This window comes from Kitasatospora sp. NPDC043950, from assembly GCF_056435345.1.
Map to the genome: position 1 here is coordinate 25,160 of NZ_JBWKER010000039.1, position 49,589 is coordinate 74,748.

The window sequence follows — 49,589 nt, forward strand, 5'->3', positions numbered from 1 at the left end:
GCGCTCCCCCCTCTGGGCGGGCTACTTCAGTTCTGCCCCAACCCCCAGTTCGGCCCCTGGTCCCGGACCAACGGGGAGTCGTTGCGGGTCGGGCCCAGGGGCACGGGCAGGGCTCAGGCCTGAGGTCAGGGGTTCTCCCGGTGCCGCCACCGCACCGGGTCGGCGGCGCTCGGCACCGACGCGTCGGCTCCCGGCGCTCCGGCCCCGGTCCGCGCCAGCGGCCGGTAGTCGGCGCACGACAGCACGAGCAACTCGTTGTCACCGGGCTGGAATTCGTAGTCCACCCGCTCCACGCGGCTCGTGATCCCGAGGACGTCCAGGTGTTGGCGCAACCCGTCCAGCTCCCCGTAGCGGACACCGGTGTCGTACACCATGACGGGGAAGAGCCGGACTTCGCGGCGGGCGATCCGGGCGAGTTCCAGGAGGGCCGCCAGGTGGAAGTCCCCGTCCAGCCGGTTGCCGTACGAGAAGAGCAGGTGCGAGCTGAGGACCAGGTCGAAGGAGTCGTCGGCGAACGGGAGTTCGGGCAGTGAGCCGGCGACGTAGCGGTCCGGGCGGGCGGCGATGTCGGCCTGGAAGTCGCGGGCGTTGGCGATCCACTGCCGGGTGAGGCGGTCGGGGTCGCCGTACCACGTCCAGACGAAGTCCGATGCCTCTCGGACCAGTTGGTCGCGCTTGTGCCGGGTCTCCCGTTCGACGAGGACGCCGAGGTCCTCCCGGTGGCGGGCGTACTCGCGGTCGACGGCCACCGCGTCGATGCCGCGCCGGCCGGCCTCGGCCGTGAAGCTGGCCGCGCCGCCCGGGCAGTCCAGGATGCGCCGGCCGGGGGCGAGGTCGCCGTCGGTGAGCGCGAACATCGCGCGGTACTCGTCGAAGCAGCGTGCGCTGACCAGCACGGTTCAGCCCCTCCCGATGTACGGCATGGTGGTGGGCAGGACGGTCAGGGACTGGACGTTGGTGTCCGGCGGCATCGAGGCCATCAGCAGGACGGCCTCGGTGAAGCGTTCCACCGGGATGGTCGCCTCGACCGCCATCGTGCCGTCCGCCTGCATGGCGGCGGGCTGCGGGCCGCCGTCGACCGGGGTGACGTTGCCGACGTCGATCTGGCCGACCGCGATGCCGTGCGCGCGGCCGTCCAGGGAGAGCACCTTGGTGAGGCCGAGGACGGCGTGCTTGGCGGCCGTGTAGGCGATGGAGTTGGGCCGCGGGACGTGGGCGGAGGGCGCGCCGTTGTTGATGATGCGCCCGCCCTGCGGGGACTGGGTGCTCATCACCCGGAAGGCCTCACGAGCGCAGAGGAAGCCCCCGGTGACGATGGTGTCCAGGACGCGGTTCCAGTCCTCGAACGGGGTCTCGGTGATGGGTCGGCGCGGGGCGGCGGCGCCGGCGTTGTTGAACAGCAGGTCGACCCGGCCGAAGCGGTCGCGGACGGCGTCGAACAGGGCCGCGACCTCCTCCGGTTGGCGGATGTCGGTCGGGACGGCCAGCACCCGGGCGGGGTCGACCTCCGCGAGGGCGATGGTCTCCTGGAGGGCGTCCTTGCGTCGCCCGGCCAGCGCGACGGACCAGCCTGCGCCCAGCAGGGCCAGGGACACGGCCCGGCCGAGCCCGCTGCCGCCGCCCGTGACGACGGCCGTCCGCCCGTGCGGCGCCTGTACGCTCCCGGTCACATGTCCTCCGTGTTCATCCAGATCCGCAGCATCCGCCGGGAGTTCGGCGCAGGCTCGTCCACGTAGGCCGAACGCCCGTGCAGGACCCGGCTGTTGCGGATGATCAGCAGGTCTCCGGCGGCCATCGGGAGGCCGAAGGCGATCTCGGGCCGGTAGAGCACCTCGTCGAGCACACCGAGCGCGTCCCACTGGCGGTCCGTCAGCGGCGGGCCGCCGCGGTCGGGGGACGAGCGGACGGTGCGGGTCTGGTAGTAGCAGGCGATGGTCCCGTCCTTCTGGGTGTAGAGGATCGGGGAGACCACGACCTGGGGCCCGGCCCGACCGGTCCGGTCGAAGGTCCAGTCCTCGGTGAGGGTGGCGAGGGCGTCCGGCCGCTCCCGCTTGATCAGGTCGTAGACGTGCCGCGCACTCGCCAGCTTGGTCAACCCTCCACCGTTGTAGGCGGGTTGGATGCAGAGCAGGACGAGCAGGTCGCAGGTGTCGCAGTGGAATCCGAGCTCGGTGTTGCCGTCGCCGTCCTGGTCGTGCAGCACCTGGGTGAGGTCGCCGCGCCCGTTCTGCGGGACGATCTCGCCGAAGTCCCGCAGCAGGAACGACAGGGCCGCCGCGACCTCCTCCTCCGGGGCGGTCGGATCCATCAGCCCGGTGACGTGGGCGACGCCGACGGAACGGGCACCGCCCTGGACGAGCGCGCGCAGCTTCGCCCGGACCGGCTCGGCCGCGCCCCACCGTCCGGCCCGCGCGTCCGCCCAGAGCAGTTGTCGCTCACCCTCGTCGAGCGGGAGCGACCACTGCTCCCGCCGCGCCTCCAACTCCTCGCTGCTCCAGCCGATTTCGGACACCGTGTCGTCGTACATGTGCGGAACCACTCCTCTCTACCGCTGGGCGGCGGCCGCCGCCACCGCCTTGGACCAGAGCGCCAGCGCCTCGTCGACCTGCCCGGCCGTGACGGTCAGGGCCGGGATCATCCTGACCACGTTCAGGTGGATACCGCAGATCAGCAGCAGCAGGCCGAGGTCAGCCGCCGCCTGCTGGGCGCGCTTGGCGGTGTCCGGGTCCGGAGAGCCGTCCGGGTGGCAGAACTCGTTGCCGATCATCAGCCCGAGGCCCCGGACGTCGGCGACGCCCGGCGCTCCGGCGGCGACCGCCCGCAGGCCGTCCAGCAGCCGCGATCCCTGTTCGGCGGCGTTGTCGACCAGCTGCTCGTCCCGGATGACGTCCAGCGTGGCCAGCGCGGCGGCGCAGGCCACCGGGTTGCCGCCGTAGGTGCCGCCCTGCGAGCCGGGCCGGGCCCGCCGCATCAGGTCGGTCGGCGCGGCGATCGCGGACAGCGGGAAGCCACTGGCCAGGCCCTTGGCCGTGATCAGGACGTCGGGCACCACGCCCTCGTGGTGCAGGTGGGCCCAGAACCGGCCGGTGCGGCCGAAGCCCGTCTGGATCTCGTCGACGACCAGCAGGATGCCGTGCCGGTCCGCGCGCTCGCGCAGCCCGGCGAGGAACCCGGCGGGCGCGGGCACGTAGCCTCCCTCGCCGAGCACCGGTTCGACGAACATCGCGGCGGTCTCGGAGGGGGCGCTGACGGTCGCGAGCACCTGGTCGAGTCCGCGCAGGGCGTGCTCCACGGCCTGCGCCTCGCTCAGCCCGAGGCTCAGACCGAGCCGGAAGGCGTCGGGGAACGGCGCCACCGCGACACCGGGCATCACCGGGCCGATGCCCGCGCGGAAGCGGCTGCCGGCCGTGGTGAGCGCGGCCGCGCCCATGGTGCGGCCGTGGAAGGAGCCCTCGAAGACGATCACGTTCTGCCGGCCGGTGGCGTGCCGGGCGAGCCGCAGCGCCGCCTCCACCGCCTCGGTGCCGGCGGTGGCGTAGAACAGCGAGTCCAGGCCTGGCGGCAGCACCTCGCCGAGCCGCTCGGTGAGGGTGAGCAGGGGGTCGTGCAGCACGGTGGTGTACTGGCCGTGGATCAGCCGGCCGGCCTGCTCGCGCACCGCCTCCACCACGCGCGGGTGGCAGTGGCCGGTGCTGGTCACCCCCACGCCGGAGGTGAAGTCGAGGTAGCGGCGGCCGTCGGCGTCGAAGAGGTGGAGTCCTTCGCCGCGGGTGGCGACGACGGGGGTGGCCTGCTTGAGCACCGGGGAGAGCTGGGACACGAGGTCCGCCTTCCATGGGTCTGGGGGTACGGGTCGGTGGGGGCGCGGCTCACGGGGCGCCGGCGCGGCGGACGGGGGTCGGTCCTACGCACGGGAGTCAGTGCGGCGGACGGGAGTCAGTGCGGCGGTGCGACGGGCGGCAGGTAGCCGGCCTCGGCGGCCCGGGTGAGCGCGGCCGACCACCACTGCGAGGTGGGCTCGGCGAACCGGACGCCCAGCCGGTCCAGCACGGAGGTGGTGTACGCGCGGTCCACGAGGACGTTGCGCTCCTCCTGGAGGGACCACGCGGCGGCCAGCCCCGCCGCCGTCGGGTGGTCGCGTTCGGCCCGGGCGATCGCCGCCGCGAAGGCCTCGTCGTCGGTGAGCCGGACGGGGTGGCCGTGGCCGGCGAGCCAGCGGACGAGCTCGTCGTGCGGCGTCTCGTGCGGGCTCTCGACGTGGTAGGCGCCGGGCGCGGCGTACGGGTCCAGCGCGATCGCGGCGATCCCGGCGGCCACGGTGTCGACGTAGGAGAACGCGTAGGTGGTGCGCGGCCGGCGCGGGGCGGCGCCGGCCAGCAGGTAGCCGCGGATCAGCTGGTAGATCCGGTTGTCGCCGATGTTGGCCTGGAAGGCGCCGGTCCGGCTGTGCGCCGCGATGTGGCCGCTGCGGTACAGGTAGGCGGCCCGCCCGGTGGCCGCCCAGGCGCGGACGGTCTGCTCGGCGGCGAACTTGGTCCGCTCGTACGGGGTGCGGAAGTGCTGGCCGATCCGCAGGTCGGCCTCGCTGAAGCGGCGGGGCGGGCCGTCCACGCCGCCCGCGACGGCGAGCGTGGAGACGTGGTGGACGCGGGCCGCCGGGGCGTGCTCGTCGATCCAGCCGAGCAGCCGCCGCACCGCGGTGTGGTTGGTCCGCTCCAGGTCGTCGGGCGAGGCCACCAGCCGGACGTCCGCGGCGGCGTGCACGACGAGCTGCGCGCCCCGGGCCCACGCCAGTCCGGCCGGGGACAGGCCCAGCCCCTCCCGGTCGATGTCCCCGGCGACGACCTGGATCCGGCCGTCGTCGGCGCCCGCGCCCAACCGCCGGACGGCGCCGGCGTCGTGCTCGGCCCGGACCAAGCAGGTGACGTGGGCGCCCCGCTGGACGAAGGCGTCGAGCAGGTGCCGCCCCAGGTAGCCGGTGGCGCCGGTGAGCAGTACCCGGGCGGGTTCGCGCACCGTGGTGCGGGCCGCCGGTACGGCGGGTGCCCGGGTGCCGGGGTGGAGCAGCTGGCCGGAGGTCGACAGCGGCGCCCGGACGGGACGGGTGGCGGTACCGGCACCGACACCGGCCTCGGCGGCCACCGTCCCGGCGAACGCGGCGACGATCCGCTCGGCGGCTGGGTGCGGCAGACCGGGCCACCCGTACACCAGGTCGGCGACCAGCCGGTTCTCCACGATGCGGGCGGTGAGCCGCAGGTCGTACAGCGGGTCTCCGCCGGTGCAACGGGCCACTCCGGCCTGCTCGTCCGCGACGGTCCAGTCCAGTGCGGGCTCGTCGGGCAGCCGGAAGGTGCCGAGGAAGTTGAACCCGACGGCGGAGCGGGTGCCGGGTGCGTCCATCGCCTGGACGGGGGCCTCGCGCAGGCGCTGCGCGGCCCCCTCGGGGCCGGCCGACGCCTCGACCACCAGCCGCTTGACGGCGGTGAACCAGCCGACGGTGTCCAGGAATTCGCCCGGATCGCCGGCGGTGTCCCGGCCGTGGGTCTCCACCTCGACGGGCAGCCGCGGGTGGCCGCTCCAGCCGGTCACGGCGTCGGCGAAGGCCGCCAGCAGGAAGGCCTCCAGGCCGGTCCCGCCGCCGTGGCGGCCGACCAGCCGAGCGGTGCCGTCCTCGTCGAGCGTCCAGCCGACGGCCGCCGGCTGCGCGCGGACCACGGACTCCGGCGCGGACTCCGGAGAAGGCGACACCGGCGCCGGGGGCGGCGGCGCGGCAGCGGCCCACTGGTAGAAGTCGGGGGTCGGCGGCAGGTCGGCCGGCTTCTGGTCGAGCACCGCCCGGTAGGCGTGGGCGAGGTCGTCCAGCAGGATGCGCCACGACAGCCCGTCGACCACCAGGTGGTGCGCGATCAGGGCGAGCCGGTCGTCGGTGCCGGGCGGGCCGGTGAACAGGTGGGCGCGCAGCAGCCGGCCGGCCAACGGGTCCAGGCTGCGGTGGAGTTCGGTGCAGACCCCGGCGACGGTCTCGGCGATCGGGGCCGTCCCGCGCGGGATCCGGGAGAACGACAGCGGGTCGAGGTCGGCCACCGGCCGGGGTGCGTCGTAGCCCTCCGGCGAGACGGGCCGCCGCAGCGCCGGGTGGCGTTCCAGGACGGCCGCGAGCGCGGCCGAGAGCGCGGCCGGGTCGACGGCCGTCCGGCAGCGCAGCAGGACGGACTGGTTCCAGTGCCGCAGGTCGTCGACGGACCGCTGGAGGTACAGCCACCGCTGCGCGGGGGCGAGTTGACTCCCCCGGTCGCCGCTTCCGGTCCGCCCGGCCGGAGCGGAGGCCGGAACCGGTACGGCTGCGGCGGCTGCGGCCAGGCCGTGCGCGGTCGGGTGCCGGTAGAAGTCGTCGTAGTGGACGCGCAGGCCCGACCGGCGCAGGAAGGCGACGGTGCGCATGGCGAGGATGGAGTCCCCGCCGAGGTCCAGCACGTCGGTGTGCGGCCCGACCCCGGGCAGGCCCAGTGCGGCCGCCCAGAACCCGGCGATCGATCGGGCCAGCGCGTCCCCGTCCGAGGACGGCCCCGACTCCGCCCGGGCCTCGACCAGCTCGGCGACCAGCTCGGCCAGCCGATCCCGGTCGAGCTTGCCGTTCGGCCCGACCGGGAACTCCGGCAGGGTCAGGATCGGCTGCGGCACGGAGTAGCCGGGCAGTCGGTCGCGCAGGTAGGAGCCGATCCCGGCCAGCCCGGCGCCGTCGGCCGACAACCGTACGGCGGCCAGGAGTTGGTTCCCCACGGCGGTCTCCCGGACCAGCACCGCGGACCGGGCGACGCCCGGGAAGTCGTCCATCGCCCGCTCGATCTCGGCGAGGTCGACCCGGTAGCCCCGGATCTTGACCTGGCGGTCCACCCGGCCGAGGAAGACCAGGCTCCCGTCCGCCCGGCGTCGACACAAGTCGCCCGTGCGGTACATGCGTTCACCGTCGTGGCGGACGAACCCGCGCGCCGTCTCGGCGGGCCGGCCGAAGTAACCGGCACTGACGCCCCGGCCGCCGATCAGCAGCTCCCCCACCGCGCCGTCGGGCACCGGCCGCCCGTCGCCGTCCAGCAGGGCGAGCCGCACCTCGCCGATCCCGGTGCCGATCGGGACGGTCGGCTCCTCGGCCGGCAGCTGGCGGGCGGTCGCGGCGAGGAAGCAGGTGGCGCCGACGGTCGTCTCGGTCGGGCCGTAGTGGTTGACCAGCCGGGCGGTGACGCCGGTGTCGAGCAGGGCGGCCGCGAACGGGCGCGGCAGCGCCTCCCCGCCGAGCAGCACGGTGTGCAGGGGCGGGGCGTCGCCGGGCCGGCCCTCCAGCAGGACGGTCAGGTGCGAGGGGGTGGTCTTCAGCACGGACACCCCGGCGCGCCGCAGCGACGCCCAGAACGCCTCCGGGTCGCGCACCTCGCCGTCCGGCACCACGTGCACCGAACCGCCGACCGCGAGGGCCAGCAGCCAGGCGGTGTGGCCGAGGTCGGCGGCCAGCGTGGTGACGTGCGCGACGCACGGGGCGTCGGCCTCGGTGAAGCCCAGCCGGTCGGCCAGCGCCCGCGCGTAGTGCACCGCGTTGGCGTGGGTGACGGCCACCGCCTTGGGCTCGCCGCTCGACCCCGAGGTGAAGGACAGGTACGCGGGGTCCTCGGCCGCACCGAACATCAGCTCCTCGGCCCCGCAGAGCATGAGGTCCTCGGCCCCGCCGGGCATGAGGTCACCGGTCGTACCGGGCACGCTGCCCGGCGCGTCGGGCAGGCCCTCGGGCCCGGCCAGCCGGTCGACGTCCACCACCTCGGCCGGATGGCCCTCCGGCCCGGGGAAGGCCGCCTCGGTGCTGAGCACCCGGCCGATCCGGACGGCCGCCAGCCTCCGGGCGAGGTCGGCCGCCGACCAGTCCGGGTCGGCCATCACCGCCGCCGCGCCCGAGCGCAGCACGCCGTGCAGCAGCACCAGCATGCGGGCGTCCCGGGGCCCGAGCAGGGCGACCCGGTCGCCCGGGCCGGTGCCGGACGCGGCCAGCCGGGCCGCGATCCGGCCGGCCGCGGCGTCGAGGGTGCGGTAGTCGAGGGTGCGGTCGCCGTCGGTCAGGGCGGTCCGGTCCGGGTGCTCCCGGGCGAGCCGTAACAGGAACCCGGACAGCGACCGGGCGGACGACGCGGCCCGGTTGGACGGCGTGGACGGTGCGGACGGCGTGGACCGGACGTGCTGCGTCGCGAAGGTCACTCCGGCTCGCCTCCCGTCCGGGCCGCCCGCCCGGCGCGGACCGGCCCCGTCGCGTGCGGGTCCACGACCAGGGGGTCGCCCGCGAGGAACGCGTCCAGGCGCGGCCGGTCGGGCAGGCGTCCGGCCAGCTCCCAGGCCAGCATGCGGTGCAGGCCGTCGATGTGGATCAGTCCCTCCCGGACCAGCAGGTCCGTGTAGTCGGGGTGGTCGACCGCGCCGGTGCTCAGGTAGACCGGGGTGAACGGGGCCCACCGCAGCAGCCGGAGCTTGGCGGCGCAGACCGGGTTCGCGGCCGACCAGGCGGCCTCGTCGGAGCGGATGCGCTCGGCCGCCTCGGCCACCGTCAGGCCGGAGCGGGGCACGAGTTCGCGCGCGCCGCCCTCGCTCAGGTGCCAGGGCAGGACGACGCCGAGGACGTCCGAGCGCGAGAGCCGGATGCGCCACCAGCCGCCGGGGATCCGGCCGGCGCGTTCGACGTTCTCCTCGCCGTCCCGGTTGCTGTTCGCCTCGTGGGCGCGCTCCACCGGGTGGTCCCGCAGGTAGGCGTGGTGGACCTCGGCGTAGGCGACGGCGGTGACGATCTCCACGCGGTGCTCCTCAGACAGTTCCGATCATGCTGTTCCGGCCAGGGCGTTCCGGTCAGGCGGTTCCGATCGAACAGTTCCGGTCAGGCGGTTCCGACGTACTCGGTGAAGTGCCGTTCCGCGAACAGCTCCGGCCACCGGCCCTCCGCCAGGCCGAGTTCACGGGCCCGGGCGAGCATCAGCCGCCAGTGCGGCTTCACCGGGCGCCAGCGCGCCCCCACCTGGCAGTAGGACGCGTCGATGAAGTACCGGGGCCTGCCCGGGCCGTCCGGCGCCGGTCTGCGGGTGTGGAACAGCGCCGAGTTGAGAAGCACCGTGGAGCCGGGCGGCAGCCGGTCGATGACCACCTCGCCGGGCAGTTCGGCGGTGCCGTGGTGGGCGTACGCCGTCTTCCCGACGGTACGCCGGTGCGAGCCGGGCAGGACGGCCAGGCTGCCGACCTTCTCGTCGAGGCCGCCGAGGTAGTGCAGCGCGTGGACCATCAGCAGCGACGGGTCGGCGCGGTCGTTGGGCTCGCAGTCGTGGTGCCAGGCCTTGCCGGGGATCCCCGGGGCCTGGCGGTCGCTGTGCAGGTGGTGGAAGACGAAGGACGGCCCCATCAGACCGGACAGCGTCCGTAAGAGCGGTGGGTGGGTGAGGAGTTCGCCGTGGGCCGGCAGTTCCAGTTCCAGCACCGGGGGCGGGCCGTGCCGGGCGGGGTCGGTGCAGGCGGCGATCGAGCGGGCCCGTAGGCCCTCGTCCACCCAGCGGTCGACCTCGGGGGCCAGCCTGGCCCCGAGCGGCTCCGGCACCAGGCCGGGCAGGACCAGGTATCCGGATTCCAGGAACTGACGGTGTTGCTCGGTGTCTAGGGCTTCACGCCCTCCGGAAGTCTGCGTCACCGAACCGGCCCCCTCCTTCCGGATGACGGGTCGCACAGTCGGGCACGGCGGATGGGACCTGAACGGGTTCTATGAAACGCACGGGATCATCCAGACCTCGGGTGGCGCCGGGTTCGTCCGTCGTCGCCACAGCTGACACACGTTCACCACGAAAGGGCACGAGTTGATCACGCAAGGTAGTCCGCTGAGGAGTATGAACCGTTGTTCGTGTCCACCACAAGACCATCGCCGACTCCTGGACATCTTCCCGCCACCGTGACGTTCAGCTCCAGCCACCGATCTACTCGTTCCCCACCCGAAACTCCGGACCCATTGAGCCCCGGTGATTCGCCGCTGGCACAGCGGATGCGGCACAGTGACGTCATGAGCGGCGACACCAGGAGTCACGAGAGCGCCGGGCGGGGCCCCGTGACCAGGCGCCGTCCGGTCCAGCAGCGCAGCCAGGAGCGGTACGGCCGGATCCTCGACGCCTGCGCCGGGCTGCTCGACGAGGTCGGCGCCACCGCGCTCACCACGAAGCAGGTCGCCCAGCGCGCCCAGGTGCCGATCGGCACCCTGTACCAGTTCTTCGCCGGCAAGGAGGACCTGCTGGCCGCCCTCGCCGGCCGCAACCTCGACCGCTACCTCCAGCGGCTCGACCACCGGCTGGCGACCGCCGCGCCCCTCGGCCCGGCCGGGTTCACCGACCTCGCGGTGGAGGAGTTCGTCGCGATGAAGCGCGCGGTGCCCGGATTCGGCCAGCTCGACTTCGGCCTCGCCAACGCGACCGCCCCCGCCGGGCTGCGGGACGACCGGCACCTGCTCGACCCGGGCGTGGACAACAACACCGCCGTCGCGCTGCGCCTCCAGGCGCTCGGCGGCGAGGTGTTCGCCACCGGCGACCCGGCGGCGCTCACCCTCGCCCTGCGGGTCGCCCTGGAGGCCGCCGACGCGGTGCTCAAGCTGGCCTTCCGCGGCGATCCGCAGGGCGATCCGGCGCTGATCGCCGAGTGCAAGCGGCTGGTCCGCGCCTACCTCGCGGAGCAGCCGCCCGTTGGCTGAGACCGGTCCCCGCCCGCCCCTCGGGTCCCGCCTCGCCCCCGTGTCCCGCCCGCCCGCGCCGTTGCGAGCCCGTCGCCGCAGCAGCACAGTGGAAAGCGGAACGGCCGCGGAGGCGGCCGCCACGACCCGAGGAGCAGACCATGCACGCAGCGGTAGGTGACCAGCTCCACATCCACAGCAGGTCGGTGGGCATGACGGACCAGAAGGGAGAGATCGTCGAGGTGCGCGGCGTCGACGGCGAACCGCCGTACATGGTCCGCTTCGAGGACGGCCACGAAGGTCTGATCTACCCCGGCCCCGACTGCGCCATCGAGCACCGCCCGGCGGACCGCTGACCGACTCCCCCGCCGCCCCGCACCCCACCCGGGCGGGGTGGTGAGCAGCGGCGCGAGCCCGGCGAGCGTTCCGGGCAGCGGGGCCGTGGGGGCAGCCGGCCCATCCGGGTGGCCGCGCGGCTCAGCGCAGCGGGAACACCTCGAACGGCGCCGCGAACCGCACCCCGAGCCGGCCGCCCGCTCCCCGCCCGGCACCCTCCAGGAACTCGCGTGCGTCCGCCATCTCACCGCCCAGCCCGCCCAGCCCGGCCAGGTACGCCTTGTGCTCCTCCAGCGAGGCCACGCCCAGGTCGAAGTGCTCGGTGGTGTCCACCGCGTGACCCGACTCCGGCGAGGCCGCCGCCCACACCTGCCGGACGCCGTTCCACGGCTCGTGACCCTCGGCCAGCAGCTCCCGGAACACCCACCGGTTACCGGCGTCCCGAGCCGCGTCCAGGGCGGCCCGCCCGACCGCGATGTGGTCGGCCTGGTTGGGGGCGGTCCCGCCGTACGTCTCCCGGAAGTTGCTGGTGATCACGATGTCCGGCCGGTGCCGGCGCACCGCCCGGGCGATGTCGCGGCGCAGCGGCAGCCCGTACTCCACCATCCCGTCCGGGTACCCGAGGAACTCGACCACGTCGACGCCGACCACCCGCGCCGAGGCGATCTGTTCCGCCTCCCGCAGCGGCCCGCACTCCTCGGGGTCCATCGAGTCGATCCCGGCCTCGCCGCTGGTGACCATCACGTAGACGACCTTCTTGCCCTGCGACGTCCACCGTGCGACGGCCGCGGCGGCGCCGTACTCCATGTCGTCCGGGTGCGCGACGACGGCCAGCGCGGTCCGCCAGTCCTCGTCGACGGGCTGGTAGGGCTCGACGGCCTGCTCACTCATGGTGCTCGTCCCTCTCGGCTCGGCTCACAGTCGCCTGGTCCTACGGTCGTTCCGCAGGCGACTCTAGAAGACCCCCACACCCACACCCCGTCGGACACCCTCCCGGGCCGGCGGGGTTGCCCCTGACGCACGGGTCAGGGGTTAGCGTCCGGGCACCCGCGGTGGATCGGCCGCCGCGTCGGTTCTGGAGGAGTGCTGCGATGACGCTGCCCACGACGGCCCGGGTCGTCCGGTTGGTCACCGAGCCGGGCGGGTTGCCCGGGCCCGGGGACTTCGCGGTGGTGGAGGAGCCGTTGCCGGCGCCGGGGACGGGCGAGGTGGTCGTCCGCAATCGGGCCTTCCTGGTCTTCCCGGGCCTGCGCACGCTGATCGGGGGCGAGCTCACGGGGGCGCCGTTGCCGGCGATCGGGCCCGGGGACGCGCTGTACGGGCCGGCCCTCGGGGAGGTGCTGGCCGCTCCGGCGGGCGGGCCCCTTCGGCCGGGCGACCTGGTCACCCACCTGCGGGGGTGGCGGGACCTCGTGGTCGCGGACGCCGCAGGGTTCACTCCGGTCGACCCGGGGTTCCCGGACCCGGTGGCGCTGCTCTCCCCCGGCACGGCCGGCTACGGCGGGCTGACCCGCTGCGCCGGGGTGCGCCCGGGGGACGTGGTGCTGGTGACCGGCGCGGCGGGCGCGGTCGGCACGCTGGCCGGGCAGGTCGCCCGGCTGCTGGGCGCCTCCCGGGTGATCGGCACCACCGGCTCCCCCGCCAAGGCGAAGCGGCTCACCGCCGAACTCGGCTACGACGCGGTACTGGTGCGCGGCGAGCGGCCGTTCGCCGCGCAGCTGGCCGAGGCCGCGCCGGAGGGCGTCGACGTGCTGCTGGACCTGGTCGGCGGGGAGCAGCTGACGGCCGCCGTCGACGCGGCCCGGCCGGGGGCCCGGTTCGCCCTGGTCGGCGCGCTGTCCGGGCAGTTGGCGCCGGAGCGGCGGGGCGGCAGTTCGCCGGCTCTCGTGGACAGCTTCCGGGTGATCATGCTGGGCCTGACCCTGCGCGGCTTCACCGGCGTGGACCAACCGGACCTGGAGGCCGAGTGGCGGCAGCGGTTCGGCGGCTGGCTGCGCACCGGCGAGATCGTCTTCCCGTCGACGCGGGTGGCGGGCATCGACCAGGCGCCGCAGGCGTTGCGGAGGTTGTTCGACGGGGACACCTTCGGGGCGACGATCGTCGACCTCGCATAGCACCGAGGAGGAACGGCCATGCGGATCGGGGACGCGGCGGCAGCGGCGGGCACCACGCCCAGGGCACTGCGCTTCTACGAGCAGCGGGGGCTGCTGCCGCCGCCGGCCCGGTCCGCCTCGGGCCAGCGCGAGTACGGGCCGATCGAGGTCGCCCGGGTGCGGGCGATCCGCCGGCTGCTGGCCGTCGGGCTGACCGTCGACGACCTGGCCAGCCGCCCGCACCGCCTGGACCTGCTCACCGAGGAGCCGCCGCGCCGCTGCTCGGACTCCCCCGGCCTGGAGACCTTCGCCCCCGTGGTCACCGCCCGGCTCGCCGCCCTGGACGCCGAGATCGCCCGGCTGACCGCCCTGCGCGAGCGCCTCGCCCGGCACGTCGCCGCCGGGGGCGCGGACCTGCCGGGCTGACCCGGTCCACCGTCCGGAACGCGGCTCGCCCGGAACGCCGCGACGGGGCAGGCGCGGCGTTCCGGGCGAGGTCTGCGGGGGGAGCTAGCTGGCGTCCGGGGCGAGTCGGCCGTCGAGGGGCTCGGGGTGGGGCTCGGGGCGGGGCTCCGGGGCGGGCCAGCCGATCCGGGTGGCGCAGAGCGAGACGACCGCGGCGGAGACGGCGACGGCGGCCATGCCCCACACCAGGCTGGTGGCGTCGGCGATGAAGCCGATCACGGCGGGCCCGGCGAGCAGCCCGGTGGTGCCCATCGCGGCGACCAGGGAGAGCGCGTCCGAGCCCTGGCGGGCCGCGGCGACGTAGACGCACGGGGTGACCGCCGCGACGCCGAGGCCGACGCAGGCGAAGCCGATCAGGGTCGGCACGACGCCGCCGACGAGCAGCGCGAGGGCCAGTCCGGCGCCGGCCAGCAGGCTGCCGGTCCGCACGATCCGGCCGTCGCCGAAGCGGGTGCGCCAGCCGTCCGCGAAGATCCGGGCGAGCACCATCATCACCGAGACGACGGCGATGCCCAGCGGGGCGAGCCCGGCACCGGCGTTCACGACGTCCTTGAGGTAGAGCGCGGACCAGTCGTTCATGGCGCCCTCGGTGACGGTGCCGAACACCATCGCCAGGCCCATCCAGAGGGTCGCCGCGGCCGGGAGGACGAAGCGGCGGCGGTCCTTCTTCGCGGCCGGTGCCTGCTCCTGGTCCGACCCGTCCTGCGCCGCGGCCGGCGCGTCGTCCGTGAGCAGTCCGGGCCGGGCGGCCACGACCAGCACCGCGAGCAGCGCGGCGGCGACCCCGAAGTGCACGGCGAGCGTGCCGGTGAAGGCGGTGACGCCGGAGGCGAGCAGCGCGGCGAGCAGCGAGCCGGCGCTGAAGGTGGCGTGCAGGCGGGACATGGTGGTCCGCGCGTAGCGGGCCTCCAGCGCCGCGCCCTGGGCGTTCATCGCGACGTTCAGGCAGCCCACGGCGACGCCGTCGCAGAACAGCACCAGCAGGGTGAGCGGGTAGTCGGGCACCACGGACAGGGCGACCAGGACGACGCCGAGGGCGAGCGCGGAGAGCACGGACAGCAGGCGGGAGCCGAACCGCCGCATCAGCACCGCGACCAGCGGGAAGGACACCGCGGCGCCGACCCCGCAGGTCATCAGCAGCAGGCCGATCTGGGCCTCGCCGAGGTCGAGCCTGGTCTTCAGCGCGGGGATCCGGGAGACCCAGGTCGCGTACTGGAATCCGAGCAGGAAGAACAGTGCGGCGATGGCCAGTTGGGACCGGCGGAAGTCGTCGCGAACGGGGGACATGTGCATCAGCCCACTTCGGCTCTGGGTGGGAACCCGGGGGACGGGTCGGTGGAGGAGGTCAACGCCTGGACGGCGGCCGGGACGGCGGCCGGGGCCTGGACGGCGACAGAAGCAGCGGCCGGGCCCAGCGGCATCGCCATGTAGAGCGCCTCGGGGCCGTAGCTCCCGGGCAGTCCGATCTCGGGGCGGGCGCGGTAGCCCAGTGGGGCCCACACCACCTGCGAGCCGCGGACGGCGACCAGGGACATGGTGCGGTAGCCGCGGGCCCGGGCGGTCTCCTCCAGGCCGCGCAGCATCCGGTGGGCCAGGCCGCGGCCGCGCAGCTCCTCGGCGACGACCAGGTCGTGGAGGTGCATGTTGGTCGCGCGGACCCCGCCGGCCTCGGCCCGGCTGAGGTCCGGGCACCGGAACAGCGGATAGGGCAGGGCCAGCAGGTAGCCGCCGAGGCCGTCGGCGTGCTCCAGGACGAAGCAGGTGTCGGGCGAGGCGCGGTGGCGGGAGCGCAGCGCCTCGCGGCCTTCGGACAGGCCGCTGGCAGCGTAGGCGCGCTCCTCCAGCGCGACGACGCCGTCCCAGTCGTCCTCCTGGAGCAGCCGGATGCGGAGGTCGGTCATCTGCCGGTGTCTCCGTCCGGGCCGCCGGTCCCGCCGATGCAGGTGTAGGGCAGCGGCTCGAAGCCGTTGAACCCCTGGGTGGTGTAGGCGGTGGCGTAGGCGCCGCAGGAAAGGATCCAGACCGGTTCGCCGGAGGCGATCGCGCGCGGGACGCGGACCAGGCCGTCCTCCTGGGCGTACGCGTCGTCGCTGTCGCAGGTCGGGCCGGCGACGACGGCGTTGACGAACTGGCCGCCGGGGTGGGTGGGGAATTCGAGCCGGTACTGGAGCTCGTCCATCTCGTACAGGCCGTTGAACTTGCCGCAGCTCAGGAAGAGCCAGTCCTCGCGGGTGCCGTCGAGCTGGTGCCGGGAGGAGAGCCGGGCGACGTGGGCGCGGATGGCGCCGTGGTCGGCGACCAGGTGCCGGCCGGGCTCCAGCAGGAACTCCAGCGGCGCGGCGTTGACGGTGCGCAGCCGGTCCATGCCCTCGCGGATGACCGCGAACATCTTGTCCAGCGGCGGGTCGAGCGGGCGGCCGTGCCGGTCCAGGACGCCGAGGGCGGGCAGGCCGCCGCCGAGGTTGATCCGCTGCGGGGTGATGCCGCGCCAGTTGAGCGCCTCCAGGACGGCGGCGAGCGAGTCCACGGCGGCGCCCCAGGCTTCGGCGGTCATCTGCTGGGAGCCGACGTGCACGGAGAGTCCGGACGGGGTGAGGCCGGCCGAGCGGGCGGCGTCCAGGACGCGCAGGGCGTCCTCGGGCGAGCAGCCGAACTTGCGGCTCAGGCCCCACAGGGCGCCGTCGCCCGAGGTGGCGACCCGGCAGAACACCCGGGAGCCGGGGGCATGTTCGGCGATGGCGGCGACGTCCTCCAGGCTGTCGGTGGCGAAGTCGCGCACGCCCAGTCGGTAGGCCTCGGCGATGTTGCGGTCGGACTTGATGGTGTTGCCGTAGTGGATGCGGTCGGGGCTCACCCCGGTGCGCAGGGCCTGGGCGATCTCCTGGGGGCTGGCCGCGTCGAAGCCGGAGCCGAGGGCGGCGAGGCGCCCGAGCACCTCGTCCACCGGGCAGGCCTTCATGGCGAACCGGACGGCGACGTCGGGCAGTTCGCCGATCAGGTCGGTGTACTGGCGCTCGATGCCGTCGAGGTCGTAGATGATCCGGTCGTCGGTGGCAGCGGCGAGGGCGGCGCGGATCGCCGTCCGGTCGTGCGCGGCCGGGTCGGGCGCGACGCCGGTGTGGGCGGTGGTGTGGTGCGCCGGGGCGCGGTGGGCGATGGTCTGACGTATCACGAATGGCTCCCGGTGCGGCTACCGCGGCAGCCGGTCGGCGGGCGTGGCCTTGCTCGCCCGCATGAGCGGGCCCCACGCGTCGATCAGCAGCGCGAAGTCCTCGATGTCCGCCTGCGCTTCGTCGAGCAGACGCGCCCGCTGGGGCGCCAGGTGGTCGGCGAACTCGGCGTACTTCCCGCCGAGTCGCCGGTAGCAGTGGTCCAGCGCGTCGAGCCGTCGGTGGTTCTCCGCGCGGTCCGTCGCGGCGCTGCGGCGGGCGGAGTCGGCGATGACGTCGGCGCGGATGTGGTTCGCCTCGTCGAGGAGGGCCCCGCCGGCCGCCTCCATCTCGGAGTAGACCGGGTACAGGTAGAGCATGGAGAGCAGGAACTTGGCGTAGCGCAGCTGGTAGGCGGTGAAGCCCGCGCCGGTACGCCGTTCCGGGGTGTAGTAGTTGACGATGTGCCGGTTGTGGACGACGCCGGGCAGGGTGGCGTCGCGGACGAGGTGCAGCAGGAAGTAGTCGCTGCCGATGGTGGCGGTGGCGGGCGGCAACGGGACGCGGTCGTAGACCTCGTGGTCGAGGGCGACGTTGCACATGTCGATCCGCCAGATGTCGGGCAGGTCGAGCACGGCGCGGTCGTGGCGGAACGGGTCGGTGCCGCCGCCGGTGAAGGAGTCGGCGACGAGTTCGCGGCGTTCCTGCTCGCTCGCGCCGGTGGGCGCCCAGAGCGCGACGACCTGGTGGTAGGCGTCCGGGTCGAGTTCGCGGATCTCGCCGATGTCGACGGAGAGTTCACCGACGAAGGAGCCGCCGACCAGGGCGACGGGCTTGTCGGTGTGCACCGGGTCGAGGGTGACCTCGGTGACGGCGGCGGCCGCGTCGGCCGCCTTGAGGCCGAGCGTGGCGAGCTCGTGCTCGATCGGGAACACCGGTTCGCCGTCGAGCAGTTGGTACGCGCTGTCGGAGTCGCGGCGGTGCACGGAGGCGCAGCCGAGCGCGCCGGCGAGCAGGAACGCCCGGTTGGTGCAGGCGCCGTAGGAGACGGCGTCGGGGATCATCAGGTCGAGCAGCTGGTCGCCGAGCGGCCCGTCCGGGCCGGCGGCGCCGGAGCGCTCGATCACGTCGCGCAGGAAGCCGCGTTGGGCGGCCTCGTCGAGGTGGTGGACGACCACCTCCCCGGCCCCGAACGCGGTGCCGGAAGCGGCACCGGACCCGACGGCGGGCAGCGCGGCGACGGCCTCGGCGTGCCGCCGGTAGGTGGCCGGGTCGGCGGAGTCCAGGATCAGCAGGTGCACCCGGACGCCGAACCGCCGTGCGGCGTAGGCGGCTTCGGCGCCGATCGCGGCGATGGTGGCCGCGCACTCGCGGTTGGTGGGCAGGGTCAGGCAGACGGCGCGCATGCCGGCTCCCCCGCGGACTCGGCGGGCTGCTGCGGGGCGGGCCGGTCGCCCGTGGAATCCGGGTCGTGCCAGGAGCGCAGTCCGAGCAGCCGCTCACCGAGTTCGGTGAGTTCGGCGGGCCCGTAGCGCAGCGACTCATGGCGGGTCGCGTCGCCGACCAGGGTGCGGTTCCAGTCCGGGGTGGCGAGGGTGCGCCAGGATTCCACCCGGGAGCGGCGCATCTGCGCGGCCTCCTCCAGCGCGGGCATCATCGACAGGTACTGCACGGCGCGGACGCCGTTCTCGGAGGTGTTGCGGGCGACGCCGTGGGCGAGCAGGCCGTTCCAGATCAGCAGGTCACCGGCCTTCAACTCGGGCCGCACCACCGGGAACTCGGTGCGGTCGACGTCCGGGCGGATCGGGTCGCGGTCGGCGGCCTGGGCGGCCTGCCACTCGTTGAAGCGGCGGAACAGCTCCGGGTCGCACTGGAAGCCGCCGTGGTCGGGCCGGGTGTCGTCGAGCGCGATGATGCCCTGGACGCGCTGGGGCAGCATGCCCTGGGTGGTGTCGACGTCCCAGTGCAGTTCGATGTCGAAGCCCCGGTCGGTGGGCTCGATCAGCGCGCGGTCGCGGTTGCGGATGTTCGGTGGGTTGAGGTTGAGCCGGTCGAGGGTGACCCAGAGCTCCTCGCAGTCCCAGACGTCGACGAAGGCGTCGTAGACCCGCCGGGCCTGTCTGCTGTCCCAGATCAGCTGGTGGTGGTAGGCCTCGACGAAGCCGTAGATGTGCAGTTCCCGGTCGAGTTCGTCGCGGTAGTCGCGTTCGCGGTACCAGTCCTCGGGGCGGTCGGGCGAGAGGCCCTGGAAGTCCCAGGCGAAGTCGAGCAGGCGCCGTGCGGCCTCGGCCGGGATGGCCTCCTTGACCACGATGTAGCCGTAGGTCTGCCAGAACGCGAAGTCCTCCTCGGAGAGCACCCGCAGTGGGCGCTCCTTGCGGACCTCGCGCAGCGCCGTGCGCGCGAGGTAGCTCTCCCCGTCCTCGCTGAAGTAGGGGCGCGCCGAGGCGGCTCGGTGCAGATATCCGTCAGGGCTCGGCATGGGCAGTCACTCCATGGTTCGTAGTCGACGCAGCGCTTCCTGGACGCACAGTGCGGGCACGGCGAGCCGACGGCCCGTCACCGGCCGTGCGTGGAATTCAGCCCGTGGACCGCATGCCGTCCGCATACGCTCCGCCTCGCCCGGGCCCCGACCGTGCAAGGTTCCGCCACGTCAGGGGGCCAACTCGTCCGTCCGGCACGGCCTCTCACCCTGCCTCAGCCCCGGCCGAACCGCGCCCCTCATACGTTGGACTAGACCAACTAATGGTGTCAACCCTCGACGGCTGGTTACCAATAGGGAAATCCGCGCAGTTCAGATGACCCCTCGGGGTTCGCTTTATGTTTCGGAGAGTGACATAAGCCGGAGTATGTTTCGGGAATTGACATACCCGGACGTGAACCGAAACGAGTTCCCCAGCGTTGCGCCCCGTCCTTCGCGCCGTACGTTGGGCCTATGGCACACCGCCCCGCCGCCACCCGGCTCACCCCGCCCGGCTGGCTGACCGCGAGCCTGCGCCCCAAGGCCGCGCCGGTCCCCTGGGCCGCCGCCGCCCGGGCCTCGGTGGCGCTGGCCGCGCCGCTCGCGGTCGGCACGGCCACCGACCGGCCCGGGTACGGCGCGCTGGTGTCGATGGGTGCGCTGTCCGGGGTCATCGGGGACACCGCGGACGCCTACCGGATGCGGGTGTTCAACATCGCCGTGCCGCAGCTCTTCGGCGCCCTCGGGATCCTGCTCGGCACCCTGGTGTACGGTGCGGGCTGGACGGCCGTCGCCGTACTGACCACCGTCGCCCTGGTCTCCGGCATGATCTCCTCGATCGGCGCGGTCGCCTCGGTGTCCGGACTGCTCCTGCTGCTCAACGCGGTGGTCGGCGCCGGACTGCCGCTGCCCTCCCCCTGGTGGCTGCCGCCCGGACTGCTGCTGCTCGGCGGCCTGTTGGTGCTCGGCCTCACCCTGCTCGCCTGGCCGCTGCGCGGCGGCGCGCCGGAGCGCTTCGCCGTGGCCGGCACCTACCGGTCGGTCGCCGACTTCCTGGAGGCCGCCGGCACCCCCGGAGCCGACGACGCGCGGCAGGCGCTCACCCAGTCGCTGAACCAGTCCTACGATCTGCTGCTCGCCCGGCGGGCCCGCCGGCACGGCCGCTCCCCCACCCTGGTCCGGCTGCTCGCCCAGCTCAACGCTGCCATCCCGGTGGTGGAGGCCGCCTCGGCGGCACAGCTGCGCCCGCGCGAGTACGGTCCGCTGCCGCCCGCCTACCCGGCGGCGGTGCGCGAGCTGGCCGCGGCCGTCGAGCGGGGCCGCGTCGGGTCGACCCCGCCGCCCGGACTGCCCGATCCGGCCGGACCGTCCACCCGCGCCCTGGTCGCCGCGATCGGCCACGCCCGGGCCGTCGCGCACGAGCCCGCACCCGACCCGTACGCCGGCGACGACCCGCTCGGCCGGCCCGCCGCACTGCAGGTCCGCGCCCGCCGGGCCGCCCACGCGCTGCTGCTGTCCCGGGCGTCCTGGCGGTACGGGCTGCGGCTGGCGCTGTGCATCGGCCTCGCCCAGATCCTGGTGTCGGTGATCGCGGTGCCCCGCTCGTACTGGGTGTCGCTGACCGTCACCTTCGTGCTGAAGCCCGACTTCGGCTCGGTGTTCTCCCGGGCGGTGCTGCGCGCGCTCGGCACCGCCGCCGGGCTGCTGATCGCCATTCCGGTGCTGGCCGAGGTGCCGCACGGCTGGTGGGACGTGCCGGTGATGGCGGCGCTGGCAACCCTGATCCCGGTGCTGTCGGCGAAGGGGTACGCGTTCCAGACCGCGGCGATCACCCCGGTGATCCTGCTGCTCTCCGACCTGCTCAACCACCGGGGCTTCCACCTGGTGCTGCCCCGGCTGTACGACTCGCTGATCGGCTGCGGCATCGCGCTGCTGACCGGCTACCTGCTGTGGCCGGATTCCTGGCACACCCGGATCGGGGAGCGGCTGGCCGACGCCGTCGCGGACACCGCCGCGTACGTCTCGCTGGCCTTCACCACCGCGCCCGGGGCCGACCAGCCGGCCCGCGCCCGGTACCGGCGGCGGCTCTACCGGGACCTGTCCGCCGTGCGCAGCGAGTTCCAGCGGGCGCTCACCGAACCGCCACCGGTCGGGGCCCGGGCCGAGGCCTGGTGGCCGCTGGTGATCGCGGTCGAGCGGATCGTGGACACCACGACCGCCACCCGGGTCCGGGTCGAGCACGGCGCTCCGGCGCCGTCCCCGGCCGAGGTCGGCGCCGTCGTCCGGGAGCTGGGCGACCTGGCCGGGGCGCTGCGCGGCGGCGGGCCGCTGCCCGAGGCCGGGCCGGACGCCCTCCCGCCCGACTGCGCGCTGGGCCGGCTGCACCGCGAGGTGCAGGCGGCGCGGGCGGTGGTGCCCGTCTGAGGGCCGGGCCGGCCGGGGGCCGGGTCAGTCCTGGAGCGCCCGCCCTGGCGTCCGCCCCGCGAAGGCCCGGTCAGTCCTGGATCCGCCGCCAGGGCCGGTCCGCCTCCAGTTCGAAGGCCAGCTCCAGCAGCAGCCGCTCCTGCCCGTGCGCGGCCGAGATGTGCACACCGATCGGCAGGCCGCTCGGCGCGGCGCCGGTGGGCAGGGCGATGCCGGGGCCGCCGGTCACGTTGTTGACCGGGGTGAAGGCCACGTAGCGCTGGAGGCGCTCGATCAGCTCGTCGAAGGCCACGTTCGGGCTGAGGTGGCCGATCGGCGGGGCGGCGTGCGCGAGGACCGGCGAGAGGATCACGTCGTGGGTGCGGAAGAGGCCCGCGTACGCGGCTTCGGCGCCGCGCAGTCGGCGCAGCACGGCCGGGGTGTGCAGGAACTCCCGCTGGTAGAGCCTGCGCAGCCCGGTGGTCAGGCCGTCGAGCCGGTTGATCCGGAAGCTGCGGTCCAGCATCAGCCGGCCGCTGACCGCGATGGCGAAGGCGATGTAGCCCCAGTAGAGGACGAAGTCGCGGGAGAACTCCTCGCCGAACGGCAGGGTGGTCTCCTCGACGTGGTGGCCCAGTGCCTCCAGCCGGGCGGCGGTCTGCTCGACGGCGGTGCGGGTGGGTCCGTCGGTGGTGGCGAGCGGCGAGTCCACGACCAGTCCGATCCGCAGCCGGCGCTGCCCCGGGCCTTCGACCAGGCCGAGCAGGGGCAGCGCGGGGTTGCGGTGGTGGCGCTCGGCGGCGGCGTAGAAGGCGGCGGTGTCGCGGACGGAGCGGGTGAGCACGCCGTCGGTGACGAGGTCGATCGGCAGCTTGCCGCCCTGGGCGTTGGTGACCAGGCGGCCCCGGGTGGGCTTGAGTCCGACCAGTCCGCAGCAGGCGGCCGGTATCCGGATCGATCCGCCGCCGTCGTTGGCGTGCGCGATCGGCACCACTCCGGCGGCGACCAGCGCCGCCGAGCCGCCGGAGGAGGCGCCGGCCGAGTGCGAGGGCTTCCACGGGTTGCGCACCGGCTGGGCGGTGGCGAACTCGGTGGAGGCGTTGAGGCCGAACTCGGGCAGCCGGGTCTTGCCGAGGACGGCCAGGCCGGTGGCGAGGAACTGGTCGGTGAAGCGGGAGTTGCGCCGGGCCGGGCGGGCCTGGAAGGCCTCGCTGCCCATGCCGGTCGGCAGGCCGCGCAGGTCGACGTTGTCCTTGAGGAAGGTGGGGACGCCGTACAGCGGGCCGTCGGTGCCGTCCGGGCCGAGCCGGGGCCGGTCGTAGGACGGGTGGGCGACGGGGGTGAGCGTCCGGTCGACCCGGGCGGCGCGGGCGGCGGCGGCCGCGGCCAGTTCGGCGGGGGCCACCTCGCCGGCGCGGACGAGGGCGGCCAGGGCCACGGCGTCGTGCGCGCCGAGGGCGTCGTCGGTGAACCCGTGGGCCCGCTCGTCGGTCATCCGAACTCCCCAATCCCTACTGACCGGTAGTCGCGCAAGAGTTCGCAGTGTAGGCGCGGGGCCGCGCCGAGGGATACCCCACCCCCGGCTCCCGCCGCCGAACCCTGACGGCGCACGGGCGTTCGGCATGCGCCCCCGTGTTCACCCCACCCGCCGGTCGGAGATCGTTTCGCCGACGGCCCCGGGGAAAGGCCGGATCACGAACCGATCCGGTCCACCCCCCACCCCAAGGTGACGCCCGTGCCCACCCAGTACACCTCGGCCACCGCCCCCGGCGCCCTCCCCCTGCTCGGCCACGCCCCCGCCTTCGTCCGCCGGCCACTGGAGTTCGTCGCCGGCCTGCCCGCCCACGGCGACCTCGTCCGGCTGCGGCTCGGCCCGCTGGACGCGTACGTCGCCTGCCACCCCGAGCTGGTCCGCCAACTGCTCACCGAGGACCGCACCTACGACAAGGGCGGGCTCGTCCTCGACAAGGCCCGCGAGGTCTTCGGCGACGGCCTGGCCACCTGCCCGGCCGCGGCGCACCGGCGCCAACGCCGCATGCTGCAACCCGCGTTCCACCGCGACCGACTGCCCGGCTACGCCGCGATGATGGCCGAGGAGATCGCCGGCACCACCGCCTCCTGGAGCGACGGCGACGTGGTCGACGTCCCCGCCGCGATGTACCGCCTCACCACTGCGGTGACCGCCCGCTGCCTGTTCGCCGCCCACGAGCGGGCCGGCGCGCTGCCCGTCCACGACAGCATGGACGTCATCACCCGCGGCGTCGGCCGGCGCGTCATGATGCCGCTGCCCGGCGCCGACCGCATCCCCACCCCGGGCAACCGCCGCTTCCGCCGCGCCCGGCAGGACCTGAAGGAGGTCACCTGGCGGCTGATCGCCGACTACCGCGCCGCCGGCACCGACCACGACGACCTGCTGTCCATGCTGCTCAGCGCCCGCGACGAGGACGGGCGGGGGCTCACCGACGCCGAGATCCACGACCAGGTGGTCACCTTCCTGCTCGCCGGCATGGAGACCACCGCCGCCACCCTCTCCTGGGCCTGGACCCTGCTCGCCGCCCACCCGGCCATCCGCGACCGCCTGCACGCCGAGCTGGACACCGTGCTCGACGGCCGCCCCGCCCGCCACGAGGACCTGCCCGCCCTGCCGCTCACCGCCCGGGTGGTCACCGAGACGCTGCGGCTCTACCCGCCGGTGTGGATCCTCAGCCGCGTCGTCGCCGCCGACGCCGAACTCGGCGGCCACCGCGTCCCGGCCGGCGCGACCATCCTGTTCAGCCCGTACCTGCTGCACCGCCGCGCCGACGTCTTCGCCTGCCCCGCCCGCTTCGACCCCGACCGCTGGCTCACCAACACCCGCCCCTCCCCCGGCACCTACGCCCCCTTCGGCCTCGGCCCCCGCCGCTGCATCGGCGACGTGTTCGGCACCACCGAGGCCGCCCTCGCCATCGCCACCATCGCGGCCCGCTGGACCGTCACCCCCACCCCCGGCCGCCCGGTCCGCCCGACCCGCAGCTCCTCGCTGTCCCCCCGCCCCTTCACGGCCACCCTCGCCCGCCGGCCGTGGTGACCGGGGCTCCCGCCCCGCGCGGGCGGCGGACGGGAGCCTTTCCTGACGATGCGTCACATGGTGCGCGGCGGGCGGGGGACGCCCTGCCAGCGGTAGAGCATGGAGTCCCACGTGTAGGTGTAGGCGAAGGTGACGTCGAAGCTGGTGGTCCGCTCCAGGTGCGGCTGCCCGGGGGTCTCCGGGTCGAGCCAGGTGGTCGCGCCGTAGACGGACGCCCGCGGGTACACGCAGATCGTCCAGCGGAACCAGCCCGAGGAGAGCTGGACGTCCTGGGACGGCACGTTGCCGCCCGGCGTGCCGAAGCTCCAGGCGTACGTGCCGGCGTCCAGGAACAGCCGCCGCTCGACGCATTGCTGCGCCGGCGTCACCGGGGCCGGCAGCGGCACCAACTGCCCGTAGCCCTGGAGGAATTCACGTTCGGTCGCGGCGGATGCCGTACCGGCCGTCGGCCCGGCCACCAGGGCGAGCAGGACGGCCGTCAGGGCCGGGATCCAGGAGAGTCTGCGCAGCATGCGTTCCTCCGGCCGGACGGCGGTCCGGCGAGCGTGGACGGAAGTGGTCTACGCCAATTTTGCCGGGCCGGGTGCGGCCGTTCCCATCCCAGACCTCTGGGGTGGCCGCCGGGTCAGTCTTCGCTGCGCCGGTCGGCCGCCAGGGTGGTGAGCAGCCGCTCGATGGCCTCCAACCGTCGGTGCAGGTCCTCGACGTCGCCGCGGGTGGCGCTCTGCTCGGCGGGCTTGAGGCTGATCACCAGCTGGCCGTCGGGCTCCAGCCGCCCGACCGCGACGTCGCGGATGGTGTCGCCGTTCTGGACGCGGACGGCGTGCTCGATCTCGGACGCGCGCAGCGCCAGCCCGCGCAGCGCGCCCGGGACGAGCTTGCCGTCGCGCACCACGGTGGTCGGGGTGCCCTCCAACAGCCGGGCGGCACGCGGGTCGTGGGCCAGCCAGCGGGTGACGGCGGCGTTCACCGCGATCAGGGTGACCGCGCCGATGGCGCCGCCGAGCAGGCTGTTGTCATTGCCGATGATCGCGTTCTGCACCACGTTGGACAGCAGGAAGATGACCACCATGTCGAAGGTGTTCAGGCCCGCCAGCCCGCGCTTTCCCGCGATCCGGAACAGGATCAGGATCAGGGCGTAGACCGCGATCGTGCGGAGGATCTTCTCCACGATCGGAATCTGGACGATCACCAGGTCGTGCCACATGGCCCCGCTCCTTCAACCCCTCGGCCGGACGGGGCGGGCAGCGCCCGGGCCCGACGGTACGCGCCCCGCCGGGCCCCGGCCAGCACCCGGACGAACCCGGGCTTCCGACTAGGAGCGGCGCTTCGGCTTGCCGCGCTTGGCGGCGGCCGCACCCCGGCCGCCCGCCGCGGGCTTCGGCCGGCCCTTCTGCTGGCCGCCCTTGTGCTGACCCGCCTTCTGCTGGCCGGACTTCTGCGGCTGGGACTTGCGCGGCGCCGCGGCCTTCTGGGGCTCGGCCGCCGGCTGGGCGCCGCGCCCGCGCGAGCTGTTGACCGTGCGGCCCCGGACGATGCCGATGAACTCCTCGACCAGGTCCGTCGTGCGCTCCTCCAGCCAGGCGAGCGCCACCTGGGACTGCGGCGCCTCGGCGACCGGCCGGAAGGTGAGGTCCTTGCGGTGGTGCAGCCGGGCCAGCGACTGCGGCACCAGCAGCACGCCGACGTTGGCCGCGACCAGCTCGACGGCGTCGGCGGTGCTCGCCGGGCGCTCGATCGCCGGGCGGCCGGGCAGCCCGCCCGGCCAGCCGAGGGTGTCGTCGAGCGGGTGGAACACCACCTCCTCCGCGAGGTCGCCGAGCGCGACCTCCTCGGCGGCCGCGAGCCAGTGGTCCTTGGGGAAGACCACGACGGTGGTCTCGGCGTAGAGCGGGATCGCGCTGAGCACGTCCCGGTCGACGGGCAGCCGGACGAGCCCGGCGTCCGCGGTGCCCTCGCGCAGGGTCGCCTCGCCGTCCCCGGCCGGGACGGCGAGGAGGTCGAGCGGCACGTCCGGGAGCCGCTCGGACCACACCCGGACCCATTTGCCGGGGGTCACGCCCGGGACGTACGCGAGCCGGAAGGACGGGTTCACCTGCATGTCTGTCACAGGGCAAGGCTACCGACCGTGACCGGGAGCGCCCGCTCACTCCCTTACCCTTGTCACCATGACATCGCTCAAGCAGAAGACCAGCCAGACCATGAAGCCGGCCACCGCCGCCAAGAAGCTGGGGATCTACCTCGACGCGGCGCCGACCGGCTTCCAGGAGGGTGTGGTCTCCCGCGAGGAGCTCAACGCGCTTCAGGCCGACCCGCCGCAGTGGCTCCAGGAGCTGCGCCAGAACGGCCCGCACCCTCGCCCGGTGGTCGCCGCCAAGCTCGGCGTCTCCATCGCCGGCCTGGCCCGCGGCGGCGTGACCGAGGCGCTCACCACCGAGCAGATCGAGGCCGTCAAGGCCGAGAACCCGCTCTGGCTGCAGCACGAGCGCGCCAACCAGGTGGACGTCCGCAAGGAGGCCGCCCGGATCAAGGAGAAGCAGGAGAAGGACGCCGCGGCGCTTGCCGTCAAGGCCACCAAGGCCGCCAAGGCCGGCTGACCCGCGCGCTCCGGCCGCCGGCCGGGCCCGATTGTCAGACCCCTGCGCAAGGCTGGTGCCGACGTCCGTTCCACGGGCGTCGGCACAGTCGTCGGCGGACATGCGGACAGGGAGCTTGCGGATGGCACAGACAGCAGGGGCAACAGGGGCGGCGGGAGTGCTGGACGGTCGGATCGCCCTGGTCGCGGGGGCGACCCGAGGAGCCGGGCGGGGCATCGCGGTGGAGCTGGGCGCCGCCGGGGCGACGGTGTACGTGACCGGGCGCAGCACCCGCGAGAAGCGCTCGGAGTACGACCGGCCGGAGACCATCGAGGACACCGCGGACCTGGTCACCGCGGCCGGCGGCCGGGGCATCGCGGTGCCGACCGACCACCTGGTCCCGTCCCAGGTGGCCGCCCTGGTGCAGCGGATCGACGCCGAGCAGGGCCGGCTGGACGTCCTGGTGAACGACATCTGGGGCGGCGAGAACCTGTTCGGCTGGAACGTCCCGGTCTGGGAGCACGACCTGGACGACGGCCTGCGGCTGCTCCGCCTCGCGGTGGAGACGCACGCCGTCACCAGCCACCACGCCCTCCCGCTGCTGCTGCGCCGCCCGGGCGGCCTGGTCGTCGAGATGACCGACGGCACCGCCGAGTACAACCGCGACACCTACCGCAACTCGTTCTTCTACGACCTCGCCAAGGCCTCCGTGCTGCGGATGGCCTTCGCTCTCGGCCACGAGCTGGGTCCGCGCGGCGCCACCGCCCTGGCGCTCACGCCCGGCTGGATGCGCTCGGAGATCATGCTGGGCCACTTCGGCGTCACCGAGGAGAACTGGCGCGACGCCGTGGCCCGGGAGCCGCACTTCGGCATCTCCGAGAGCCCGTACTTCGTCGGCCGGGCGGTCGCCGCCCTCGCCGCCGACCCCGAGGTCTCCCGCTGGAACGGCGGGTCGGTGTCCAGCGGGCAGCTGGCCCTGGAGTACGGCTTCACCGACCGCGACGGCAGCCGGCCGGACTGCTGGCGCTACCTGGTCGAGGTGCAGGACGCGGGCAAGCCGGCCGCGCCGGAGGGCTACCGCTGACGGGGCGTCGGCGGCGGCGCCACCGGGCGCCGGGGAGAACCGCTTTCCCCGCGCCGCGTATTGACCGCGCCGCCGCCGACTCCGAATAATCGGCGCCACCGGGGCGCCCAGGCAACCCTCGTCACTCTGACCACACCGGACCGGGGAGCGCGCATGACCGACCAACCGCACCACGACCGACCCGCCGCGCTCACCGCCCCCACCGCACTCGCCGCCCTGGCCGAGGAGTACTTCGCCGCCGAGAACGCCCACGCCCCGTTCGACGCGACGCTGAGCGGGGTCGAGGGCTACGCCCACGAGGTGCCCGACCCGTCCCGCGCGTCCGCGCTGCGCCACCGGGACGCGCTGGCGGGCTTCGGGGCGCGACTGGCCGCGATCCCGGTGGACGCGCTGGCCGGCGAGGACCTGGTCACCCACCGCGTGCTCGGGCGGCTGATCGACAACGGCACCGGCCGGATCACCCACGGGCTGGGCGACTTCAGCATCTCGGCGACCATCACCGCACCGCAGAACGAGGCCTTCACCTCGCTCGCCATGACCTCCGTCGACCAGGAGGGCGCCGACGCGTACCTGGAGCGGCTGGCCGGCCTGCCGGGCTACTTCGACGCCGCCCTGCAGCTCCACCTGGACGCTGCGGCCGAGGGCCGCACGCCACTGCGCAGCGGCGTCGACGCCGCCCTCGACCAGCTCGACGCGTACCTGGTCACCGGCCCGGACGACGACCAGCTGCTGCGCGCGCTGCACGGCCGCCCGGAGTTCGACCGGGGCCAGGTGATCGTCCGCGACGGCGTGCGCCCGGCCGTGGCCCGCTACCGGGCCGGCCTGGCCCAGCGGCTGGCCGCGGACGCCCGGCCGGACGACCGGGCCGGGGTCTGTCACGTGCCCGGCGGCACCGAGGGCTACGCCGACGCCGTCACGCGCTACACCCGGCCCGGGCTCACCCCGGAGGAGGTCCACCGGATCGGCCTGGACACCCTGGCGCAGCTGCGCGCGGAGTTCGCCGAGCTGGGCGGCAAGGTGCTCGGCATCACCGGCCCCGACGCCGTGCTGGCCGCGCTGCGGGAGGACCGCGCGCTGCGCTTCGACAGCGCCGAGGAGATCATCACCCTGGTCGACGAGGCGCTGGAGCGCGCCCGCCGCGCCTCGGCCGACTACTTCCGGGCCTACCCGATCGCCGACTGCGTGACCCGGGAGATCGACCCGATCGAGGCGGAGACCGGGCCACTGGCCTACTACCAGCCGCCGGGCCCGGGCGGCCTGCCCGGCACCCACTGGATCAACACGCTGCGCCCGCAGACCAGGTTCAGGTACGAGTACGAGGCGATCGCCTTCCACGAGAGCGTGCCCGGGCACCACCTGCAGATCGCCGTCGCCCAGACGCTGCACCACCTGCCGGAGTTCCGGCGCCGGCCGAGCGGCCAGCTGACCGCCCACGTCGAGGGCTGGGGCCTGTACACCGAGCGGCTCGCGGACGAGATGGGGCTGTACAGCTCGGACCTCTCCCGCTTCGGCATGCTGTCGCTCGACGCGCTGCGGGCCGTGCGCCTGGTCGTGGACACCGGGCTGCACCACTACGGCTGGTCCCGGGAGCGGGCGATCGCCTTCATGCGGGACAACACGGCCACCACCGAGGCCAACGTCCGCAACGAGATCGACCGCTACCTCGCCTGGCCGGGCCAGGCGACCGCGTACCTGATCGGCCGCCGGGAGATCGTCCGGCACCGCGAGCGCGCGCAGGCGTCGCTGGGCGCCCGGTTCGACATCCGGGAGTTCCACCACCAGCTGATCGGGCACGGCAGCCTGCCGCTGGGAGTGCTGGACACGCTGGTCACGGACTGGATCGCGACGCAGTAGGGCCCGTCGACGCAGTGGGGCCCACCGCTGCGGGGCCGGGTTCAGCCCCGCAGCGGCACCGCGGTCAGAAGCCGACCACCCGGAGGGACGAGCCGTCGCCCTTGGGCCCGACCAGGTACACCTCGGCCACCTCGTAGCCGGTCAGGGTCACCGCACCGGCGAACTTCCGCTGGACGGCGTCGTAGCCGAGAACCCGGCCGTCTCGGCTGCCCAGGCGCACGGCCCAGGGACCGTACTGGTCAACGATTCCGCACGCCCTGAGCGGTCCTCCCGCGCCCGGACGTGCCGTCACCCCTTCGGCCCCTCCAGGCGGTAGTGTCCGCTGGCGCGGCAACCGGCAGGTCCGTCGGCCCGCCCCGCGCCCCACCGCCCCGATCTGGAGGAACCCGTGCCGGCTCCCGCCCGCGCCGCCCTGGCCATAGCCGTGGCCGCCCTGCTCGCCGCAGCCTCAGGCTGCTCGTCCGGCGGCGGCCACACTGCCCGGCCGGCCGGACACGGCCCGGCCTCTTCCGCCACCGACGCCCCGCCCGCAGCCGACGCCGCAGCCGCCGGAGCGCCGCCCGCCCCGGCGGCGATCGTCACCGGCGCCGGCCCGAAGAGCTCCTACGACGTCCAGCCGCAGCCCGCGCCGGGCAGCTGCACGTACCGCTACACCGCGGACAAGCAGCCGCTGCCCGACCCGAAGTGCACCCCGGGCGCGATCAGCCCGGCGGTCAACCAGGGCAACATCAACGACACCATCTGCAAGCCGGGCGGCTACACCTCGACGATCCGCCCGCCGGCGAACATCACCGGCAAGGAGAAGGCCGAGAACGCCAAGTCCTACGGCTACACCGGCCCGATGGGCGACGCCGAGTACGACCACCTGATCAGCCTGCAACTCGGCGGCGACCCCAACGACCCGCGCAACCTGTGGGTGCAGCCGCCCTCCCCCGGCCATGTCCCGGGCAAGGGCCCCAACAACCCCAAGGACTCGGTGGAGACGCACCTGCACACCGCGATCTGCAAGGGCCAGGCCACCCTCGCCGCCGCCCAGCAGGCCATCGCCACCGACTGGACCACAGCCGAGGCCAAGCTCGGCATCAAGTCCGGCGGCTCCCCCACCGCGGCCGCCGACACCGACGGGGACTGACCGCCCGCCCCTGGGGCCCGTCTCGGCGACGTCGGCGGGGGTGCCGGCACGGCCCACCAGGGTGTCCGCGACCTCCCCGGCGTGAACTCCTCACCCCAACCGGCGCCGACCCGTCCGTGCGTCAGTCCGTCTCGGCGACGTAGTAGGCGCGCATCAGCTCGGCCGACCAGGCGGGCTGACGGACCTCTCCGCGCGGGCCGAACTCGGCCAGGTAGGGCTTGATGTCGAGCACCGGCGTGCCGGCCACCGCGTCCAGCCCGGTCACGTGCAGGTCCAGGCCCTGCACCCGGACCAGTCGGCAGCGCGAGACGCCGAGCCGGTTGGGGCGGTTCTTGCCGCGCTGGGCGAAGATGCCGACCAGCGGCCAGTCCGGGTTGCCGCGCGGGCGCCGGGCACCGGTCTCCACCCTGTCGGCCGGCACCCGGTCGAAGTGGTACACGATCTCCAGGTGCGAGAAGTCCGCCAGCCCGTACAGCGCCTCCTCACCGAACTGCGCGCCGTCCACCCGGATCACCGCCCCGACGCTCCCCCAGCCGTCGTCCCGGACTTCCTCCCGACCGCCGACCACCCATGCCACCGGACGCGATGTCACCTCGTCCACGCCGTCCCCCTTCGATGTCGAAGCCTGTTCCCCGTACGTAACCACGCCCCCGCCCGGGTCGTCACCGGGGCTGCCGACGGTGGTGTCCCCACCCGGCCTGAAGACACGCCCTACGCCGGGGTGGCGGGCGGGCGGCGCTTGTGCTCGGTGCGGCGGTAGTGGCCGAGGACGGTGCGGAAGACCTCCTCGCTCACCGGCCGCTCCTCCAGGAAGTCGTCCAGGGCCTCGTAGGGGACGCCGAGGGCGTCCTCGTCTGGGCGGCCGGGGGCGAGGGTCTCCAGGTCGGCGGTGGGAGTCTTGTGGACGAGGTCCGCCGGAGCCCCCAAGGCCTCGGCCAGGGAGCGGACCTGACGCTTCGTCAGTCCATCCAGGGGCATCACGTCGGCGGCGCCGTCACCGTACTTGGTGAAGAAGCCGACGGCCGCCTCGGCGGCGTGGTCGGTGCCGACGACCAGGCCGCCGGTGGCGCCCGCGACGGCGTACTGGGCCACCATCCGCTGGCGGGCCTTGACGTTGCCGCGGACGAAGTCCTCGTGGGAGCGGTCGGCGAAGGTGAGGCCGGCGGACGCCAGCGCGTCGAGGGCGGCGTCGGTCGCGGGCCTGATGTCGACGGTCAGGGTCCGGTCCGGCTGGATGAAGTCGAGTGCGCGGCGGGCGTCCGCCTCGTCCGCCTGGGTGCCGTAGGGCAGCCGCATGGCGCAGAACTCGGCCTGGTGTCCGGCGGCGCGCAGCCGGTCGACGGCGAGCTGGCAGAGCCGCCCGGCGGTGGTGGAGTCGACGCCGCCGCTGATGCCGAGCACCAGCGTGCGGGCGCCGGCCGCCCGGAGCTGGTCGGCGAGGAAGTCGGCCCGGCGCTCGGCCTCCTGCTCGGGGCTCGGGACGGGGGCCACCCGTAGGGTGCGGGCGATCTCCCGCTGGAGGTCGGCGGACAGGGTTTCGGTCATATCGACTCCCGGGTGAAGGTGACACGGTGGGTGCCCGCCCTGGACGCTACCAGCGGGTTCGACGCGTTCGACGAGGTGGTGGCGGTGCTGCGGCGGGCCGGGGCGAGCGCCTACGCGGGGTGCCGCAGGATGTCGAGGACGACGGCGCCGTCGACGGTCTCCTGGGCGACCAGCAGGGCGGCCAGTTCGTCGAGGTGGTGGCGGTGTTCGCGGAGCAGGTCGACGGCGCGGCGTTCGGCGCGGCGCAGCAGGCGGGCCACCGCCTCGTCGACGGCGCGCTGGGTCTGCTCGGAGTACGGGCGGCGGAACAGGTCCTCGGGGCCGTCGCCGAGGTAGTTCGGGGAGCCGCTGGAGTAGCCGACCGGGCCGAGTTCCGGGGAGAGGCCGAATTCGCGGACCATCCGGGTGGCGACGCCGGTGGCGTGGGCGAGGTCGTTGGCGGCGCCGGTGGAGCCCTCGCCGAAGACCACCAGCTCGGCTGCCCGCCCGCCGAGCTGGACGGTGATCAGGTCGATCAGGTAGCCCTCGGTGTACAGGTGGCGTTCCGCTTCGGGGAGTTGTTCGGTCGCGCCGAGGGAGACGCCGGCCGGGAGGATGGTCACCTTGGCGACGGGGTCGGCGTGTTCGCACAGCGCGGCGGTCAGGGCGTGCCCGGACTCGTGGACGGCGACGGCGTGGCGCTCCTCGGGCAGCAGCGCGTTGGAGGAGTCCCGGCGGCCGAGCAGGACGCGGTCGCGGGCGGTGTCGAGGTCGTCGGCGGTGAGGGTGGCGCGGTCGGCGCGGACGGCGTTGATGGCGGCCTCGTTGACCAGGTTGGCGAGGTCGGCGCCGGAGAAGCCGGGTGTGCCGCGGGCGATGCGGTTCAGGTCGGCATCGGGGGCGAGGGTCTTGCCGCGGACGTGGACGGCGAGGATCGCGGCCCGTTCCGCCTGGTTGGGCAGCGGGACGGTGACCTGGCGGTCGAACCGGCCGGGGCGCAGCAGGGCCGGGTCGAGGGCGTCCGGGCGGTTGGTGGCGGCGATGACGACGATGCCGGTGGTCGGGTCGAAGCCGTCCATCTCGGAGAGCAGCTGGTTGAGGGTCTGTTCGCGCTCGTCGTTGCCGCCGAGCCGGGTGCCGCCCGCGCGGCGCCCGCCGACGGCGTCGATCTCGTCGATGAAGATGATGGACGGCGCGCGTTTGCGGGCCTCGTCGAAGAGGTCGCGGACGCGGGAGGCGCCGACGCCGACGAACATCTCGACGAAGCCGGAGCCGGTCACGGAGAGGAAGGGCACCTCGGCCTCTCCGGCGACGGCCCGGGCGAGCAGGGTCTTTCCGGTGCCGGGCGGGCCGACCATGATCACCCCGCGCGGTCCCTTGGCGCCGGCGGCGGCGTAGCGTTCGGGGCTGCGCAGGAAGTCGACCACCTCGCTGACCTCCTGCTTGACGCCCTCGTACCCGGCGACGTCGGCGAAGCGGGTGGCGGGCCGCTCGGCCTCGATGATCTTGGCGCGGGAGCGCCCGATGGCGCTCAGGCCGCCGCCGAGCGAGCGAGCGGCCATCCGGCCGGACCACAGGAACAGCCCGCCGAAGAGCAGCAGCGGCAGGAACAGCAGCAGCGTGGACCAGATCGAGCTGCCGCCGCTGCGGCTGGCGGTGACGTCGACGTGCTGACCGGCCAGCTCGCCGCTGAGCTGGGAGGTGTCCAGGGCGGTCGGGATCTGGCTGGTGAAGTGCGTGCCGTCCTTGAGGGTGCCGGTGACCCCGCCGGTGTCGGTGATGTCCACGGTCTTCACCTGCCCGGCGCCGACCCGGTTGAGGAAGTCGGTGTAGCCGTAGCTGGCGCCGGTCGAGCCGGAGCGCGAGAACAGGATGAGCAGCAGCAGGGTCACCAGGACGGCGACGGGCAGCAGCCAGCGGCGCATCGCGGGCGCGGGCGGCTTGGGCGGCGGAGGGCCGCCGGGGGTGCGGGGCCGCTCGGGGCCCCTGCCCGGGGGCGGCGGGGTCGCGGGGTGGCGGGCGGCGCGCAGCCGGATTCGGGTGATCATCCACGCTCACCGCCTCTCCGCCGCCGGGCCCTCCTCTCCATGGTGGGGGGAGAAGGGCCCGGACGGGAGGTTCAGGACGAACCGGTCGGCCCCGGCGCGGGGGCCGGCGGCGCCGTCAGGAGAAGTCGAGCGAGCCGGTCCGGGTCCGCTTGAGCTCGAAGAAGTTCGGGTAGCCGGCCAGCAGCCGCACCCCTTCGAAGACCCGGACGGCGTCCTCGCCGCGCGGGATGGCGCTCAGCACCGGGCCGAAGAAGGCGACGCCGTCGACGTGGATGGTCGGCGTGCCGACCTCCTCGCCGACCGGGTCCATGCCCTCGTGGTGGCTCTTGCGCAGCGCGAGGTCGTACGCCGTGCTGTCGGCCGCGGCGGCGAGTTCCTCCGGCAGTCCGGCCGCGACCAGGGCCTCCCGGATGACGGCGTCGTCGGCGGGCCGGTCCTGGTCGTGCAGGCGGGTGCCGAGTTCGGTGTACAGGTCGCGCAGCACGTGCTCGCCGTGCTGTTCGGCGGCGGCGATGCAGACCCGGACGGGGCCCCAGCCGGTGGTCATCAGGCGCTGGTAGCGCTCGGGCAGGTCGGTGCGGCCCTCGTTGAGGACGGACAGGCTCATCACCCGGAACGTGAGGTCGAGCTCGCGGTGGCGCTCGACCTCCAGGATCCACCGGGAGGTGATCCAGGCGAACGGGCAGATCGGATCGAAGTAGAAATCGACTTTGGTGGTCACGGTGAAAAGCCTAGGCGCCGAGTGGACCGCTTTCCAGGGCCAATCGATCACCATCGTGGTGGGCCACTTCTCAGCTGCAGGTCTTCCCGTCGGCCGGCACGGTGCCGTCCAGCAGGTAGGCGTCCACGGCCTGCTTCAGGCACGGGTCGCCGGTGTTGTAGCCGCCGTGGCCCTCGCCCTGGAGGGTGACGTTGACGCCGACGCCCGGGCCGAGCTGCTGCGCCATCGCGTGGGCGCCCTCGACCGGGGTGGCCGGGTCGCCGGTGGTGCCGACCACCAGGATCGGGGCCGCGCCGGCGGCGGAGACGTCCGGGTGGTCGGCCTTGCCCGGCACCGGCCAGCCGGTGCAGCTCGTCAGGCCCCAGGCGGAGTAGGGACCGAACACCGGGGAGGCGGTGCGGAACTGCGGCAGCTGCTGTTCGACGTCCTGGTCGGAGTAGCGCTGCCGGGCGTCCACGCAGTTGATCGCCCGGTTGGCAGCGCTCAGGTTGGTGTAGCGCCCCTGCGGGTCGCGCCCGAACATCGCGTCGGAGAGCTGGAGCAGTGTGTTGCCGGTGCCCTGCTGCATCGCCTCGGTGAGCCCGGCGGCCAGGACGGGCCAGGTCTCCTCGCTGTACAGGGCCGCGGCGATCCCGGTGACGGCCAGGGTCTCGGTGAGCTGCCGCCCGCTGGTGGTGGGCAGCGGGGACTGCTCCAGCTTCTGCAGCAGCGCCGTGACCGCCGCCGTGCCCTCGACGCCGCCGGCACCCGTCGGGCAGGCGGCGGCCTCCTCGGCGGCGCAGGCCTTCATGAAGTTGTCGAACGCGAGCTGGAAGCCCTGGGCCTGGCCGAGCGCGGCCTGCTGCGGGTCCTTCGTCGGGTCGACGACTGAGTCCAGGACGATCCGGCCGACCTCCTGCGGGAACAGGTGCGCGTAGACGCCGCCGAGCTGGGTGCCGTAGCTGATGCCGAAGTAGAAGAGCTTCTGGTCGCCGAGCACCTGCCGCATCAGGTCGAGGTCGCGGGCGGCGCTCTCGGTGTCCACGTAGGGCAGCACCGGACCGGAGTTGTGCTCGCAGGCGGCGGTGAACTGCGCGTTGCTGGCGTCCAGCGCCTTCACCGCGTCGGGGGTCCCGGGGGTGTTGTCGATTTCCAGGGTGGTGTCCATCGCCTTGTCGTCCAGGCAGCTCACCCCGGCGCTGGCACCGACCCCACGGGGGTCGAAGCTCACCAGGTCGTAACGGGCGTTGAGGGAGGCGTAGTCGGCGGCGAGGGCGGGCAACGTGGCGACGCCGGAGGCACCGGGGCCGCCGAAGTTGAACAGCAGCGAGCCGATCCGGTGCTTCTCGTCCTTCGCCCGGCTCCGGATCATGGCCAGGTCGATGGTCGGGCCGTCCGGCTTGCCGTGGTCGAGCGGCGCCTTGAGGGTGGCGCACTGCCAGTCACCGGCGGGCGCGGTGCCGCTGCCCTGCGCGGGGCTGGGGGCCGGGCAGGCCTGCCAGTCGAGCCGCTGGGCCGCGAGTCCGGTCGCGGACGCGGCGGGCGAACCGGCCGGGGAGGCCGGGGAGGTCGGCGCGGGCTCGACGGCGGAGCGGGCGTCGCCCTGGCAGCCGGCGGCGGAGGCGAGCAGCAGCGCGGCCAGGCCGAAAGCGCCGGCGCCGCGGACGACGGTGTGCATGGAGCGGTCCACCTCTCGGGTTACCGGGCGCGCCCCGGCGGACGGCGGGGCGGCGTGCGCCCCGGCGCTCGGCACGGTCAACGCACCACAGACCCTAGGGGCGGTGGGGCGGTCGCGCCCGTCGGAAGGCCCGGTGGAGGGGCGTGCGCCGGTCCGGCTGCCACCCGCCGTCCGGGTGAGGTGACCCCCGCTCCCGCGGCCCTCGGCGGCGAGCAGCGTCCGGATCGCCCACTACCTGGCGTCGCATGCTATCTTGCATCGCATGGTACCTGGCATCACACACCACGACGGCGACGCCGGTACGGCCGACGGACCGGTGGCGACGCAACTGCGCAAGGGCGTACTGGAGTACTGCGTCCTGGCGCTGCTGCGGGACGGCCCCCGGTACGGGGTGGAGCTGCTGCAGGAGCTCGGCCGGTTCCCGATGCTGGCGACCAGCCAGGGCACCATCTACCCCCTGCTGTCCCGGCTGCGCCGGGCCGGCCTCGCCGACACCTTCCTGCGCGACTCGGCCAGCGGCCCGTCCCGCCGGTACTACACCCTCACCGACACCGGCCGCAGCGCACTGGAGGAGTTCACCACGCTGTGGCCCGCCTTCCGCGAAACCGTCGACCACGTCCTGGCCCCGGGAGAGAACCCGTGAACAACCCCATCGAGCACCCCCTGGTCCGCGCCCACCTGGACGCGGTCGCCCGGTACACCGCCCCGCTGCCCGAGGAGCGCCGCCGCGAACTGCTCGCGGACCTGCGCGAGCACGTCGAGGTCTCGCTCGCCGAGTGCGACCCCGCCGACGAGGCCGCCGTCCGGCGGGTCCTGGAGCAGCTGGGCAGCCCCCGGCAGATCGCCGACGCCGCGCTCGACGAGGAGGGCGGCGCCCGACCGGAGCCGGAGAGCCGCGGCCGCACCGTCCGCACCCTGGTCTTCGCGGTGCTGCCGGTTCCGCTGTCGTTCGTCCCGGTCGTCGGGCCCCCGCTCGCGCTGGCCGCCGCCGTCATCGCCGCGAGCAGGGTCTGGCGGTCCACGCAGTGGAGCCGCCGGGAGAAGCGGCTGGCGGCCCTGCTGCTGCTCTCCCCCGTCCTGGTCACTCCGCTGGCCGGCATCGCCGCCGCCGTCGTGTCCCCGGTCGGCCTGACCGTGGCAGCCGTCCTCGCCGCCTGCGCGGTGGGCTTCTGCCCCGCCCTGCTCGCGGCGTTCTTCCTGGCCCGGTCCGCCGCCCGGCTGCGCAACGCCGCGCTCATGGCCTGAACCGGCTTCATCAATCAACACCGACGTTTCGCCAGCCCCCCCTGGTGATGTTGGAGACCGCCCCCCACATACAAGGGAGGCGGTCTCCACACGTCGGAGGCTCGCGCTTGCGCGCGTGCCTGCCCGGCGACTAACGTCTTACCTGTTTCTCACCATCAAATCCGTTTTTGGCCAAGGCCGTTCATACGGTTAACGGAAACCCGCATACAGTGTGCGGGCTCGGAGAATCCGAACCGCCGCCCCCTCCATCTGGGGGCTTTTCCATTACGCGGGAATCAAGGCAACTCACTTTACCGTCAGGCTCGTTGACCCAGTTCTCCGGCGGCTGCTTTGCTTCTCGGCGGCCGAGGCGGGCCTGTTTCCGCCCGGTGATCCGTTGTGCGGCGGGTCATCCAGGCATTTCCACCGCCTCCGGCCTCTCCCTGTCCTTCGCGACCACCCGTCACCCACCGGTGCCCGGGCGGTCGGCATGAGAGAGGCAACCCTCACATGGGCCGAACCCCCACGTTCCGTCACGCCGGACGGGCGGCGCTCACCGGCGTCGCCGCGCTCGCCCTCGCGGCGGCCGGCTTCACCGCGGCACCCGCCCAGGCGCAGCCAGACGACGCCGCGCACCCCACGGCGTCGGCGAACCACCCGTACCGGCACGGCGCCGTCCCGCTCCGCGGCCAGCAGGCCGCACCGAACGCCACCTCCGCCAACAACCTCAACTACGGTGGCGGGGCGGGCAGTCCGAGCATCGGCGTGACCACCGGACCGGAGCACGTCTACCTGGTGTTCTGGGGCTCCCAGTGGGGCAGCTCCGGCACCGACGCCAACGGCAACACCACGCTCAGCGGCGACGCCAAGGGCATGGCCCCGCGCCTCCAGCAGCTGTTCAAGGGCATCGGCGCAGGCAGCGAACTCTGGTCCGGCGTCATGACGCAGTACTGCGAGGGCGTCACCACCGGCTCCCAGACCTGCCCGGGCAGCTCCGCGCACGTCGCCTACCCCACCGGCGGCGCGCTCGCCGGCGTCTGGGTGGACACCTCCGCCGCGGCGCCCGCCGCCGCGACCGGCAACCAGATCGGCGCCGAGGCGGTCAAGGCGTCCGGCCACTTCGGCAACACCACCGCCGCGGCCAACCGGAACGACCAGTACGTCGTCGTCTCCCCCACCGGCACCACCCCCGACGGCTTCAACACCGCGTCCGGCAACTTCTGCGCCTGGCACGACTACACCGGCGACACCACGCTCACCGGCGGCGCCGTCTCCTCCCCGTACGGCGAACTGGCCTTCACCAACCTGCCGTACGTGACCGACGCGGGCTCCGGCTGCGGCCAGGGCTTCGTCAACGCGGGGACGGCCGGCACCCTGGACGGCGTCACCATTGTCGAGGGCCACGAGTACGCCGAGACCATCACCGACCAGAACCCGGCCGGCGGCTGGACCGACAGCAGCGGCGCCGAGAACGGCGACAAGTGCGCCTGGGTCAGCAGCGGCCAGGGCGCGTCGGCGAACGTCGGTTTCACCACCGGCAGCTTCGCCATGCAGTCGACCTGGGCGAACGACTTCAACAGCGGTGCGGGCGGCTGCGAGATGTCCCACCCGATCGTCGGCGGCACGACCGGCAACACCGTCACCGTCACCAACCCTGGCGCCCAGGCCGGCACCACCGGCAAGGCCGTCAGCCTCCAGATCGCGGCGACCGACAGCGCCTCCGGCCAGACCCTCACCTACACGGCGAGCGGCCTGCCGGCCGGCCTGTCCATCTCCGCCTCCGGCCTGATCAGCGGCACCCCGACCACCGCCGGCACGGCGAGCGTCACGGTCACCGCCAAGGACGCCACCGGCGCCTCCGGCTCCGCCGCCTTCGGCTGGACCGTCACCTCCGCGGGCGGCGGCGGCCTCACCAACGGCGGCTTCGAGACCGGCACCCTGAGCGGCTGGACCTCCACCGGCAGCGCCGCCGCCGCCAGCGCCGCCAAGCACACCGGCGGCTACGGCGCGATGCTCGGCTCCACCGGCCCCACCACCACGTCCACGGCCGGCCAGACCTTCACCGCCCCGGCCGGCAGCAGCAAGGTCGCCTTCTGGTACGACGTCACCTGCCCGGACACCGTCACCTACGACTGGGCGACCGCCACCCTCAAGGACAACACCACCAACACCACGACCACGGTGCTCGCCAAGACCTGCACCAGCGGCCTCGGCTGGAAGTCCGCCTCCGGCACCGTCACCCCGGGCCACAGCTACACGCTCACCCTCACCAACGTGGACGACAACTACCCGGGCGACCCGACCTACACCTACTACGACGACGTGACCGTCTCCTGACCACCGCCCGTCCACGCCCCTGACGCCGCCGGGGCGGGCCACCACGGCCCGCCCCGGTGACACTGCGCCCGGTGGCACTGCGCCCCGCGCCTCGCACCCCGCGAAGGAGGAGAGCCGTGACCGTGCGAACGCTCGCGGCGGCCGCCCTGCTCGCCCTGGCGGCCGGCTGCTCGTCGAACACCGGCCCCGCCACACCGGGCCCGCCCACCCTGGTGCTCGACGAGCACGCCGACGGCACGACCGTGCCGGTGGCACCCGGCACCGTCATCCGGGTGGAGCTGCACAGCACCTACTGGTCCCCGGCCGCCGGCGACAGCCCGCGGACGCTGCGTCCGACCGCCACCGCGACCACCCCCGCCCCCTCCTGCCGGCCGGGCGGCGGCTGCGGCCGGGTCACCGCCGGTTTCCTCGCCACCGCCCCCGGCACCGCCCGTCTCTCCGCCCACCGCACCACCTGCGGCGAGGCGCTGGCCTGCCCGCCCGGGCAGCGGGCCTTCACCGTGACGGTGACCGTCGGCTGACGGTCAGTGCTGGACGCCGGAGGACAGCGAGAAGTCCGCGAAGTAGGCGCGCTGGGTGCTCGCCGGGCCCCAGCTGGTGTCGTGGCCACCGTAGAAGGTGGAGAAGAACACGCCGCCGAAGGGGATCCTGCCGATGCCCGAGGCCACCCCGCGCGCCGCGTAGACCTGGCGGCCGTCGTACCAGACGGTGACGTCCCCGGTGCCGCGGTCGACCAGCTGCTCGACGCTGTGCCACGCGCCGTCGGCCTGGAACCGCCAGTCACCGAGCCCCTCGTCCACCCCGTAGCCGGTCGGGCCGGAGTTGGTCGGGGTGTAGAGGTAGACCTCGCCGTTGTCCGGCACGCCCTTGGCGCCGCGCCACATGTAGCGCGTCGACCAGCCCGCGCCGTGGTTGCCGCCCGACTCCTCGCCGATCTTGCCGCCGTACAGCCCGGGCAGTTTCCCCGCCTTGCCCCAGTCCCGGCCGGCCGGGAACTTGAGGGAGTACTTCAGGTCCAGCGTCTCGCCCTGGGCCAGGGCGGACAGGCCCAGGGTGGTCAGATCCGTGTAGAACTGGCCGCCGCCCGGGTTCGGGCAGTCGGTGCACTGGTTGGAGGAGGACCCGGCACCGTAGGTGACCTGGAGCGCCGAGCCGCCCCCGGGAGCGGCCGCGTCGTCGACCGCGCTCAGGTCCGAACCGCCCCACGTCCCCTGGTCGACCGCGCCCCAGGCGTGCTTCCACTGGTCCGTCCCGTAACCGCGGAACTGGCCGGTCCAGGCCGCCTTCCCGCTCGCCACCGCGGCCGGCGCGGCTCCCCTGGCTCCCTCGGACCCCGAGGCGGCCGGCGCGGCGATCGAGGCCGCAGCGGGCGACGTCGACGGGGCGCAGGCGGCCAGGGCGGCGGCGGCGAGCACCGCTCCGAACACACGACGAGTGCTTTTCATGACTGCCCTTCCCGACGGGACCGGCCGGGACGGCCCACCCGCTCCATGTGACGCTCCGCCACCGGGCCACAGTAGCGGCGCCCGAGGTGACGTGACCATCACACTCCCGGGTGACGGCGGGACGATTCCCGGCCCCCGGCCCTCCCGATGCGGGCCATGCGGAGATGTGCGAGGTGCGAGGTGGCGATCCGGCCGCGAAGATTCCTCCGAACGTCCGGCGGAGGACGTCAAGACCGCGGCGACGGCTCCGACCACCGGTCGAGGAGCCCAGCCGGGCCCGCGAACCACGAGGAACACGAGGAGCACGAGATGAAGTTCCTGATCAGCCTGCACATCAACCCGGCCGTGATGGACGCGCTGACCGACGAGGAGAAGGCGGCGATCGGCCACGGCCACGGCGAGTTCATCGAGGCGCTGAAGGCGTCCGGAGAGCTGATCACCACCCAGGCACTGGCCGATCCGGCCCAGGCCGCCGTGGTGACCGTGCGCAACGGCCAGCCGGTGGTGACCGACGGCCCGTTCCTGGAGGCCAAGGAGTACCTGGGCGGCTTCTACCTGATCGACTGCGAGGACAAGGAGCGGGCGATCGCGCTGGCGGCGCTGATCCCGGACACCGCGATCGAGGGCCTGGGGGTCGAGGTGCGGCAGGTGATGTTCGCCGACGGACACTTGGAGGCATGACAGCACCGGACTTCGAGGACCTGCTGCGTGCGCTCACGCCACAGGTCCTCGGCACCTTGGTTCGCCGGTACGGCCGGTTCGAAGGGTGCGAGGACGCCGTCCAGGAGGCCGTCCTCGCCGCCACCGTGCAGTGGCCGTCCGAGGGCATGCCCGACAATCCGCACGGCTGGCTGGTGACCGTCGCCGCCCGGCGGCTCATCGACCAGCTGCGCCGCGACCGCGCGCGCCGCGAACGGGAGTCGGCGACGGCCACCGAGGTGGTGCCGCCGGAGGTGCCGGACACCGACGACACGCTCGTCCTGCTGTTCCTGTGCTGCCATCCGACGCTCACCGCGGCCTCCCGGACCGCCCTGACGCTGCGGGCGGTCGGCGGTCTGACCACCGCCGAGATCGCCCGCGCGTTCCTGGTGCCGGAGGCCACCATGGCGGCCAGGATCAGCCGGGCCAAGCAGCGCATCAGGGCCGCCGGCAGCTCGTTCGCCCTGCCGGACGGCGCGGAGCGCGAGGAACGGCTGCGGGTCGTGCTGCACGTGCTCTACCTGATCTTCAACGAGGGCTACACCGCCACCTCCGGACCGGAGTTGCACCGCCCCGACCTCGCGCACGAGGCGATCCGGTTGACCAGGACGGTGCACGCGCAGCTGCCCGGGGACGACGAGGTCACCGGGCTGCTCGCACTGATGCTGCTGACCCACGCGCGCCGGGAGGCGCGCACCACCCCGGCCGGCGACCTGGTGCCGCTGGACGAGCAGGACCGCAAGGCCTGGGACCGGGCGCTGATCGACGAGGGCGTCGCACTGGTCGAGGCGGCGCTGGCCGGGCCGACCCTGGGGCCCTACCAGTTGCAGGCCGCCATCGCGGCCACGCACGCCGACGCGGCCACCGCCGAGGAGACCAACTGGCCCCAGGTGCACGCCCTCTACCTGATCCTGGAACGGATCGCGCCCAACCCGATGGTCACCCTCAACCGGGCGATCGCGCTCGCCGAGACCGACGGCCCGGCGGCCGGACTGGCCCTGCTGTCCGCCCTGGACGGTGACGGGCGGATGGCCGGGCACCACCGGCTGCTGTCCGTCCGGGCGCACCTGCTGGAGAAGGCCGGCGACCCGGCCGGCGCCCACGAGCACTACCGGCGCGCCGCGAAGGCCACCGCCAGCCTCGCCGAGCGGCGCTACCTGGAGGCCCGGGCCGGCCGGACCGGGCCACGCTCCGGCTGATCACGCGTCCGGGACGTCCGGCACGCAGCCCGGGGACGGCCCGGGGCGGGCCCGGGGACGGCAGGGCTCAACTACCCTGCGGCTCCATCCCCGGCCTGCCCCGCACCGCGTACGCCGGCAGCCGCAGCTCGCCGAGGACGGCCCGGGGCAGGCTCAGCCCGAACCGCCGCCCGACCACGCCGAGGGTGCGGCGGCGGACGGCCGCGGGCGGCTCGCCCCCGGGGCCGCGGGTGATCCCGTCGGGCTCCAGGACGCCCGCGGCGACCAGCTCGGGGACCAGCAGGTCGGGCTCCCGGCCCCAGCGCCAGCGCTCCTCGGCGAGGCCGAACCCGCACAGCACCGCGCCGTCGCGGGCGTAGTCGAGCAGTGCCGGCGGGTGGTCCGGCATCGGGCGGAAGTGGACCACCTCGACCCCGTCGCGCGCTATCTCGGTGAGCCGTTCGCCGCCGGTGGAGTCGCCGTACTCGACCGCGAAGGACCAGTCACCGGACTCGCCGACCCGGATCACGCCGTCGCCGTCGTCGCTCGGGCGGAACACCTCGATGTCGAGGTCCCACACCTCGGTGCCGCTGAGCGGCCCGGCCGCGGCGGCCGGATCGGCGCCCATCCGGCGGGCGAGCTCCTGCGGCGGTATCCCCCGGGCGAACAGGACGCCGTCGACGGAGCACCCGGCGTCCGCGAGCCACCGGATGCCTTCCTCGCCCCCCGCCCCTTCGGTACCGCCCGTCATGACGCCCCCTCACCTCGCGCCGGCCCGCGTGGCCGGGCCGCCGGTCCGCACCCTAACGGACGCCACTGACACTGATAGTGGTAACCGGGTCTCCGGTGGTCGTGGCTCTGCCACTGACTGACGCCCTGCTGGGCTGTCCTCCGGTTGTTCCGTCCGGCTGCCGGGGCCCGTTCCCAAGGCCCCGGCCGGGCGGAGCATGACCTTATAGGAGCCTGGCCAGAGGCCCCCTCAGTGTCCTGTCCGCCCCACCCGGCGGAGCCCGCATCGACGCAGGTCGGGGGTTATCCCCCCGAGGAACCCGGCGGTCGGCCCCAGCGCGCCGCACCCCCGCCGCGAACGATGATCTTCTCACCGAGCTTTCGGGACAAGGAAACTGAGGAGAGATCGTGACCACGGCGAACAAGCGAACGGTCGGCCGACGCGGACTGATCGCGGTGACGGTGGCAGCCGCCGGCACCGCCCTGCTGGCCCCGGTGGCCTCCGCCGCCCCTGCGGCGGACGGCCAACGGAGCACGGTGGTCCGCGCGTTGGAGCGGTCCGCGCACCCGCTGCGGTCGACCGAGCCCGGCGGCAGCACCAGCGACCTGCGGGCGCTCGGCGCGATGGTCGGGGACGCCAAGGTGGTGGGCCTCGGCGAGGCCACGCACGGCTCGCACGAGTTCTTCACCATGAAGCAGCGGGTCTTCCGCTACCTGGTCCAGGAGAAGGGCTTCACCACCTTCGCCCTGGAGATGAGCTGGTCGGCGGGCCTGAAGATCGACAAGTTCCTCCAGGACGGCAAGGGCGACGCCCGGCAGATCGTCAAGGACGAGCTGGGCCAATCACCTTGGGAGCGCCAGGAGTTCGTGGACCTGATCAGCTGGATGCGCGAGTACAACCGCCAGCACCCGGAGCGCCCGGTCCACTTCATGGGCGACGACGTCGGCGCCCCCAAGCTCGGCGAGGAGGTCTTCGCCCGGGTCGACGCCTACCTGCGCAAGGCCGACCCCGCGGCCCTGGCGCGCGTGGACGGGCTGTACGCGGGCCTGCGCCCGCTCGACGACACCGTCGGCTACCTGAAGCGGCCGGTGGCCGAGCGGAAGGAGAACGCCGCCAAGGCGCAGCAGGCCCTGGACCTGGTCACCGCCGCCAGGGGCAACGGCGGCGAGGAGTACGACTGGGCCGTGCAGCACGCCCGCATCATCGCCCAGACCTTCGCCTTCGCCACCTTCGAACTCACCGACCCGGCCTCGGTGAACGCCGCGGAGGTCATCCGCGACCAGGCCATGGCCGACAACACCGCGTGGTGGCAGCGCCACACCGGCGACCGGATGCTGCTCTCGGCCCACAACGGGCACGTCGGCTACCTGGCCAGCGATCCCGAGATGTACCCCAAGACGCAGGGCTCGATCCTGCGCGACACCTTCGGCCCGGAGTACCTGAACATCGGGTTCACCTTCGACCGGGGCTCCTTCCTCACCATGGGCGCCGCCCTCGGCACCGACTGGGAGAAGAACACCGTGCCCGCGGCCACGCCCGGCATGAACGAGTACACCCTGGACCAGGTCCGCCGCCAGGACTACTACGTCGACCTGCGCACCGCCCCGCGCGTGGTCCGCGACTGGCTGGACACCGCCCGCCCCGTCTACGAGGCCGGGTCCACGTTCACGAAGGACCCGCTGCCCTCCGTCGCCCTCGGACGGGCCCACGACGTCCTCGTCCACCTCCACCAGGTCCACGAGGCCGAGAAGCTCTGACCGGGCTCCGGCCCCGCCTCGGATCGGCGGCCCGGCCTCAGGCCGGCGGGGTCGCCGTCTCGGGGAACGCCCGGTCCAGCAGCGCGCCCAGGGCGGCCCGGTCCTGGCCGGAGAGCTGTTCCAGCGCGGTCAGGCCGGACATCAGGTCGGCCCGGATCAGCCGGACGGTCTGCTCGCCCCGGTCGGTCAGGGCGATGCTCTTGACCCGGCGGTCGGCGGGGTCGGGCTCGCGGCGGACCAGGTCGCGGCCCTCCAGCCGGTCGACGATGCCGGTGACGTTGGAGGCGTCACAGGACAGCAGACCGGCGAGGGCGCGCATGGAGCGCGGCCGGGTGAGCAGGCTGAGGGTCTTGCCCTGCATCAGGGTCAGCCCGTGCCCGGCCGCGGCGGAGGCGAAGTGGCGGTAGTAGGCCGCGGCCACCCGGGCGAGCTGATCCATCAGCTCGCCCGGCGTGGCCGGTGGGTCCGGGTGGGGGTTCTGGTGCACGGTTCGAGCATAGGCACATTGCTTGACACCCTCAACCATTGAGGTTTACCGTCCAAGAATGCTTGAGGTCATAAACCATCGACGACCTCAAGGCAGCTGGAAGGACCGCGAGACCCTCATGAACCACACCCCCGCCGCCACCCCGGAAGCCGCTTCCGAAGCCACCCCGGAGACCGCCGCCGCCACGGTCACCCGCCTGCGCGCCGCCTTCGACACCGGCCGGACCAAGCCGCTCGCCTGGCGCCAGGCCCAGCTGGCAGCACTGCGCTCGCTGCTCACCGAGCAGTCCGCGGCGTTCCTCCAGGCCCTGCACGAGGACCTCGGCAAGAGCACCGCCGAGGCCTACCGCACCGAGATCGGCTTCACGCTCAACGAGCTCGACCACACCGTCACCCACCTGGAGCAGTGGCTGCAGCCGAAGCCCGCCGCCGTGCCCGAGTTCTTCCAGCCCGCCGCGGCCCGCGTGGTGCGCGACCCGCTCGGCGTGGTCCTGATCATCGCACCCTGGAACTACCCGCTCCAGCTCGCCCTGTCCCCGCTGGTCGGCGCACTGGCCGCCGGGAACGCGGCCGTCCTCAAGCCCAGCGAGCTCGCCCCCGCGACCTCCGCCGCGCTCGCCCGACTGCTCCCGCGCTACCTCGACCCGGCGGCCGTCGCGGTCGTCGAAGGCGCCGTCCCGGAGACCACCGCGCTGCTGGAGCAGCGCTTCGACCACATCTTCTACACCGGCAACGGCGCCGTCGGCCGGATCGTCATGGCAGCCGCCGCCCGGCACCTCACCCCGGTCACCCTGGAACTCGGCGGCAAGAGCCCGGTGGTGGTCGAACCCGGCGTCGACCTCGCGGTCACCGCCCGGCGGATCGCCCGGGGCAAGTTCCTCAACGCCGGCCAGACCTGCGTCGCCCCCGACTACGTCCTCGCCATCGGCGAGAGCGCGCCCGCGCTGGAGGCACACCTCGCCGACGCCGTCCGGGAGCTGTACGGCGACGACCCGGCGACCGGCGGCGAGTACGGCCGGATCGTCAACGAGCGCCACTTCGACCGGCTCACCGCGCTGCTCGGCGACGGTCGGACCGTCACCGGCGGCACCCACGACCGCGCCGACCGCTACCTCGCCCCGACCGTCCTCGCCGACGTCTCCCCCGAGGCCCCCGTGATGCGGGCGGAGATCTTCGGCCCGATCCTCCCCGTCGTCTCCGTGCCCGACCTCGACGCGGCGATCGCCTTCATCAACGAGCGCGACAAGCCGCTCGCCCTCTACGCCTTCACCGAGTCCGCGCACACCAAGCAGCGGCTGACCGAGGAGACCTCCTCCGGCGCGCTCTCCTTCGGACTGCCGGTCTCCCACCTCGCCATGCCCGAGCTGCCGTTCGGCGGCGTCGGCGAGAGCGGCATGGGCCGCTACCACGGCGAGTACTCCCTCGACACCTTCAGCCACGCCAAGGCCGTCGTCGACAAGCCCCTCGCCTGACCGCTCCCCCTCGTCCGATCGTTTCTCCCCTCCCCGCCACCCCGACACCGAGCGAGCATCCTCATGACCACCATCGACCACGGCGCCGCCGTCGCCGCGGAGACCGCCCGGCTCGTCGCCGCCCTCCAGGACGCCGACCCGGCCACCCCGGTGCCCACCTGCCCCGGCTGGACACTGACCGACCTCACCCGCCACACCGGCAGCGTGCAGCGCTGGTTCACCGTCCTGCTCCGACAGCGGATCCAGCAGCCGCCCCGCAGCCGCGAGGTCGACCTGCGGCTGCCCACCGGGCCGGACGGCTACCCCGCCTGGCTGGCGGAGGCCGCGGCCGAGGCCGGCGCCACGTTCGCGGAAACCGACCTCGACGCCCCGATGTGGGCCTGGGGCGCCGACCAGCACGCCCGCTTCTGGGTACGGCGGATGCTGTTCGAGACCCTGGTGCACCGCGCCGACGCGGAACTCGCCCTCGGGCGCACCCCGGTACTCGACCCGGAGCTGGCCGCCGACGGGGTGTCCGAATTCCTCACCAACCTGCCCTTCGCCGCTTTCTTCGCCCCGGGGATCGCCGAGCTGCGCGGCGCGGACCGCACCATCCGCTTCACCCGCACCGACGGCAGCGCCACCTCCGCGGACGGTGACTGGCTGATCCGCCTGCGGCCCGACGGCTTCGGGCTCGACCGCTTCGGGCTCGACGCGGACGGCCCGGGCCCGGAGGCCGACGTGACCGTCCGCGCGAGCGCCGCCGATCTGCTGCTGCTCCTGTACGGCCGCCTCGACCTGGCCTCCGCCCGCCTCGACGTGCGCGGGGACGAGGAACTGCTCGCGCACTGGTGCGCCAACTCGGCGTTCTGACCTGCCCGGGGGGGGGGGGGGGGGGGGGGGGGGGGGGGCGGTGGGGGGGGGGGGGGGGGGGGGGGGGGGGGGGGGGGGGGGGGGGGGGGTTTGGGGGGGAGGAAGGGGAAAAAAAA

45 protein-coding genes are annotated in these 49,589 nt (G+C 74.2%); 19 read left to right on the forward strand and 26 right to left on the reverse strand.

What is annotated here, in order from left to right; translation table 11 throughout:
• Positions 1-125 precede the first annotated feature (125 nt).
• From AC07BF_RS25000 to AC07BF_RS25030, 7 genes are all read right to left on the reverse strand, one after another.
• Entirely contained in the window at positions 126-896 is a 771-nt protein-coding gene (locus tag AC07BF_RS25000) for a class I SAM-dependent methyltransferase (protein WP_363585772.1), read from the reverse strand.
• Positions 897-899: 3 nt separating this feature from the next.
• On the reverse strand, positions 900-1,670 hold the full coding sequence (locus tag AC07BF_RS25005; RefSeq protein WP_363585773.1) for an SDR family oxidoreductase: 771 nt from the start codon (positions 1,668-1,670) through the stop codon (positions 900-902).
• Positions 1,667-2,527, reverse strand: coding sequence for a TauD/TfdA family dioxygenase (locus tag AC07BF_RS25010; RefSeq protein ID WP_363585774.1), 861 nt, complete (start codon positions 2,525-2,527; stop codon positions 1,667-1,669). The genes AC07BF_RS25005 and AC07BF_RS25010 overlap by 4 nt, the downstream gene beginning before the upstream one ends.
• Positions 2,528-2,545: 18 nt before the next feature.
• A complete protein-coding gene (locus AC07BF_RS25015) occupies positions 2,546-3,820 on the reverse strand; it encodes an aspartate aminotransferase family protein (protein WP_363585775.1) in 1,275 nt (424 codons plus the stop codon).
• A gap of 116 nt (positions 3,821-3,936) precedes the next feature.
• The gene (locus AC07BF_RS25020) at positions 3,937-8,238 is read right to left on the reverse strand and encodes an amino acid adenylation domain-containing protein (RefSeq protein WP_363585776.1); all 4,302 of its coding nucleotides are present in this window, start codon (positions 8,236-8,238) and stop codon (positions 3,937-3,939) included.
• Positions 8,235-8,825: a DUF6309 family protein gene (locus AC07BF_RS25025; protein WP_363585777.1), complete on the reverse strand. Its 591-nt coding sequence runs from the start codon at positions 8,823-8,825 to the stop codon at positions 8,235-8,237. Before AC07BF_RS25025 ends, AC07BF_RS25020 begins: the two co-directional genes overlap by 4 nt.
• An 80-nt stretch (positions 8,826-8,905) precedes the next feature.
• Positions 8,906-9,703, reverse strand: coding sequence for a phytanoyl-CoA dioxygenase family protein (locus tag AC07BF_RS25030; protein ID WP_363585778.1), 798 nt, complete (start codon positions 9,701-9,703; stop codon positions 8,906-8,908).
• Between the two features lie 363 nt (positions 9,704-10,066).
• Here AC07BF_RS25030 and AC07BF_RS25035 point away from each other — a divergent pair, with 363 nt between their 5' ends.
• Both AC07BF_RS25035 and AC07BF_RS25040 read left to right on the forward strand, forming a co-directional pair.
• Entirely contained in the window at positions 10,067-10,744 is a 678-nt protein-coding gene (locus tag AC07BF_RS25035; protein WP_363585779.1) for a TetR/AcrR family transcriptional regulator, read from the forward strand.
• 140 nt (positions 10,745-10,884) lie between these two features.
• Positions 10,885-11,079 carry a DUF1918 domain-containing protein gene (locus tag AC07BF_RS25040; protein ID WP_363585780.1) on the forward strand — a complete coding sequence of 65 codons (195 nt, stop codon included), beginning with the start codon at positions 10,885-10,887 and terminating at the stop codon, positions 11,077-11,079.
• A 121-nt stretch (positions 11,080-11,200) separates the two neighbouring features.
• Here AC07BF_RS25040 and AC07BF_RS25045 read toward each other — a convergent pair whose 3' ends face one another.
• Positions 11,201-11,950: a PIG-L deacetylase family protein gene (locus AC07BF_RS25045; protein WP_363585781.1), complete on the reverse strand. Its 750-nt coding sequence runs from the start codon at positions 11,948-11,950 to the stop codon at positions 11,201-11,203.
• Positions 11,951-12,150: 200 nt separating this feature from the next.
• On the opposite strand from AC07BF_RS25045, the gene AC07BF_RS25050 reads away from it, so the two are divergent.
• Positions 12,151-13,173, forward strand: coding sequence for an MDR family NADP-dependent oxidoreductase (locus AC07BF_RS25050; protein ID WP_363585782.1), 1,023 nt, complete (start codon positions 12,151-12,153; stop codon positions 13,171-13,173).
• Between the two features lie 18 nt (positions 13,174-13,191).
• Positions 13,192-13,578 (forward strand): MerR family transcriptional regulator, encoded by a 387-nt coding sequence (locus AC07BF_RS25055; protein WP_363585783.1) that lies wholly within the window; start codon positions 13,192-13,194, stop codon positions 13,576-13,578.
• Positions 13,579-13,662: 84 nt separating this feature from the next.
• On the opposite strand, the gene AC07BF_RS25060 is transcribed toward AC07BF_RS25055, so the two are convergent.
• The 5 genes from AC07BF_RS25060 to AC07BF_RS25080 form a co-directional block, all read right to left on the reverse strand.
• The gene (locus AC07BF_RS25060; protein ID WP_363585784.1) at positions 13,663-14,904 is read right to left on the reverse strand and encodes an MFS transporter; all 1,242 of its coding nucleotides are present in this window, start codon (positions 14,902-14,904) and stop codon (positions 13,663-13,665) included.
• Positions 14,905-14,909: 5 nt separating this feature from the next.
• Entirely contained in the window at positions 14,910-15,518 is a 609-nt protein-coding gene (locus AC07BF_RS25065; protein ID WP_363585785.1) for a GNAT family N-acetyltransferase, read from the reverse strand.
• A complete protein-coding gene (locus AC07BF_RS25070) occupies positions 15,515-16,693 on the reverse strand; it encodes a type III PLP-dependent enzyme (protein WP_363585846.1) in 1,179 nt (392 codons plus the stop codon). The genes AC07BF_RS25065 and AC07BF_RS25070 overlap by 4 nt, the downstream gene beginning before the upstream one ends.
• Positions 16,694-16,807: 114 nt before the next feature.
• Positions 16,808-18,172 (reverse strand): DUF6271 family protein, encoded by a 1,365-nt coding sequence (locus AC07BF_RS25075; RefSeq protein WP_363585786.1) that lies wholly within the window; start codon positions 18,170-18,172, stop codon positions 16,808-16,810.
• Positions 18,154-19,248, reverse strand: a complete 1,095-nt coding sequence (locus AC07BF_RS25080; RefSeq protein WP_363585787.1) for a phytanoyl-CoA dioxygenase family protein — start codon at positions 19,246-19,248, stop codon at positions 18,154-18,156. Before AC07BF_RS25080 ends, AC07BF_RS25075 begins: the two co-directional genes overlap by 19 nt.
• Positions 19,249-19,701: 453 nt before the next feature.
• Between AC07BF_RS25080 and AC07BF_RS25085 the strand changes: the two genes are divergently transcribed.
• On the forward strand, positions 19,702-21,651 hold the full coding sequence (locus AC07BF_RS25085) for an FUSC family protein (RefSeq protein ID WP_363585788.1): 1,950 nt from the start codon (positions 19,702-19,704) through the stop codon (positions 21,649-21,651).
• 70 nt (positions 21,652-21,721) lie between these two features.
• On the opposite strand, the gene AC07BF_RS25090 is transcribed toward AC07BF_RS25085, so the two are convergent.
• Positions 21,722-23,125, reverse strand: coding sequence for an amidase (locus AC07BF_RS25090; protein ID WP_363585789.1), 1,404 nt, complete (start codon positions 23,123-23,125; stop codon positions 21,722-21,724).
• 240 nt (positions 23,126-23,365) lie between these two features.
• On the opposite strand from AC07BF_RS25090, the gene AC07BF_RS25095 reads away from it, so the two are divergent.
• A complete protein-coding gene (locus AC07BF_RS25095) occupies positions 23,366-24,697 on the forward strand; it encodes a cytochrome P450 (protein ID WP_363585790.1) in 1,332 nt (443 codons plus the stop codon).
• 53 nt (positions 24,698-24,750) lie between these two features.
• Here the strand turns inward: AC07BF_RS25095 and AC07BF_RS25100 are convergent, their stop codons facing one another.
• The 3 genes from AC07BF_RS25100 to AC07BF_RS25110 all read right to left on the reverse strand — a co-directional run bounded on the left by AC07BF_RS25100 (position 24,751) and on the right by AC07BF_RS25110 (position 26,807).
• Positions 24,751-25,209, reverse strand: a complete 459-nt coding sequence (locus AC07BF_RS25100) for a hypothetical protein (RefSeq protein ID WP_363585791.1) — start codon at positions 25,207-25,209, stop codon at positions 24,751-24,753.
• A 113-nt stretch (positions 25,210-25,322) separates the two neighbouring features.
• Positions 25,323-25,904, reverse strand: coding sequence for a DUF421 domain-containing protein (locus tag AC07BF_RS25105; RefSeq protein WP_363585792.1), 582 nt, complete (start codon positions 25,902-25,904; stop codon positions 25,323-25,325).
• Positions 25,905-26,012: 108 nt separating this feature from the next.
• On the reverse strand, positions 26,013-26,807 hold the full coding sequence (locus tag AC07BF_RS25110) for a LysR family substrate-binding domain-containing protein (RefSeq protein WP_363585793.1): 795 nt from the start codon (positions 26,805-26,807) through the stop codon (positions 26,013-26,015).
• A gap of 58 nt (positions 26,808-26,865) precedes the next feature.
• On the opposite strand from AC07BF_RS25110, the gene AC07BF_RS25115 reads away from it, so the two are divergent.
• The 3 genes from AC07BF_RS25115 to AC07BF_RS25125 all read left to right on the forward strand — a co-directional run bounded on the left by AC07BF_RS25115 (position 26,866) and on the right by AC07BF_RS25125 (position 30,211).
• On the forward strand, positions 26,866-27,294 hold the full coding sequence (locus tag AC07BF_RS25115; RefSeq protein ID WP_363585794.1) for a DUF5997 family protein: 429 nt from the start codon (positions 26,866-26,868) through the stop codon (positions 27,292-27,294).
• Between the two features lie 121 nt (positions 27,295-27,415).
• Positions 27,416-28,357 carry an SDR family oxidoreductase gene (locus AC07BF_RS25120; RefSeq protein WP_363585795.1) on the forward strand — a complete coding sequence of 314 codons (942 nt, stop codon included), beginning with the start codon at positions 27,416-27,418 and terminating at the stop codon, positions 28,355-28,357.
• Positions 28,358-28,510: 153 nt separating this feature from the next.
• Entirely contained in the window at positions 28,511-30,211 is a 1,701-nt protein-coding gene (locus tag AC07BF_RS25125) for a DUF885 domain-containing protein (protein ID WP_363585796.1), read from the forward strand.
• A 64-nt stretch (positions 30,212-30,275) separates the two neighbouring features.
• Here the strand turns inward: AC07BF_RS25125 and AC07BF_RS25130 are convergent, their stop codons facing one another.
• A complete protein-coding gene (locus AC07BF_RS25130) occupies positions 30,276-30,431 on the reverse strand; it encodes a hypothetical protein (RefSeq protein WP_363585797.1) in 156 nt (51 codons plus the stop codon).
• Between the two features lie 168 nt (positions 30,432-30,599).
• Here AC07BF_RS25130 and AC07BF_RS25135 point away from each other — a divergent pair, with 168 nt between their 5' ends.
• The gene (locus tag AC07BF_RS25135; RefSeq protein WP_363585798.1) at positions 30,600-31,343 is read left to right on the forward strand and encodes a hypothetical protein; all 744 of its coding nucleotides are present in this window, start codon (positions 30,600-30,602) and stop codon (positions 31,341-31,343) included.
• A gap of 121 nt (positions 31,344-31,464) precedes the next feature.
• Here AC07BF_RS25135 and AC07BF_RS25140 read toward each other — a convergent pair whose 3' ends face one another.
• The 5 genes from AC07BF_RS25140 to AC07BF_RS25160 all read right to left on the reverse strand — a co-directional run bounded on the left by AC07BF_RS25140 (position 31,465) and on the right by AC07BF_RS25160 (position 37,293).
• Entirely contained in the window at positions 31,465-31,935 is a 471-nt protein-coding gene (locus AC07BF_RS25140) for an SAM-dependent methyltransferase (protein ID WP_363585847.1), read from the reverse strand.
• 119 nt (positions 31,936-32,054) lie between these two features.
• On the reverse strand, positions 32,055-32,888 hold the full coding sequence (gene nadE, locus AC07BF_RS25145; RefSeq protein WP_363585799.1) for an ammonia-dependent NAD(+) synthetase: 834 nt from the start codon (positions 32,886-32,888) through the stop codon (positions 32,055-32,057).
• A 110-nt stretch (positions 32,889-32,998) separates the two neighbouring features.
• Positions 32,999-34,915 carry an ATP-dependent zinc metalloprotease FtsH gene (ftsH, locus tag AC07BF_RS25150; protein WP_363585800.1) on the reverse strand — a complete coding sequence of 639 codons (1,917 nt, stop codon included), beginning with the start codon at positions 34,913-34,915 and terminating at the stop codon, positions 32,999-33,001.
• A gap of 115 nt (positions 34,916-35,030) precedes the next feature.
• Positions 35,031-35,690 carry a mycothiol-dependent nitroreductase Rv2466c family protein gene (locus AC07BF_RS25155; RefSeq protein ID WP_400807811.1) on the reverse strand — a complete coding sequence of 220 codons (660 nt, stop codon included), beginning with the start codon at positions 35,688-35,690 and terminating at the stop codon, positions 35,031-35,033.
• Positions 35,691-35,706: 16 nt separating this feature from the next.
• Positions 35,707-37,293 (reverse strand): alpha/beta hydrolase, encoded by a 1,587-nt coding sequence (locus AC07BF_RS25160; protein ID WP_478333947.1) that lies wholly within the window; start codon positions 37,291-37,293, stop codon positions 35,707-35,709.
• Positions 37,294-37,555: 262 nt separating this feature from the next.
• Between AC07BF_RS25160 and AC07BF_RS25165 the strand changes: the two genes are divergently transcribed.
• The 4 genes from AC07BF_RS25165 to AC07BF_RS25180 all read left to right on the forward strand — a co-directional run bounded on the left by AC07BF_RS25165 (position 37,556) and on the right by AC07BF_RS25180 (position 41,375).
• On the forward strand, positions 37,556-37,936 hold the full coding sequence (locus tag AC07BF_RS25165; RefSeq protein ID WP_363585803.1) for a PadR family transcriptional regulator: 381 nt from the start codon (positions 37,556-37,558) through the stop codon (positions 37,934-37,936).
• Positions 37,933-38,538, forward strand: coding sequence for an HAAS signaling domain-containing protein (locus tag AC07BF_RS25170; RefSeq protein ID WP_363585804.1), 606 nt, complete (start codon positions 37,933-37,935; stop codon positions 38,536-38,538). Before AC07BF_RS25165 ends, AC07BF_RS25170 begins: the two co-directional genes overlap by 4 nt.
• Positions 38,539-39,027: 489 nt before the next feature.
• Positions 39,028-40,854, forward strand: coding sequence for an Ig domain-containing protein (locus tag AC07BF_RS25175; RefSeq protein WP_363585805.1), 1,827 nt, complete (start codon positions 39,028-39,030; stop codon positions 40,852-40,854).
• A gap of 116 nt (positions 40,855-40,970) precedes the next feature.
• A complete protein-coding gene (locus AC07BF_RS25180; protein WP_363585806.1) occupies positions 40,971-41,375 on the forward strand; it encodes a hypothetical protein in 405 nt (134 codons plus the stop codon).
• A 3-nt stretch (positions 41,376-41,378) separates the two neighbouring features.
• Here AC07BF_RS25180 and AC07BF_RS25185 read toward each other — a convergent pair whose 3' ends face one another.
• Positions 41,379-42,299: a polysaccharide lyase gene (locus tag AC07BF_RS25185; RefSeq protein ID WP_363585807.1), complete on the reverse strand. Its 921-nt coding sequence runs from the start codon at positions 42,297-42,299 to the stop codon at positions 41,379-41,381.
• A 309-nt stretch (positions 42,300-42,608) separates the two neighbouring features.
• On the opposite strand from AC07BF_RS25185, the gene AC07BF_RS25190 reads away from it, so the two are divergent.
• Together AC07BF_RS25190 and AC07BF_RS25195 are read left to right on the forward strand one after the other, a co-directional pair.
• Positions 42,609-42,980: a YciI family protein gene (locus AC07BF_RS25190; protein ID WP_350883944.1), complete on the forward strand. Its 372-nt coding sequence runs from the start codon at positions 42,609-42,611 to the stop codon at positions 42,978-42,980.
• Positions 42,977-44,197: an RNA polymerase sigma factor gene (locus AC07BF_RS25195; RefSeq protein WP_363585808.1), complete on the forward strand. Its 1,221-nt coding sequence runs from the start codon at positions 42,977-42,979 to the stop codon at positions 44,195-44,197. Before AC07BF_RS25190 ends, AC07BF_RS25195 begins: the two co-directional genes overlap by 4 nt.
• Before the next feature lie 67 nt (positions 44,198-44,264).
• On the opposite strand, the gene AC07BF_RS25200 is transcribed toward AC07BF_RS25195, so the two are convergent.
• Positions 44,265-44,927, reverse strand: a complete 663-nt coding sequence (locus AC07BF_RS25200) for a DUF6461 domain-containing protein (RefSeq protein WP_363585809.1) — start codon at positions 44,925-44,927, stop codon at positions 44,265-44,267.
• A 386-nt stretch (positions 44,928-45,313) separates the two neighbouring features.
• Between AC07BF_RS25200 and AC07BF_RS25205 the strand changes: the two genes are divergently transcribed.
• Positions 45,314-46,663, forward strand: coding sequence for an erythromycin esterase family protein (locus AC07BF_RS25205; protein ID WP_363585810.1), 1,350 nt, complete (start codon positions 45,314-45,316; stop codon positions 46,661-46,663).
• A gap of 37 nt (positions 46,664-46,700) precedes the next feature.
• Here the strand turns inward: AC07BF_RS25205 and AC07BF_RS25210 are convergent, their stop codons facing one another.
• On the reverse strand, positions 46,701-47,150 hold the full coding sequence (locus tag AC07BF_RS25210) for a MarR family winged helix-turn-helix transcriptional regulator (protein ID WP_363585811.1): 450 nt from the start codon (positions 47,148-47,150) through the stop codon (positions 46,701-46,703).
• A gap of 118 nt (positions 47,151-47,268) precedes the next feature.
• Between AC07BF_RS25210 and AC07BF_RS25215 the strand changes: the two genes are divergently transcribed.
• The gene (locus AC07BF_RS25215) at positions 47,269-48,621 is read left to right on the forward strand and encodes an aldehyde dehydrogenase family protein (protein ID WP_363585812.1); all 1,353 of its coding nucleotides are present in this window, start codon (positions 47,269-47,271) and stop codon (positions 48,619-48,621) included.
• A 63-nt stretch (positions 48,622-48,684) separates the two neighbouring features.
• Entirely contained in the window at positions 48,685-49,473 is a 789-nt protein-coding gene (locus AC07BF_RS25220; protein WP_363585813.1) for a maleylpyruvate isomerase family mycothiol-dependent enzyme, read from the forward strand.
• Positions 49,474-49,589 lie beyond the last annotated feature (116 nt).

Excerpts from the sequence above, each read along its gene's own strand:
- AC07BF_RS25090 (WP_363585789.1), bottom strand. The coding sequence starts at position 23,125 with ATGACCGACGAGCGGGCCCACGGGTTCACCGACGACGCCCTCGGCGCG.
- AC07BF_RS25165 (WP_363585803.1), top strand. The coding sequence starts at position 37,556 with ATGGTACCTGGCATCACACACCACGACGGCGACGCCGGTACGGCCGAC.
- AC07BF_RS25190 (WP_350883944.1), top strand. The coding sequence starts at position 42,609 with ATGAAGTTCCTGATCAGCCTGCACATCAACCCGGCCGTGATGGACGCG.
- nadE (WP_363585799.1), bottom strand. The coding sequence starts at position 32,888 with ATGACCGAAACCCTGTCCGCCGACCTCCAGCGGGAGATCGCCCGCACC.
- AC07BF_RS25080 (WP_363585787.1), bottom strand. The coding sequence starts at position 19,248 with ATGCCGAGCCCTGACGGATATCTGCACCGAGCCGCCTCGGCGCGCCCC.
- AC07BF_RS25155 (WP_400807811.1), bottom strand. The coding sequence starts at position 35,690 with ATGGTGATCGATTGGCCCTGGAAAGCGGTCCACTCGGCGCCTAGGCTT.
- AC07BF_RS25120 (WP_363585795.1), top strand. The coding sequence starts at position 27,416 with ATGGCACAGACAGCAGGGGCAACAGGGGCGGCGGGAGTGCTGGACGGT.
- AC07BF_RS25200 (WP_363585809.1), bottom strand. The coding sequence starts at position 44,927 with ATGACGGGCGGTACCGAAGGGGCGGGGGGCGAGGAAGGCATCCGGTGG.
- AC07BF_RS25185 (WP_363585807.1), bottom strand. The coding sequence starts at position 42,299 with ATGAAAAGCACTCGTCGTGTGTTCGGAGCGGTGCTCGCCGCCGCCGCC.
- AC07BF_RS25040 (WP_363585780.1), top strand. The coding sequence starts at position 10,885 with ATGCACGCAGCGGTAGGTGACCAGCTCCACATCCACAGCAGGTCGGTG.
- AC07BF_RS25220 (WP_363585813.1), top strand. The coding sequence starts at position 48,685 with ATGACCACCATCGACCACGGCGCCGCCGTCGCCGCGGAGACCGCCCGG.
- AC07BF_RS25035 (WP_363585779.1), top strand. The coding sequence starts at position 10,067 with ATGAGCGGCGACACCAGGAGTCACGAGAGCGCCGGGCGGGGCCCCGTG.
- AC07BF_RS25045 (WP_363585781.1), bottom strand. The coding sequence starts at position 11,950 with ATGAGTGAGCAGGCCGTCGAGCCCTACCAGCCCGTCGACGAGGACTGG.
- AC07BF_RS25100 (WP_363585791.1), bottom strand. The coding sequence starts at position 25,209 with ATGCTGCGCAGACTCTCCTGGATCCCGGCCCTGACGGCCGTCCTGCTC.
- AC07BF_RS25115 (WP_363585794.1), top strand. The coding sequence starts at position 26,866 with ATGACATCGCTCAAGCAGAAGACCAGCCAGACCATGAAGCCGGCCACC.
- AC07BF_RS25055 (WP_363585783.1), top strand. The coding sequence starts at position 13,192 with ATGCGGATCGGGGACGCGGCGGCAGCGGCGGGCACCACGCCCAGGGCA.
- AC07BF_RS25075 (WP_363585786.1), bottom strand. The coding sequence starts at position 18,172 with ATGCGCGCCGTCTGCCTGACCCTGCCCACCAACCGCGAGTGCGCGGCC.
- AC07BF_RS25105 (WP_363585792.1), bottom strand. The coding sequence starts at position 25,904 with ATGTGGCACGACCTGGTGATCGTCCAGATTCCGATCGTGGAGAAGATC.
- AC07BF_RS25085 (WP_363585788.1), top strand. The coding sequence starts at position 19,702 with ATGGCACACCGCCCCGCCGCCACCCGGCTCACCCCGCCCGGCTGGCTG.
- AC07BF_RS25175 (WP_363585805.1), top strand. The coding sequence starts at position 39,028 with ATGGGCCGAACCCCCACGTTCCGTCACGCCGGACGGGCGGCGCTCACC.
- AC07BF_RS25215 (WP_363585812.1), top strand. The coding sequence starts at position 47,269 with ATGAACCACACCCCCGCCGCCACCCCGGAAGCCGCTTCCGAAGCCACC.
- AC07BF_RS25125 (WP_363585796.1), top strand. The coding sequence starts at position 28,511 with ATGACCGACCAACCGCACCACGACCGACCCGCCGCGCTCACCGCCCCC.
- AC07BF_RS25060 (WP_363585784.1), bottom strand. The coding sequence starts at position 14,904 with ATGTCCCCCGTTCGCGACGACTTCCGCCGGTCCCAACTGGCCATCGCC.
- AC07BF_RS25195 (WP_363585808.1), top strand. The coding sequence starts at position 42,977 with ATGACAGCACCGGACTTCGAGGACCTGCTGCGTGCGCTCACGCCACAG.
- AC07BF_RS25065 (WP_363585785.1), bottom strand. The coding sequence starts at position 15,518 with ATGACCGACCTCCGCATCCGGCTGCTCCAGGAGGACGACTGGGACGGC.
- AC07BF_RS25010 (WP_363585774.1), bottom strand. The coding sequence starts at position 2,527 with ATGTACGACGACACGGTGTCCGAAATCGGCTGGAGCAGCGAGGAGTTG.
- ftsH (WP_363585800.1), bottom strand. The coding sequence starts at position 34,915 with ATGATCACCCGAATCCGGCTGCGCGCCGCCCGCCACCCCGCGACCCCG.
- AC07BF_RS25160 (WP_478333947.1), bottom strand. The coding sequence starts at position 37,293 with ATGCACACCGTCGTCCGCGGCGCCGGCGCTTTCGGCCTGGCCGCGCTG.
- AC07BF_RS25050 (WP_363585782.1), top strand. The coding sequence starts at position 12,151 with ATGACGCTGCCCACGACGGCCCGGGTCGTCCGGTTGGTCACCGAGCCG.